At 39.9% G+C, this 57671-nt stretch carries 44 protein-coding genes (1 of these 44 running past the window's edge); 12 read left to right on the top strand and 32 right to left on the bottom strand.

Going from position 1 to position 57671, the window contains the following annotated elements:
• The 20 genes from OCK74_RS00220 to rsmA form a co-directional block, all read right to left on the bottom strand.
• Window positions 1-299, bottom strand: the 5' portion of a protein-coding gene (locus OCK74_RS00220) for an HIT family protein (RefSeq protein ID WP_279294960.1). The gene continues 91 nt to the left of window position 1, outside the view; 299 of the gene's 390 nt are visible here — the first part of the coding sequence; its start codon is at window positions 297-299; its stop codon lies beyond the left edge, outside the window.
• A gap of 32 nt (window positions 300-331) precedes the next feature.
• Window positions 332-802, bottom strand: coding sequence for a transcription elongation factor GreA (gene greA / locus OCK74_RS00215; protein WP_279294959.1), 471 nt, complete (start codon window positions 800-802; stop codon window positions 332-334).
• Between the two features lie 312 nt (window positions 803-1114).
• Window positions 1115-3097, bottom strand: a complete 1983-nt coding sequence (locus OCK74_RS00210) for a T9SS type A sorting domain-containing protein (protein WP_279294958.1) — start codon at window positions 3095-3097, stop codon at window positions 1115-1117.
• 663 nt (window positions 3098-3760) lie between these two features.
• On the bottom strand, window positions 3761-5743 hold the full coding sequence (locus OCK74_RS00205; protein WP_279294957.1) for a T9SS type A sorting domain-containing protein: 1983 nt from the start codon (window positions 5741-5743) through the stop codon (window positions 3761-3763).
• 86 nt (window positions 5744-5829) lie between these two features.
• Window positions 5830-6804: a type IX secretion system membrane protein PorP/SprF gene (locus OCK74_RS00200; RefSeq protein WP_279294956.1), complete on the bottom strand. Its 975-nt coding sequence runs from the start codon at window positions 6802-6804 to the stop codon at window positions 5830-5832.
• 36 nt (window positions 6805-6840) lie between these two features.
• Complete coding sequence (locus OCK74_RS00195) at window positions 6841-8232, bottom strand: undecaprenyl-phosphate glucose phosphotransferase (protein WP_279294955.1); 1392 nt, start codon at window positions 8230-8232, stop codon at window positions 6841-6843.
• A gap of 102 nt (window positions 8233-8334) precedes the next feature.
• A complete protein-coding gene (locus tag OCK74_RS00190; protein ID WP_279294954.1) occupies window positions 8335-9447 on the bottom strand; it encodes an acyltransferase family protein in 1113 nt (370 codons plus the stop codon).
• 75 nt (window positions 9448-9522) lie between these two features.
• Window positions 9523-10752, bottom strand: a complete 1230-nt coding sequence (locus OCK74_RS00185) for a WcaI family glycosyltransferase (RefSeq protein WP_279294953.1) — start codon at window positions 10750-10752, stop codon at window positions 9523-9525.
• Window positions 10753-10792: 40 nt separating this feature from the next.
• The gene (locus OCK74_RS00180) at window positions 10793-11599 is read right to left on the bottom strand and encodes a glycosyltransferase family 2 protein (RefSeq protein ID WP_279294952.1); all 807 of its coding nucleotides are present in this window, start codon (window positions 11597-11599) and stop codon (window positions 10793-10795) included.
• Complete coding sequence (locus OCK74_RS00175) at window positions 11596-12168, bottom strand: WcaF family extracellular polysaccharide biosynthesis acetyltransferase (RefSeq protein ID WP_279294951.1); 573 nt, start codon at window positions 12166-12168, stop codon at window positions 11596-11598. Before OCK74_RS00175 ends, OCK74_RS00180 begins: the two co-directional genes overlap by 4 nt.
• A gap of 18 nt (window positions 12169-12186) precedes the next feature.
• Entirely contained in the window at window positions 12187-13401 is a 1215-nt protein-coding gene (locus tag OCK74_RS00170; RefSeq protein ID WP_279294950.1) for a glycosyltransferase, read from the bottom strand.
• Window positions 13376-14569: a glycosyltransferase family 4 protein gene (locus tag OCK74_RS00165; protein ID WP_279294949.1), complete on the bottom strand. Its 1194-nt coding sequence runs from the start codon at window positions 14567-14569 to the stop codon at window positions 13376-13378. The genes OCK74_RS00170 and OCK74_RS00165 overlap by 26 nt, the downstream gene beginning before the upstream one ends.
• 80 nt (window positions 14570-14649) lie before the next feature.
• Window positions 14650-15834, bottom strand: coding sequence for a hypothetical protein (locus OCK74_RS00160; protein ID WP_279294948.1), 1185 nt, complete (start codon window positions 15832-15834; stop codon window positions 14650-14652).
• A 477-nt stretch (window positions 15835-16311) separates the two neighbouring features.
• The gene (locus OCK74_RS00155) at window positions 16312-17850 is read right to left on the bottom strand and encodes a lipopolysaccharide biosynthesis protein (protein ID WP_279294947.1); all 1539 of its coding nucleotides are present in this window, start codon (window positions 17848-17850) and stop codon (window positions 16312-16314) included.
• A gap of 19 nt (window positions 17851-17869) precedes the next feature.
• Complete coding sequence (gene nusG, locus OCK74_RS00150; protein ID WP_279294946.1) at window positions 17870-18412, bottom strand: transcription termination/antitermination protein NusG; 543 nt, start codon at window positions 18410-18412, stop codon at window positions 17870-17872.
• A gap of 206 nt (window positions 18413-18618) precedes the next feature.
• Window positions 18619-20970 carry a GumC family protein gene (locus OCK74_RS00145; RefSeq protein ID WP_279294945.1) on the bottom strand — a complete coding sequence of 784 codons (2352 nt, stop codon included), beginning with the start codon at window positions 20968-20970 and terminating at the stop codon, window positions 18619-18621.
• 10 nt (window positions 20971-20980) lie between these two features.
• Window positions 20981-21703, bottom strand: a complete 723-nt coding sequence (locus OCK74_RS00140; RefSeq protein WP_279294944.1) for a polysaccharide biosynthesis/export family protein — start codon at window positions 21701-21703, stop codon at window positions 20981-20983.
• Window positions 21704-21777: 74 nt separating this feature from the next.
• On the bottom strand, window positions 21778-21918 hold the full coding sequence (locus tag OCK74_RS00135; RefSeq protein ID WP_279294943.1) for a hypothetical protein: 141 nt from the start codon (window positions 21916-21918) through the stop codon (window positions 21778-21780).
• Window positions 21919-22219: 301 nt separating this feature from the next.
• Window positions 22220-23146: an NAD(P)-dependent oxidoreductase gene (locus tag OCK74_RS00130; protein ID WP_279294942.1), complete on the bottom strand. Its 927-nt coding sequence runs from the start codon at window positions 23144-23146 to the stop codon at window positions 22220-22222.
• A gap of 28 nt (window positions 23147-23174) precedes the next feature.
• Window positions 23175-23930, bottom strand: coding sequence for a 16S rRNA (adenine(1518)-N(6)/adenine(1519)-N(6))-dimethyltransferase RsmA (rsmA, locus tag OCK74_RS00125; RefSeq protein ID WP_279294941.1), 756 nt, complete (start codon window positions 23928-23930; stop codon window positions 23175-23177).
• Window positions 23931-24270: 340 nt separating this feature from the next.
• Between rsmA and pdxA the strand changes: the two genes are divergently transcribed.
• The 6 genes from pdxA to OCK74_RS00095 all read left to right on the top strand — a co-directional run bounded on the left by pdxA (window position 24271) and on the right by OCK74_RS00095 (window position 33977).
• A complete protein-coding gene (gene pdxA, locus OCK74_RS00120; RefSeq protein WP_279294940.1) occupies window positions 24271-25365 on the top strand; it encodes a 4-hydroxythreonine-4-phosphate dehydrogenase PdxA in 1095 nt (364 codons plus the stop codon).
• Between the two features lie 144 nt (window positions 25366-25509).
• Window positions 25510-25704, top strand: coding sequence for a hypothetical protein (locus OCK74_RS00115; RefSeq protein WP_279294939.1), 195 nt, complete (start codon window positions 25510-25512; stop codon window positions 25702-25704).
• A gap of 304 nt (window positions 25705-26008) precedes the next feature.
• The gene (locus OCK74_RS00110) at window positions 26009-27658 is read left to right on the top strand and encodes a T9SS type A sorting domain-containing protein (RefSeq protein ID WP_279294938.1); all 1650 of its coding nucleotides are present in this window, start codon (window positions 26009-26011) and stop codon (window positions 27656-27658) included.
• A 528-nt stretch (window positions 27659-28186) separates the two neighbouring features.
• Window positions 28187-29830, top strand: coding sequence for a T9SS type A sorting domain-containing protein (locus tag OCK74_RS00105; protein WP_279294937.1), 1644 nt, complete (start codon window positions 28187-28189; stop codon window positions 29828-29830).
• Between the two features lie 356 nt (window positions 29831-30186).
• Entirely contained in the window at window positions 30187-31824 is a 1638-nt protein-coding gene (locus OCK74_RS00100) for a T9SS type A sorting domain-containing protein (protein ID WP_279294936.1), read from the top strand.
• 527 nt (window positions 31825-32351) lie between these two features.
• Window positions 32352-33977, top strand: a complete 1626-nt coding sequence (locus tag OCK74_RS00095; protein ID WP_279294935.1) for a T9SS type A sorting domain-containing protein — start codon at window positions 32352-32354, stop codon at window positions 33975-33977.
• 84 nt (window positions 33978-34061) lie between these two features.
• On the opposite strand, the gene OCK74_RS00090 is transcribed toward OCK74_RS00095, so the two are convergent.
• The 9 genes from OCK74_RS00090 to OCK74_RS00050 form a co-directional block, all read right to left on the bottom strand.
• Entirely contained in the window at window positions 34062-34955 is an 894-nt protein-coding gene (locus OCK74_RS00090; RefSeq protein ID WP_279294934.1) for a CorA family divalent cation transporter, read from the bottom strand.
• A gap of 163 nt (window positions 34956-35118) precedes the next feature.
• Window positions 35119-39549 (bottom strand): T9SS type A sorting domain-containing protein, encoded by a 4431-nt coding sequence (locus OCK74_RS00085; protein ID WP_279294933.1) that lies wholly within the window; start codon window positions 39547-39549, stop codon window positions 35119-35121.
• A gap of 269 nt (window positions 39550-39818) precedes the next feature.
• Entirely contained in the window at window positions 39819-41396 is a 1578-nt protein-coding gene (atpA, locus tag OCK74_RS00080; RefSeq protein ID WP_279294932.1) for a F0F1 ATP synthase subunit alpha, read from the bottom strand.
• An 84-nt stretch (window positions 41397-41480) separates the two neighbouring features.
• The gene (atpH, locus tag OCK74_RS00075; RefSeq protein WP_279294931.1) at window positions 41481-42044 is read right to left on the bottom strand and encodes an ATP synthase F1 subunit delta; all 564 of its coding nucleotides are present in this window, start codon (window positions 42042-42044) and stop codon (window positions 41481-41483) included.
• A 17-nt stretch (window positions 42045-42061) separates the two neighbouring features.
• The gene (atpF, locus tag OCK74_RS00070) at window positions 42062-42556 is read right to left on the bottom strand and encodes a F0F1 ATP synthase subunit B (protein WP_279294930.1); all 495 of its coding nucleotides are present in this window, start codon (window positions 42554-42556) and stop codon (window positions 42062-42064) included.
• 214 nt (window positions 42557-42770) lie between these two features.
• A complete protein-coding gene (gene atpE, locus OCK74_RS00065) occupies window positions 42771-43019 on the bottom strand; it encodes an ATP synthase F0 subunit C (protein ID WP_279294929.1) in 249 nt (82 codons plus the stop codon).
• A gap of 39 nt (window positions 43020-43058) precedes the next feature.
• Window positions 43059-44204 carry a F0F1 ATP synthase subunit A gene (gene atpB, locus OCK74_RS00060; RefSeq protein ID WP_279294928.1) on the bottom strand — a complete coding sequence of 382 codons (1146 nt, stop codon included), beginning with the start codon at window positions 44202-44204 and terminating at the stop codon, window positions 43059-43061.
• Window positions 44205-44379: 175 nt separating this feature from the next.
• The gene (locus tag OCK74_RS00055; RefSeq protein WP_279294927.1) at window positions 44380-46158 is read right to left on the bottom strand and encodes an ABC transporter ATP-binding protein; all 1779 of its coding nucleotides are present in this window, start codon (window positions 46156-46158) and stop codon (window positions 44380-44382) included.
• A gap of 34 nt (window positions 46159-46192) precedes the next feature.
• A complete protein-coding gene (locus tag OCK74_RS00050; RefSeq protein ID WP_279294926.1) occupies window positions 46193-48397 on the bottom strand; it encodes a hypothetical protein in 2205 nt (734 codons plus the stop codon).
• Between the two features lie 855 nt (window positions 48398-49252).
• Here OCK74_RS00050 and OCK74_RS00045 point away from each other — a divergent pair.
• Window positions 49253-49930 (top strand): response regulator transcription factor, encoded by a 678-nt coding sequence (locus tag OCK74_RS00045; protein ID WP_279294925.1) that lies wholly within the window; start codon window positions 49253-49255, stop codon window positions 49928-49930.
• A 242-nt stretch (window positions 49931-50172) separates the two neighbouring features.
• Window positions 50173-51246 carry a sensor histidine kinase gene (locus OCK74_RS00040; RefSeq protein ID WP_279294924.1) on the top strand — a complete coding sequence of 358 codons (1074 nt, stop codon included), beginning with the start codon at window positions 50173-50175 and terminating at the stop codon, window positions 51244-51246.
• 15 nt (window positions 51247-51261) lie between these two features.
• On the opposite strand, the gene OCK74_RS00035 is transcribed toward OCK74_RS00040, so the two are convergent.
• Together OCK74_RS00035 and OCK74_RS00030 are read right to left on the bottom strand one after the other, a co-directional pair.
• Entirely contained in the window at window positions 51262-51759 is a 498-nt protein-coding gene (locus tag OCK74_RS00035; protein WP_279294923.1) for a pyridoxamine 5'-phosphate oxidase family protein, read from the bottom strand.
• Between the two features lie 109 nt (window positions 51760-51868).
• Entirely contained in the window at window positions 51869-52936 is a 1068-nt protein-coding gene (locus OCK74_RS00030) for an App1 family protein (RefSeq protein ID WP_279294922.1), read from the bottom strand.
• A gap of 133 nt (window positions 52937-53069) precedes the next feature.
• Here OCK74_RS00030 and OCK74_RS00025 point away from each other — a divergent pair, with 133 nt between their 5' ends.
• The 4 genes from OCK74_RS00025 (at window position 53070) to OCK74_RS00010 (ending at window position 57393) form a co-directional block, all read left to right on the top strand.
• Window positions 53070-53963, top strand: a complete 894-nt coding sequence (locus OCK74_RS00025; protein WP_279294921.1) for a diacylglycerol/lipid kinase family protein — start codon at window positions 53070-53072, stop codon at window positions 53961-53963.
• Window positions 53964-54221: 258 nt separating this feature from the next.
• Complete coding sequence (locus OCK74_RS00020; protein ID WP_279294920.1) at window positions 54222-54428, top strand: CsbD family protein; 207 nt, start codon at window positions 54222-54224, stop codon at window positions 54426-54428.
• A 353-nt stretch (window positions 54429-54781) separates the two neighbouring features.
• The gene (locus tag OCK74_RS00015; protein ID WP_279294919.1) at window positions 54782-56662 is read left to right on the top strand and encodes an ABC-F family ATP-binding cassette domain-containing protein; all 1881 of its coding nucleotides are present in this window, start codon (window positions 54782-54784) and stop codon (window positions 56660-56662) included.
• A gap of 98 nt (window positions 56663-56760) precedes the next feature.
• Window positions 56761-57393 carry an MgtC/SapB family protein gene (locus OCK74_RS00010; RefSeq protein ID WP_279294918.1) on the top strand — a complete coding sequence of 211 codons (633 nt, stop codon included), beginning with the start codon at window positions 56761-56763 and terminating at the stop codon, window positions 57391-57393.
• Between the two features lie 53 nt (window positions 57394-57446).
• On the opposite strand, the gene OCK74_RS00005 is transcribed toward OCK74_RS00010, so the two are convergent.
• A partial coding sequence (locus tag OCK74_RS00005; RefSeq protein WP_279294917.1) for a hypothetical protein occupies window positions 57447-57671 on the bottom strand: 225 nt, incomplete at its 5' end.

The following is a 57671-nucleotide window of genomic DNA, read 5'->3' as shown; positions in this document are numbered from 1 at the left end:
CTGTTGATGGGGATCAAATGCACGTGTGCATGGGGCACGTCCAGGCCAATCACCTCAATACCACAGCGATTACAATGAAAAGCTTTTTCAATTGCCTTTGCAATGGGGCGGGCAAATACCAGTAATTCGGACAAATAGTCATCGCTGAGGTCAAATAAATTATCAACTTCGGTTTTGGGAATAACCAATGTATGGCCTTCGCGAAGGGGAGAAATATCCAGGAAAGCAAAAAACTTTTCGTTTTCGGCGATCTTAAAACTTGGAATTTGCCCTGCTATGATTTTGGAAAAAATGGTCATCAGTTTAATTTAATAATTTGAAAATGAGCAAATTATATACTGATCTCCTCCACTTTAAATTTCAACACACCTGCTGGTACAACAACTTCTGCAATATCACCAATTTGTTTACCCAGCAATCCCTTTCCTATTGGAGATGAAACCGAAATTTTTCCAGCTTTCAGATCAGCTTCCTTCTCACTAACGATCTTATAGGTAACTTCTTTTTTAGTGTTCAGGTTAATCAGTCTAACCTTGGTTAAAATGGAAACCTTGCTGGTATCTACCCTGTTCTCATCAACGATACGGGCAGTGGCAATCTGCCCTTCCAGTCTTGCAATCTTTGCTTCGAGTAGTCCCTGAGCTTCTTTAGCTGCATCATATTCGGCATTTTCTTTCAAGTCGCCTTTTTCTCTCGCCTCAGCAATTGCCCTTGAAGCAGCTGGCCGTTCAACCCCCTTTAAATGTTGCAATTCTGATCTCATTTGTTCTAGTGTATCCTTAGTAACATACTGAATACTCATACAAACTCCTTTTAAATAAATAAAAATTTACCCCAATGCCTGTTTCAGTACCAGGGATATTAGTTTTTTGTTAAAAATTGATTTTACCTAAGTTTTCCGGTCTGATTCCGAACAAGTTGCGATTTATAAAAGTTCACAACCATTTGCACACTATCGCTTAGTGGAAACATTTGTTCAGGTACAGACGAAAAAAATAGCAACGCTCCAGTTCATAAACTGAAGCGTTGCATAGTAGTGATGTAAAGATAATAATATTACCTTTTTATAAAAAATGATTGGGGGTGAACTTTCAAGACATTAGGTAAAAACCATCTAAAATTTGCGATTTTGTATGATTATTTTTTGCCATTTGACGTCAGTAAGGGACGCAATGCGTACAATATACATCCCAGGCGTCCAGGCTCCGATATCATCCAGGTTGATTACATTTTCACCTTTCCTTGCAGCAACGCTTTTCCAGTAAACCGTTTTACCTGCAGCACTTACAATTGATAAGTCCACATTTTGCTGTTTATCTGAAAAAATAGAAATCTGTGCTTTTTGGAAAGCCGGATTAGGATATACCGACAGTTTCAGAGAATAAGGAAGCTGAAGCTGCAGAGGAGTACTTGTAAACTCACTGCCATCCATCACGGCCCTGATGCGATAAAAAACCTTCTGGGCATCTGCTGGCACCGAGCCATCTCCATAGGAATAAGCCTTCTGGGTAGCATTGGGATCAGCATTTGTTACCACAGCGATGGTTTGGTAAGTCTTTCCATCAAAGCTTCTTTGCACTTCATAATATTTTGCTTTCCCATTGATGATAGAGGCCCAGTTCAGTGCAGCCTTGCCACCTACGAAGTTGCCATTCAGGCGGATGTCCTTGGAATCCAGTACGGTACAATGGGGATCATAGATGATGTTGATGGTGTCGGAGGCATAAACTCCGCAACCGTTCATCAGTTGCTGATTTACAATATACGTACCGGGACTATTCACATAGATAGAAGTGCTGTCTTTCCTGGTCAAAATATTACCATCAGGTGTTGACCAGGTGTAGACGGATGTTGCATAAGGATTGAGCACATTAATCTTACTGATACCATTTGTAGTACAAAGTATGGATGTCTCTGCCGCCGCTTCAACTTCAGGCGACAAAAAGAAATCAAATGGGCCAACAAAATCCTTTAACGACGAACTAAAAGAAGTGGAAGTCCTGGTCTTTGCCAATATTCTTCTGAAGGGTAGACCGCAGGCGCTACCACCCAACAGGGTAACAGGATCTAATCCTAACTTGGTCAGGTTTACAGAAAACTCCAAAAATTCCCCTCCGGTAAAATTGTCAAGTATATTGTTTCCGGCGTCCAAAAACTTGAACGGACCGGCCCAGGTACCAGCACTTGATTGCACTCCAGAGTAAAAGCTGCCTGTTGTTTTGGGCCTGATAGAAGCATAAACATATTGTGAACTTGCAGAGGCACCATCATATATAAAGTTTCCCGAGCCGTCCTTTGCCCAATTAAAAGCAGCCGGTGTGATATTTAAGTCATTTTTATTCACCCAGATCCGGGCTTCAATAAAGGTAAGAGAAGCAGTACTGTATTCTGCGGTAAAAATGATGTCGCCTGGCTTTAAAATATTTCCCTGGGCGTCAAAGGTCCAAGAGGTATGCCCTTCATCGGGACCATAGTTGATAAATTTCCTACTGGCACGACTATAAAAAATATCGGTCTGGTACATTTCAAAGTCAAAATAGCGGTTACCGGTAATACCTATTATGGAGATACCGCCAAACAGCCACAGGTCATAACTGGTCGTCGGTCCCGATCTTCTGACGTGCACGAACATATCTTCGATATCATTTTTATCAGGCACCGACTGTTCAACAGGAGCGGTCCAGTCGGCTGGGCTCATTCCATTTTTACTACCAGTGGTAAAAGTAGTAGAATCGGGGCCATGATAATCCCGGATGAGTACTCCATCAATCAACATGCGGTTAAGCAATAGCGAATAAGATGGGAAACGCATTGGGCGGTAAAAGGGCAACTTACGATATGCAGGATCAATGGCATAGCGTGCAGCCATTGCAGCAGCGCCAGTGGTATCGATGATAAAAGTGCCTGCGCCAGTAATGTTTTTGTTGGTACCATCAGAAAACCAGTCATCACTAGCAACCACACTATCTTTTTTACATGAATTAGCTATTAATTCTGCATCCGCACCAAAATTAGCATTGACAACTGGATATATATACTGCGCATGCAGACTCGTACACAGAAATAAGAATAAAAGAAAGAATAAGGGCTTTCTCATATAATTGGTTTATAAGGATAATAAGTTCGTGAAACACATAAACGAGCTATGAGTAATCATTAATCCATAATGCCACATTGCTATAGAGGCTTGGAAGAACAATCATTTATTTGAATTTATATGTTATAGTATAGAAGCTGACCAGATTATTGCAATACTGTCTCTGCTAACCTAACAATGCATTTGTCAATAATCAAAGCTTTTTTGCATGTTACAGAGCTTTCGAATGCTGCAGTTGTTTAAAAGTTAAAACAAAGCAAGAGAAGAATAATGCAACAATTGAGTAAAAATTAAATGTTTTCATAAGGTTTAAATTTTAAATAAAATTATCTATGTTTCTTGCCAAAATCAATAACATGAAACACTAGTTTATTACGCACTTGTTACCTTAAAACAGCTACGGGTAAACTATTAGAGAAAGTGAAATTGCGATGGGTAAAGTACGATGTACGAGGGGCAGGAATGGAGAATGGTGGCCGGATTACTTTAACATTAACGACAACTAAAAGAAAGCCTGCTTAAATTTCACAAAATATCACTAGGTGCTGTAGAGACGCATAGAATGCGTCTCTACCCCCTATTCGTCATTTTTCATCTACTGCGACAATTTGGTTAGCACCCTTCTATTCAATCACCAATGGTTTACTGCTCAAATGCATTATTTCATGGCTTGTCGTTTTGTATGACAAGTTTTTGCCACTGGATACCTTCTGCAGATGTGATCCGCACAATATAAAGCCCGGGCGTCCAGGAATTGTTTTTAGTCAAAGTGAAAACATTGGCTCCCTGCTTTAAAGAAAGGTCTTGCTGGTAAACCGTAATGCCTGCAGCACTCACGATTGTTGCCACTGCTTTTTGCTGTTTCTCTGAAAAAATAGAAACATTCACATTCTGGTATGCAGGGTTGGGGTATACAGTCAACTTTACAGAATAAGCAAGTGGAACCAGAATCGATGAACTAATAAATTCTTCATTGGACATTATTGCCTTTATGCGATAAGACACTTTAAGGGTTTCCATTGGCACCTTATGATCCAAATAGGAATAAGACTTCTGAACAGCACCTGGCTCACTATTTTTCTGAACATAAATGGTTTGGTACGATTTGCCATCAATACTTCTTTGCACTTCGTAATACCTGGTTTTATCATTTATTGCTGACGTCCACTCCAGCAAAGGCTTCCCTTCCATAAGCCTTACCTTCAGTTGGATATCCTTAACGTCGAGGACAACACAGCTTGGATCATTTAACACAGTGATTGTATCCCTCGCATAAGCTCCACACCCATTCATCAATTGCTGGGTTACGATGTACATGCCTGGCTTATTCACATAAATAGAAGTTGGTTGTGTTTCATTGATAATATTACCATCTGGCGTGGACCACGTATAGATGGATGTTGCATAAGGATTGAGCACATTGATCTTACTGATGCCATTTGTGTTACAAAGCATGGATGTTTCAGCCTGCGCATCAACCCTTGGAACCGTAAAGAACGGGTAAGGTCCTACAAAATCATTTAACTCAGAACTAAAGGAAGTGGAAGTCCTGGATTTTACCAACACTCTTTTAAATGGAAAATTACATGCAGAGTTCCCCCATAAAGTAGTAGAATCTAATCCTAACTTGGTCAGGTTGACCGAAAACTCCATAAATTCAACGCCAGTAAAATTGTCCAGTACATTGTTACTGGCGTCAATAAACTTGAAGGGGCCTGACCAGGTACCAGCATTTGATTGCACGCCAGAGTAAAAATTGCCTGTCGTATTAGGTTTGATAGCAGCATAAACGTATTGTGAACTTGTCGAGGCACTGTCATAAACAATCTTCCCTTGGCTATCCTTTACCCAATCGAAAGCTGCTGGAGTGATACTCAGATCATTTTTGTTCACCCAGATCCGGGCTTCCAAAGATGTAAGGGCTGCAGTGCTATATTCCAAAGTAAAAATGACATCTCCCGAACTGCTGACCTTCCCCTGTGTATCAAAAGTCCAGGAAGTATGCCCTTCATCAGGACCATAATTGATAAATTTTCCGCTAGCATGATCATAAGAAATATCAGTTTGGTACATTTCTAGGTCAAAATAACGGTTACCAGTTGTACCTATAATGTTGACACCACCAAACAGCCACAAGTGATGATTGGAAGTATTTCCCGATCTTCTGACGTGCACGAACACATCTTCAATATCACTTATATCAGACATCGTCTGTGCATTTGGCGTACTCCAGTCGGCAGGACTCATACCATTTTTATTGGCACCTATTGTAAAGGCTGTAGAATCAGAGCCATGATGATCACGGAGGAATACTCCATCAATCAGCTGGCGGTTAAGCAATAGGGAATAAGCCGGAAAACGCATGGAACGGTAAAAAGACAACTTACGAAAATCAGGATCGATTGCATAACGTGCAGCCATCGCAGCAGCGCCAGTGGTATCGATGATTAAAGTGCCTGCTCCAGTAATGGTACTATTGGTACCATCAGAAAACCAGTCATCACTAGCAACCACACTATCTTTTTTACATGAATTAGCTATTAATTCTGCATCCGCGCCAAAATTAGCATTGACAACGGGCTTAAGATATTGGGCATGTAGACTCGCACACAGAAATAAGGAAGGAATAAGAAAAGTTGGTTTCATTAAATTGGATTTTATAAATGAAGTAACACCTATTATAAAATAGGCCCAAAAGCAGAATAGAACTACACTAAAAATGACATCTATATTTAAAAAGTTTTGGTCAATGACAATTCAGACCGTCTTACATTATAATAAGAAGGATTTAATGGACACTCATATGAAGTCATCATGCGCAGTTTATTCTTAAAGCCAATACCTGCTTTGATCAAAATAGTATTTACTGATCTTGTGCTCACTCCATAGAAAAATGTTGTATTGATTTTGTCCGAAGATTCTATCATTGCACCCAACAACGCGCTGATTTCCTGCTGCCTTGGTGATGATGTTCTCCAATGTAAAGTTTCTCGCCACGTCATACTTGTAAGATGCAACTTGGTATAGGCACTAAGGTAAATGATAGCATTACCTGTAAAATCTACTCTGCGACCCAAATACCCAGTACCCTTATGATCAAAACTATTGCCTGGACCAAAAATGTGATAGATGCCAATACCTGCTTCTAAGGTTACATCATCTCCATTATAAGTGTAACAAACTCCGGTGTTTACATCTGCATAGTCTGTCTTACCCTTAAAAACGCTATCATATTTAATGTAAAACCCTCCACCCGACAAACCTTCTTCATAATAGGGCCTGCTACGGTCTACTACACCTTGAGCCAAAGTAACCTGAGCACCCAGACTGAATTGGTGCTTACTAAGCTCCCAGGTAAACTTATCATGATCAGAGCCTAAATGTTGTGCAAGTGAGAATGCCAGAAATTTTCCTGTTAATGCAAAATCAGGATGAAAGTTTTGATAATAGCTTACGCCTATTCCCCAAAAACCTGTTTTGTTTTCTAACTTAACATCAGCAAAACCAGTTGCATGAAACAACACGGCGGGCTTAACACTCTGATAACTACCGAGTACACCTATCCGCGCTTTGCCTGAAAACTTTCCAGTTAGTGCGGGATTCACCATCAGCGGAGCGCCTTCGTATTGCGAATACTTAGCATCCTGGGCTTGTGAGACAATACACAAAGTGCACAACAGTGCTGTTAAAACAGCCAACATTTTCATTGTAACGATTATACTTTATAAACAATTAGTACCTACTCAGCATGCATTTTGATCACTCTTTATCATAACGACCATGGTAAAAAAAACAATCTTTATATCAAGCCACATACTCCAGTTTTCAGCATACCAGAGATCATAATTTACACGTCTTTTCATATGCTGTAATGTTTTGATTTCTCCCCGGTAACCATTTACTTGAGCCCAGCCAGTCATGCCAGGTTTCACAAACTGTCGGACCATATATTCTTGGATGAGTTTCGAATAATCATTAGTATGTTTCAACATGTGAGGTCTGGGACCGACTACGCTCATATTTCCAATTAATACGTTGAGAAACTGAGGAAATTCATCCAGACTTGTTCTCCTTAGAAAGCTTCCAACTTTTGTTAGTCGTTCATCATTTTGTGTTGCCTGTTTCATATCAGCATCATTATTTATCTTCATACTCCGGAACTTCAAACACTGAAATTGTTTATTATTTCTGCCTGTACGCTTTTGTTTAAAGAATATAGGTCCAGGGGACTCAATCCAGATGAGAAGGCCAACAACTGGAACCAGCCATGGCAGAATAAATATGACTACAAACAGACTTACAACTATATCAAATAATCTTTTTAAGATCCGGTTTCCTGCCTCATCTAAAGGTTCTCTGCGTAAGCAGAGTACTGGCATATCATTCAGGTAATCGATATGGAAAGAATGATTCATAAACAGACTCAGGTCGGGTATTACTTTGAATCGAATACAGCACTGATTAGCCTGTTGCATGAGTTGGTAAATTCCCAAATCATGTTCCGGAGCAATGGTTGAGAAGATTTCATCTACCTTCATCTGTTCTGATAACTCCATGGCTTTTTCAAGCGGACCCAAAATGGGATAATGTGTTAACTCCTGTATATGCTCTGCTTCTTCGCAAAAGCCAAGAATTTGAATACGTTCATTTTCTTCTTCCAGATAAGAAACTAACTTTTTAGCGGTATCATTATAGCCCAGGATCAACACCCTACGAGTAAAATATTGATAGTGGCAGAGATAGGAACGTACAACTAGGTAAATGCAGCGGTTGACCAGAAGCATAGCTCCCTGACTGCACAACAAAAATGCTACAAAGGACAGAGATAGTTTAAATTGATGAGCAAAGAACAAATAAACAAGTACAAGCACAAGCCAAAAGAAATACGTATGTATGGTGCGCCTGAAAAATAATTCAAATGAAGAAATATACTTTTCACTATATAGGTTGCCCGCGATCAGTACAACCAACCAGGAAGTATTTAGCCACAGATTCAAACGGGTATACTCTTGGCTATTAGAAAACGTTTCAAACCACAGCATCCCAAATTGCTGCAGCATGATGAGTACGTTCAATGAAATCAGGTCCAACCCAAAAACACAAAACTGCTTCAGGCGCAGAAATCGTTTATTCATAAGCAATCAATAAAATGGAAATATTACGCTTACTCCAACAATAATTTTGAAATAATATCGCAGAAAATAATTTAAGGACGATCTTGTCTAAACAGCTTTTTATTATCCAACTTGCCGCAAACTATTAAATGGCAAGTTTGTTGTCTGAAACGAAGCACAACTTGATTCAACATTAATGATGTTAATTTTATTCAATATACAATTACTAAAGCGTTTAAAAATAAGGCACTCGATAAAATAAGAAAACAAGATGCAGACAAAACTATAGACACACAATCTGCAAAGTTCATTACTGATTATTGTATCCAAGTAATCAGCCTGAATGATCAAGAACCAGTGTGAAATATAAATACCAAATGAAATGGGTGCGACCGGTTCAAATATTCCTAACGTTTGTTTAAATCCAACCCATTTCATTTTCTTCCAAAGAATTGCTAAAAGAATAGATATTATAGCAAATGAAAAGTGTCTTAATTCTAAAAAGGGACTAACGCCAATACTGAAACTGCTATTTTTATGAAGTACTACATTTAGTATTAGAATAAAAACATGTAATACCATAATCACCAAAGGTGTTTTTAAATTTTTAACCGTAATCTCAACTTTATTCAGATACAATTTCGCCATGTCAACCCCTGCCCACCATATCACCAGGTACATGAGCACTCTATTAAGGAAATTTGGGTGTACCAGATAGGTTAAAGCAGCAATTGCACCTATAATATAGACAACTGCAGATGATCTTTCCTTTAGTTTATTGACTAGGAAAAAGAATAACATGTAAAACCACCATTCATAGGATAAAGACCACAAAGGAGAATTACCCAGAAAAGGTTCACAGATTACATTAGGTTTCAGAAACGATATGTCCTGCAACATAAATATATTGCCCCAAAACGTCCACCAGTTTATCGGTCGAAATCCGTTTAGAGAGATAGAAGACAATACATAATGTGCAATAAAAACTATAATCAAGGGAAAGTAAATACGCAGCAAGCGTTTTAAGAAAAAAGTTCTAAATGACTTATCTTTTGAGTAACTGTATGCGTATTGAATAACAAAGCCGGAAAGCATAAAAAAAAGAATAACGGCTTCCTGCCCAAAACTGAACAGAAAAGAAATATCATTTCCGCCAATAGATAATTCCTTGGAAAAAATATGGTGCAGTACAACATAAACCGCGGCAAAGCCACGAACTGCTTCCAGTTTTACCAACCTTTTACTTTTATTTACCACGTTTCAAATTAATGGACTCACCTGCTAAGGAAATGATCAGGAACTTTAAAATAATTAATTAAAATGTTTGATAAACCTCGACAAAACTTCATCCATCGAAAGATGGTCTTCAACGTATTTACGAGCATTTTGTTTAATTTCAGAATGCTCCATAGAACAGATCCTTATTAGAGCTTTAGTAAATTCAACTTCATTTTCCGGTTCAACCAATATGCCAATGTTATTTTCATCAACCACCTGATAAAGGCTAGAACCTGGGTTCGCAGTAACCAACACCAATCCACCAACGGCTAAAATGTTATTGAGCTTTGAAGGCATAACTAAATCACTTGCACCTTTCTTTTGAATAACCAAATGCACATCCGCCATGTTGAGGAAAGCATTAAATCCATCTAAATGCTGCAATGGAAAAAAACAAATATTATCCAATCTTTCTTGTATAGCAGTTGCTTCTAAAATATCTTTATAAGGTCCTGTGCCGCATATAACAAACTTTAAATTTTTATGTGCTTTTAACTTAGACGCAGAAGTAAGAATCATTTCCAGGCCTTGCTTCTCACCAATGGCTCCTGAATAAAGAATGATTTTATCATCTTCAGCAAAACCAAACTGGTGCTTCAATTTTCCTTTTCCAGTCAGAGGATAAAAGTTTTTCAGATCGACCCAATTTGGTGAAAAAACTACGTCCTTCATAGTTTTTTCCTTCATTTTCCTGATCATACCTGTTGAAACAGCGCTGACCACATCAGCATTCTTGAGTATATACTTTTCAACATTGAATAAGGTATTGATTAAACCTTCAGATTGAATCATGTTTAACTCTTTAGCTGCATCAATTTGCAGATCCTGCACATGATACAGAAACTTGGCGCCTCTCAACTTTCGATACAATACGGCATGAAGACCTAAATAAAACGGAGGTACCACTGTAACTACATAGTCAAACTTCTTTTTGGCAAGTATCCTAAGTACACTTAACAATGATGACAGGTTAAATGAGACTTCCTGGATCAATCTTTTTAGCCCACTTGGCTGGCCAGGTACATATTGAGGACAACGATAAACAGTTATATCAGAGCTATTTCCCTTAATCACTTCTTTTTTATACCACTTATTTGAATAAGGTTGCTGAACTTTCCATTGAGGATAATAAGGAGAAGTTGTAATGACAGTACAATCATACCCCCGGTTAGAAAACCAATTGATCATTTCTCCATTGTATTTGCCAATACCGGTTTGCTCTGGAGTGAAATTTCCACCAATTAACAATAATCGTTTTTTCATATAGGATACTATTGAATCTTCAAAAGATAATTTGTTGGCTTTATCGATTGCGCTGTTCTCTCATTTTTATTTGAATCAGGAACTCATAATAACTTACATTGGCACAGTAGATAAATCCCGGCACACCTTCCAGAAAACCAAGATTAAGAAAATAAGCTTGTATAAAACGCAGAATAGGCCAACCAGGCAATCTACTTGCCCAGCACCTCAATGCAGCATTACGGACACTGCCATGGCGTGAAAAAATATTTTTGAAAGATGGACAATTATAAAGCCGGGCCATTGCTTCATGAGACGAATATATATTATGACGTTCCATCCAGTTTGACCAACCTTTAGAAAAGCAATAATGTAAATAAGGCACTTTAATATAGTTAATGACGCCAATGACAGATTCCTCCTTTTGCCCATGACCAAAATCGGTAAATTTTGCTCTACCTTTTCGTAATAACCTGAATTGCCACTTGGGGAAATTATCGCAATGTTTCAACCACTTTCCTTCCAACATCATCTTCCAGCAACAATAAAATCCCGCTACGTTTTCTCTGGCATTGCTCACTGCTTCAAAAAGAGCAATCCGAAATTGTTCGTTCACAATCTCATCTGCATCCAGAAAAAGAATCCATTCATAACGAACCGGCAGATGATCCAGAGCATAATTTCTCTGCTTTGCAAAACTTTCAAAAGGATTGGATGAAACGGAGACCCCATGATTGTATGCAATCTCAATAGTCTCATCTGTGCTGCCTGAATCCAGAACATGCACATCATCAGACCAGGCAACGGATTGTAAGCAAGCAGGTAGATTGATTGCCTCGTTTTTTGTTAGAATAATAACACTGATCATTGTTGGTTGCAATACAAATCAGCTTTAATTGATAACTTTCTATCTATCATAGGTTTGCAGGGATGACCGGCACACACCATCCATTCAGGCATATCTTTCGTCACAACTGATCGCGCTCCGATCACACAACCAGCACCTACCGTTATCCCAGGATGAATAAATGCCTCGGCTGCAATCCAGGCATGATCTCCAACTTGAATAGGCCTAGTGATCAATGGGAAACCAGGTTGGGTATAATCATGTGTTCCTGCACATAAATGCGTCCCCTGTGAAATAACGGTACGGCGGCCAATAGAAATTTTACCTTGGGAATACAATTTGACACCACCAGCAATGCCACATTCATCACCTAGTTCAAGATTCCATGGCGCCCATATGCTAACGCTAGGATATACGTGAACACCTTTTCCTACCTTTGCTCCAAACATTCGAAGAAGAAAACTTCGCCATGCATACATTGACTTAGGAGAAAAACGAAAAAATAAAAAACTGACCATTCCCCAAAGCAATCTGCCCAATCTGTTTTTAAGCGAAAATGATGGCCCTGTATACGTATCCTGGTTATGCATATTGTTGAGTCATTTAATTCAGATACTAACTGCCTTTAATAGCTTTCTTGCAACAGGTGCAATAGTAAAATTGGTTGCAAAACAATCCTTGGCACTCTGTCCCATTACTTGCCTTTCTGCTGGCGATAATCGTTCCCAACGCTCCAGTAAGGCCATGACTCCTTCAACTGTATCTTCCGCCACAAAGCCTCCGCCAGCACCTTCGATCTCCCGCCAAATGTTCACCTGCTTGGAAATCAGTACAGGCTTACCACAAGCCAACGCCTCTACTACTGCAATACCGAAGTTTTCCTGGTGACTAGGTAATACAAAAGCTTCGCACCCATAAATAGCTCCCCACTTAACCATACCTGTAAGCATACCAGGGAAGAACACATTGAAACGCAGTTGAGGATTCTCTGCAACCAACTCCTGCATCTTTAGTCCGTAAGGTGTTTTGCACCCCGGGCCAGCGATAATTAAGAGCGGAAATCGTTGATTGTATTTTAAGTTGTCCTTTATATGGGAAGCATATGCTTTGATCAACAAATCCACTCCTTTTTTTGGATGGATCCTGCTTAGAAAAAGTAGATAAGGGCGGCCTGCTACAAACGGGCACTTTTCATAGAATGCTTCACTCATTGACATATGGAAGCAAGGTGGGTTCTCCAACCCATACCCTATATTAATTTCCCTTTTTGGGTAATAAGATCGAAATGACTTTCGTGCTAAATGCAGCTCTTCTGCACATGTAAAGAGTACACCCTCTGCATTATTGACAACGCGTCCTTCAATAACTTTCCAGTAGATCCAATTTCTTATTGCCTTGAGCTTCCTGTTTGAAGCCTTTTGAAAGTACGGATCAAGCATGCCATGAGGCATGATAAAAAACCGAGGTCCCCGACTTTGTTTTAAATTATATTTTCCTGTGCTTTTTCGAAGCTTTTGAACAGCATCCCAAACTGCAAACCCGTGATAAAGCCAAAGTCCATGTACAATCACTACATCAAATCGACTTAGGTTTTTCAGCAGCCAAGGCTGAAGTTTAGAGCCATATTGCCAGGGCCCTCTCTTTGGACCAAGAGGATGAATAGGAAATGCATCATTGCCCAAAAATGAAGAAGAAGGTTCATCAAGGCAAACTACTTCATTATGAATGCCCAACTTTTTCAACTCTGATATAGAATTACGAATGCCTTCACACGGCCCGCCTGTTTCAGGATTCATACTAGCAATAACACGGAGAATTTTCATCCGAATAATACTTTTGTAGTACTTTTTTGTAAATCATTTCTATGTTCGAAATAGCCACTTCCGACTGAAATCGTTTTACATTTCTCAGCCCGGCATTCACAACCTCCCTACGATCTTCTGATGAAAGTTCAACAACCTTGTTTAATACATCGGCAGCCCCTCTTGCCCAGGAAGTCACTGCTGCTTCACAATTGGGACGACGAGAAATGAGAAATCCTGCACCACCAGCAACTTCTGTCATTGGTGCTTCGTTAGTAGTGATAACTGGACAGCCTGATGCCATCGCTTCAGCGATAGGCCAACCAAACCCCTCAGAAAGTGAAGGAAAAAGTAAAACTGAAGCTCCGGAATAAGCCATACGGACTAATTCATCATCAATGCCGCTGAGCAAATGAATATCATCCTTAAATGAAGATTGAGAATAGGTTCGCAACAAATCTCGGCTAGGCGAGGCACCAATCATAATTAAGGGCAGCTTTGCAGAACTATTAAAACGCCAGGCATTATATATTTCAATAACACCGATTCGATTTTTATACCATTGATTGCCCCCAACATGAAGTACATAGCCTTTTGATAAATCCAAACATGTTTTTTGCGCTAATATATTTCTTGCATATTCAACATCCTGCAGACCAAAAGGTTGGTTCAAACCATTATATATGACTTCTGATAAGGAGGGAGAAGGAAGAAACCGATGAAGATCCTCCCTTGTATTTTCTGATACAGAAATAAAATGCTTTCCTCTCGAAAACCCCCGGCGAATCAATCTTTGATATTGCTTTCCTGTCCAACCTGTTGCATGCTCTGGAATTTCACCCAATGCTGATTTTTGAGCAAGAAAATCATGGCAATGAATAATATGAGGTAATGTTGCGACCTGAGGCACCCATAGTCCAAGCGACTGATCCGCAAACACAAATAAAGTATCTCGAGAACAAGTCTTTATCCTGCGACTTATCTCAATAGGAAATAAAATGTACTGATCAAGGTAGCCCATCCACTTTCTCATAGACTTTGGCAATGGAAGCAAAAAAAACCGTGACTTAGGTCTCCACAGTTCAACTTTATGACCTCGCATCCTCATTCCTTTTGCCAACATCTGTACATACTTTGGCATACTTTGAGAACTAAGAAAAGGAGGATGTGTAAAAATTACAAGATTCATAAATGGAAACTTTTCAAATAAGAATCAGAACAAGCTATTTTCAATCCTATTATTTAGTTGGTAGAAAGGTTAAATATTAGTTACCTAATTATTCTATTTAAGAACCTGGTAAAAGAAGAAACCAAAAAATACAAAAAAACAAGTTGTATCCAGTCACGTAACAAGAATACACTGAAACTGATCAGACTTTCATTATTAAAAAAAAGAAAAATCGTTGTAAGTGCCATCAGACCGCACAGGCTGAATTCAAATTCCGCGGTAGTTCCATTCGTAGAGTTAATAGAGCTCCTTTTAATAGAAAATAGATCAAACAGGTAATATAGCGGGATCATGAGTAGTCCAAGAAAAAACAAATACCACCATCCAAAAGCAGCCATCCCGGTACCTGCAAATTGTCCTAAACGAAGGCTTCCTAAAACGGAATCATCCGCTATTGCTTTATAATACAAATAATCTCCAAATGAAGAAGAATTGGTCTCAATTTTATTTATATCAATGTGCAGAGCATCAAGGATAGGATTTGGAAGGGTAACAATGAATCGATCAAAGGAAAAATTCAGCATATCACTATCATGATCACCGATTTTTGTTGCATTTACAAGACTGGCATCATTGAATTTCAAGTTACAGAACCTGGCTAGAAAAATGTTATTCAAATAATGCTCATCCCAATCAAGCTCTTCACTACTAGCAGCCTGTCTGTATGCTTGAATCGCTTCTTTATCTTTAAAAGCCTCCAAGGTAAGGTCAACCAGGTTTGACCTGGATACTTCACCACGCTGATTCCGAACCAAGACCATTGCTGTGCCGAGATCAGCTGCGGGACCGTCAAAAAGCCAAAATGCAATCAAAACAATCAACAGGTTGCGTAAAGTGAATAGACGTGTACGGAATACTCCAAGCAAAAGCCCTAGCCCAAATGCCAATGCAACAGAGGTAAAACCTAACATGAACGCGGCACGACTATTTCGGCCTATGCTTACGACAAAAAGTAAAACAGTAAATATTGCCAACCCGGGCAGTAATCCTTTTATCTGCGATTGTTTCCGGCCATACAATCGGCCGACAGCAATAAAGAAGGGAGCATAAGTGAAAGGGATAAGTCCTTGGATAAATTTATCGACCGGTCCTGAAACTTCATGACCAATTGATGGTGAATAAAAATAAACATAAAACATTGCACCTAACCCGATAATTCCCATCAACCAAATTTGAACATCGGATGGCACTTCGAACAAACCTAATCTTTCCAGTAACTTTGGCAAACCATTCGTACTTAACTTGTTCCGCTTAATGAGCCTTCTGTAATATGCATGAGAGATTATTAGAATAAAAAGTGCTAAAGTTGAGTGAAGAAAAACATCATTAGGCAATTCCAAATTATATACAAGTTCTTTACCCTCTAATGATGTAAAGACCAACGGAAAAAAAAATTGTGTGCAAGTATAGCCAAGGATGCAGAAAGTAGATAAGGTATACTTTTTTAACGTTACTGGACGAAGAAAAATATTTATTACCATTTTCCAGGCTAATGATACACAACCAACTGCGATTATATTAGTAAAACTCCACCAAAAGACACATTGATAGACCGATGAAATGACAAGCAAGATCCACGACCATCGAACAATCCTAGAGAGAAATCCTGTATCGCCTTTGCGTCCAAAATGAATGGAATCCGCTTCAGGTCTATTAAAATTCAATGCTATTGCATTTTTATCTGGATACATGAGTAACATTCATCAAACAGTAAACATTTTTTTTACTATTGGAACAGTGACAATAATTTTCCTGGCACGTTCAGTGGCAAGTTCTGGTAATACCTGCCAATACCGCCACACATTCCAATATAAAAGAAGTAAAGAGCCAATGAGAATAAAACATTTTACCTGAGGAAAGCATATCATTGTACCCATGGCCCCTGCCGCAATCCAAACAGAGTTGGATACTATATGGAAGGAACGCCTTGGCCATGACAAACCTGCTTGGATCATCCAGCGACTGGCAACAATTTTGTAACCGGCTGCAGCGATCGCTTCTGCTAATAATAAAGACGCTCCTGCTCCAAGGATCCCGGCAGCAGGCACCAATACCCACATACCACCCACCACCACTATGGCGGCAAATGCCGAAATTGAAAGTTGTGGCTTCAGTAAATTGTTACCTTTTACTACAGCTATTGCAGGTTGTGCTAACGCATATACGAGAACAGTTTGGGAAAGCATGGCAAATAGCCATGGATTGAAAGGAATTTGCCCTCTAGTCCAAATAGAATAGAGAGGTTTGATGACCGCTTGCAACACCACTACAGCCGGTGCTAATATAACCACGACTACAACCCACACTGTACCAAAAGCCAATTCAATGCGCTTCTGATCACGTTGATGCAAAAACCGCATCAACTCTGGCATAAGAGGGTTTGAAACAGAAGCCATTCCCTGTAAAGCGACATTCGCACCGGTACGCATAGTAGAAAATGCTGCCAAACCAGCAGCACCAGAAAGAGGAGTTAAAATCAGACGTACGCCCTGCTGACGAGTATTTTCAAGTAAGTTTCGACCGCTTATTATTATAGAATAGAGCAAATTTTTCCAGCCAAGCTTCAAAGAAGGTTTACCAATAATTATTTGTTCCCTGCGGAATAAATGAAATATGTCTAAATATTGAAAACCACTACATGCTATCGAGGCGCCAGCGGCTACCAAACTAGTTATAAGCAGATCAGCACCAAGGACAACAGCAACTACAGGCGCAAATATGGAAAGTGCAGCATTAAGAACCCCCCACCATGACATCCGTGCATAATAGCCAAAAGGTGCCAAAGCACGGGTAAATAACCCTATCATACTAGTACATATGAGCCAGACAATTCCCTGTAGCAATAATGCTATACCAGCATCGTATAGTATTGATCGATCCACCAATTCAAGTTCTCCAAGCAAAGAAGGCAACATTCCGCTTATTAAGAATATTATTATAAGCAGTACTTGAAAAATGCTGAGACATACACCGATGAAAACACCAGAAGAAAGGTAGTTGCTTAACTGCTTCCTGTTGTCCTTTCCTATTCGCAAAAACTCAAATTCAAGGAAGGTCTGATGTCCAAAATCCAATGTATAAATAACATTAGCCAATGCCTGCACAGCCAACCAGATGCCATAAGTCTCTACTGTCCAATGTGAAAGGTATAAGGGTACCAAGGCCAATTGAGAAAGCATGGTAACACCAATGCGGGCCCAGGCGGCAGAACTTCCTGATATAACTCTTAATGCAGTGGACATACCAATAAACAGAAGTTTGTTATTTTGCAATCAGTTGCGTCTGCTTTGGCATCACAGGCTTCATTTGAACCACTTTAGCAATCTCTTTGGAAACTTGTGCTACAAGCGCGTATCCTAAGGAAGGAAGTTGAACTTTCACCAGCTTATCGGTTAACTGAATATCCTGACCATCCTGGTACATGAATTGGCCATTCATTTCAGTTATTTTATCCTGAACGCTAACTCCGGTCTTTTCTAATTGCACATTATTATGTTCACCTAAAAACTTTGTGATTACTTCAATTTCCTCATTGCTGATAATGGCAGGTTTACCTAGCCAATAGACAAAGTTCAGAACGCCTTGGGTCTTCTTAATAATAAAAAGCTCTTCCTCTTTGATACGAACAAATACATATGACTTGAATAGAGGTTCATGTATTAATTCCTTTCTCTCACGCCAGGGACGTACCAGTCGATTCATTGGACAATAATGCTCTACTCCTTTCCTGGCCAACTGGCCAGCTACTTTCTCTTGCCATCGTGGTTTTGTGTATAAAACATACCAAAGAGGTTCCTTGTTCATCGGATACGGATTTAAAATAATGAATTGATTAAACAGGCTTCGCCCACCTCAGTTACAGAGCTTTCCTGGACAGAGCAAGTTTTTACCAGCCTAACAAACAGTTTCAAATAGATTCTTAATTGCGCTGTAAAAACCTTACAACCTCAAATATTCTGTTTCAATGAAAATGCATGTTTATATTCCACCATACATTTGCTTTTTAGACACTAAACATTTAAATAGCTTCTTATCCTTCTTCTGAATTGACCACTACTTTTTCCCTCTTCTACATACTCATAACCAAAACTATAACTATGACTATAGCCATATTTACCGAAACCTTTTTGCCTAATGCCGTTAAAGACGATTGCTATGTTCTTTAAGCTTTTAATCCTGTTCTGCTCTTCAAGTCTTTGTATAAATACTTTAGGAGTATAACCATAACGGACAATAAAGAGAGTGGCATCACAAAGCGGCGATAAAATATGAGCATCAGTAACCGGATTTATTGGCACGGTATCTATAAGGATATAATCAAATGCAGCCTCGAGATATGCAAACAGTTCCTGTAGCCTACCATTCAGGATCAGTTCTGATGGATTGGCTGGTAACGGTCCAGAAGGAATCAGGTAAAGGTTATTAGTTTCAGTTCTTTGGATAATTTTCTCTGCATTATTTTGCCCAAGCAGATAATTTGTTATTCCTACATCATTTGAAACTCCGAATTTGTTACTAAGTGCAGGTTTGTGCAGATCAAGCTCAATCAAGCACACTTTTTTACCAATTAGTGACAGACTGATGCCCAGGTTTGCAGTTATAAAACTTTTCCCTTCCCCGGAAATATTGGATGTCACTAAAATCTTCTTCTTCCTGGAATTAATGCCCAGGAAGCCGAGCGAAGTCCGCAAGTAACGAAAATGTTCAGCAACGAGCGTCCTCTTACCCTCAGCAATGACAATAGGACTTTTCGCTTGTGCAAACACAATTTCCCCTAAAATTGGGATTGAAGTATATCTTTCAATTTCAGTATGCGATACTACAGTATGGTTTAGCAATTCTTTAAAAGTGATGAATCCTACACCAATGCCGAAAGCCATTATTACACTGATCAAATAAACAGTAGTCTTTTTCGGGCTTACGGGTAGCTCAGATGACTCTGCTCTATCGATAACCCGGCTATCAGCCACAGTGGAGGCATAGGAAAGTGCAGCTTCTTCGCGCTTTTGCAGGAGGTATGTGTAAATATTGTTCTTAATACTTTGTTGCCTGCTAATACTTAGTAACTCTCGTTCCTTTTTAGGAATAGCCTGTAATAAGGAAAAATAGTGATTATTATGAGTTATCAATTCAGCCCGCGCAGCTTTCAAGCTGATTCGTTGATTGGTAATGTTTTCTAAAATGCCCGGCTTTATCTTTTTGATGCCATCCACCATTGCCACTACTGTAGGATTGTTTTCCGGCACAACTTTCTTCGTCTGTTCATACTCTACCTCAAGACTATACAACTTTTCCAATAATTGCGTCAAAACAGGATCAGAAATGCCCAATGTTGAGGGAACAATGTTCCCTTTTTCCTCTTTACCTCTTACATAATTTTCTACCTGGTCCAGCACCGCCAATTTCATGCTGATGTCGTTAATTTTTTGATCATTGGCACTTACTGTTTGTAAAAACACTTCGCCCTGTTCACTGATATTAGTGATGTTGTTTTGTGCCTTATAACTTTGTAACTGGCCTTCAACAGAATCCAACTCATTCACAACATACTTCAAACGGTCCTCAACAAATTGCAGTGTGTTTGCCTCTAACGAGCTCTTATCCATAATTGCCGCCCGGTTATACACAGCAATCAATTCATTAAGTATATCCTCTCCTCTTTGCGACACTTCATCTTCAATACCTAACTCAACGAATGTCGATTGTTTGCTGGAAGGAGTTACTTTAATACGGCCTGTAATTTCCCTTGCAGCCTTTCTAACTTGGATCAATGTAAAATATAATCGTAACTTTTGCGCAGAAGGATGATAATTCTTATTTAATATGAATTTAATAATGCCAAAAGGCGTTTCTTGCCATTTGCCAATAGCATAAGCTTTGCCATTAATTTTCACCTCTTGAGATTGCGGGTAAAACGCAAAATAGACTTTCTGAAAAGGTTTCAGAGAGTCTGGATTTTGAACCACCACTTGAATGGGTGAAGTGATATAGGCAGACCGATCAGAAAATTTGCCCTCAGATGTAACTGGGGAATAGAGGTGCAAATTTTTGACAACTTCCTGGGCCAATGTCTTCGACTGTAAAACTTTTATTTCATTTTCTACTATTTTCTTCGACCCAAACATGTCCAGTGCTTCTAATGCTTTTGAATCGCCTAACCCTTTCTTTTCATCTTTTATTAATATACTGGCAGTGATCGCATAAACAGAAACCTTATTCCTTAAATATAACCAGGCCCCCCCTAAGCTCATGATAATCAGGATCAGGAAAACTGGCCAATACGTCAAAAACTTCACTACTGTTTCACGAAAGAAGTTATCATCAGATTGATCATGTTCATATCGTTTAGTAGATTCCTGCATACATAGTAAATTATTTGATCAATTTGGTGATGACAACAACGGCAATTGATACAGCACTTAAAATAGCTGGCAATAATTGCTGCCCGCGGCTACCCGCTGCGGCTTTCGCCTTACCAGGTTCTACATACAATACATCATTGGTTCGAAGGAAGAAATATGGCGATTGTAAAATATCTGAAGAATTTAAATTCAAGCGAACTACTGTCTTTCGATCACCTTCCTGTCTTATCAATACTACATTTTCACGTTTCCCATAAATGGTTATATCACCAGCCTGCCCTATAGCTTCCAAAATGGAAATTTGCTCACTAGGCACATTAATAACACCGGGACGGCCTACCTCGCCCAATACTGTCACCCTAAAATTGAGGTGCCGGATGTTCACAATAGGATCAAATAATAACTTACGATCAATAAGTTGATGTGCAATTTCTTCTTCTAATATTTTTTTAGTGAGCCCTGCAGCTTTTATATTTCCCAGCATAGGAAACCGGATAGATCCATCATTACTTACCAGATATCCCTCAACCGACGAATGATTGTTAGCCGAAAAGCTACTGATGTTTGTGGCAAAATTCGGTGCATTAAATACTTCTGCAGCTTGGGAGCTTAGGCTACTAACAGATATACTTAGCCAGTCATTTCTTTGAAGGACGTACTCTGTATTCGATTGTGCAGCAACTAAAGAAGTATCATGTATATTATTGAAATAAAGTACATTCTTTGTACTCACACAAGAAGTACAAAAAAGGAGTAAAAGACCCAAACAAAAACAACACACTCTCATTACCGGCCTTTCTTAATTTATTATCGATTTACTTTGCCGTGATTGGCAACCGTATTTTTACTAACAACAGCTTTGGAGAATTCTTCTTTAATAATAGAAGAAGATGATGCAAGACCTATATAAAATAAGCCAAGCAATGTGTAAGAAATAAAAGTTTTCATGGGTATTGATTTTAGATAAAAGTAACTACCTTATTTACCAAAACCAATAACGTCAAATACTAGTTTATTACTTACTAATATCTTAAAAAATTATAAATGAAAACTATTAATAATTGTAAATCTTCGTAGGAAATCTACGAAACAAGGGATTGAAATCACGAGGAGTTTCATTCAATCATGTTTTACCAAACAAGGATTAAGTATTATTGATTATTAAATTAAGAATTTGTGTTGAAAGATGTGTCGCAACAATCAATAATCAATAATACTTACGCCCACCTTGATGGAATCACTGATAATTTTATTTAATGCCCAATTTATCCAGTAATACTTCTGCCATCCGAAGATAAGCTTCATAACTGTAACCGGCAATATGTGGCGTAATAATGACATTGGGCTGCGCAGCCAGGAAATCCAATTGTTCCCTTTCTGTTTCAGTATACGTTTTCAACTTTTCATTTTCCAATACATCCAGACCTGCACCTGCTATCTGCCCACTCTTTAACGCATCGATCAAAGCAACAGTATCTGTAACAGGTCCGCGGCAGGTAGAAAGGAAATAAGGCTTTCTTTTGAGTGAAGCAAAGAAATCCACATTGGCCATATGAAAAGTTTCAGATGTCAGTGGCACATGAAAACTGACAACATCTGCATATCGACAGATTTGTTCCATATTAGCCTCTTTTACATAACCCTCAGCAAATCCAAACTTATATTTATCATAGGCCAGCACTGTAACACCGAATGACTGCAATAGCCGTCCAAAGGCAGATCCGTTGTTGCCATAACCAATAATGCCTACAGTTTTACCACCCAACTCTACGCCACGATTTTCATTGCGCAGCCAGATACCTTTTTTCACTTCATCATACGACTTAGAAATATTGTTCATCAGGTTGAGCAAGAGTCCCAGGGCATGTTCCCCTACTGCATTGCGGTTGCCTTCCGGAGTACTTACACATTGAATGCCTTTTTGCACTGCATAATCTTCATCAATCAGCTCCATTCCACTGCCTAAACGCCCTATCCATTTTAAATGAGTAGCCGCATCTAATATGCTCTTATCAATTTTCAACCTGGTAGTTACCACCAATCCTTCAACACCAGGAATAGTTTCCAGCAACTGTTCGTAGTTAATTGCAGGCTGGTAGTCAACCTGGTAGTCAAGCTTTTTAAAACGTTGTATTAGCGTTTCATGAACAGGGGCGGATATAAGAATTCTAGACATTCTGAATTAAACTTTTACTACAAACAAATTATTGCATTTGAAAACTTAGTTGTGCAAAATCAGTCACAGATAATTGTTCGGCACGCTTGGCAAAGATATCCTGTTGCAGTACTTCAGGACTGAAAAGGCTTTTACATGCATTGCGCATTGTCTTGCGTCTTTGCTGGAAAGCCGTTTTCACAAGACTAAAAAATGCCTTATCCGATTTTACGGCTATGCTCTCTTTTCGGGGCAGCAGTTTGATCACAGCACTTTTTACTTTGGGTGGGGGTGTAAAACTTTGTTCACTCACTTCAAAAAGATAGACCACATCAAAATATGCCTGTACCAGCACACTGGTCACACCATAAACTTTGCTGCCTTCTTTTGCAGCAATACGCTGAGCCACTTCTTTTTGAAACATGCCCACCATGCATTCCACATCATCCTTCCACTCCAGTATTTTAAAAACGATCTGTGTAGAAATATTGTATGGGAAATTGCCCACAACGGTAAACCTGTCTTGAAAAGGTTTGCCTACATCCAGGATACTTTGGTGAATGATTTTGTCCTGCAATTGTGGATATGTATGTTTTAAATAGGTTACTTTTTCTTCATCGAGTTCCACCGCCTTAAAATGCACATCAGGCAATTGCAGCAGGTATTTCGTCAGGGCACCGCCCCCTGGCCCTACTTCAACCAGGTTTTTGAAAGGACATTTGGTGAGCTCTGCCACAATATTCCTGCACACATTTTCATCTTTTAAGAAATGCTGCCCCAGCGATTTTTTGAGGGTGTAATTCATTGCTGCAAATGTAAATGCAAAAGTTTAAATTCATTTCTGCATACCTAGACAGATACAAACCTTCACTCATCTGAAACGCTATTTTAGAATATATACCTTCCGGAGGAAGTTCTTGTCCTCTATTAGCGATTTGAAATAAAATACCCAAGAAGACAAATCGCGTACATCCCAACCAAAAATAAAAGTTGCATAAAACAATTAAAAATAATTGAACATCAAGTATTTGCTTTTGCATAATTTACTATATATGTTCATAAATGATTCACCTTATCATAATTTAAATTTCCCTCAGCTACAACCCACTAACTAAAGCCTTCTCATTGTACCTTTACGCCTAATTATGACACCAAACAAACCCATCATAGGCATAAGCTGCGGCGACATCAACGGTATTGGCGTTGAAGTAATCATTAAATCGCTGGCCGACCAACGACTCCTTGATCAGTGTACACCGGTCATTTTCGGCTCTCATAAATTGATAAACTTTTACCGTAAGTCAGTCCCGGATGTTCATTTTAATTACCAGATGATCAAAGACTTCTCCCGCATTAGCCCCAAGCAGATTCATGTATTCAACTGCTGGGAAGAAGAAGTGACCATTACCCCCGGCCAATTAAATGAAACAGGCGGTAAGTATGCAGTAAACTCTTTACTAGCGGCTGCTGAAGCCTTGAAACAAGGACACATCCAGGGATTAGTGACAGCGCCTATTCATAAAAAGAATGTGCAGGGTGAACAATTTAATTATACAGGGCATACCCCATTTCTAAAAGATATTGCAGAAAGTGAAGACGTGCTGATGCTGCTGTACACCGATGATCTGAAGGTTGCCCTGGTGACAGAGCATGTATCAATAAAAGATGTTGCCAGCCAAATAACCAAAAAAGCAATCCGCTCTAAGCTAAACATGCTGCATCAGAGTCTGCGTCAAGACTTTGGCATCGACAAACCTAAGATTGCCGTGCTGGGATTGAACCCGCATGCCGGTGACGAAGGGCTGATCGGAAATGAGGAGGAAGAAATCATTAAACCTGCCATCAAAGAAGCTAAACAAAATATGCTGGTGTTCGGGCCCTTCAGCGCAGATGCATTCTTTGCACGTAGAAGTTACCTCCAGTTTGATGCAGTTCTGGCTATGTATCACGATCAGGGGCTGATCCCCTTTAAGACCATTGCGGTTGGTGAGGGCGTCAACTTTAGCGCAGGCCTGCCGTTTGTCCGCACATCGCCCGACCACGGGACCGGCTTTGACATTGCAGGAAAAAATGTTGCAGATCCGACATCCTTTTTGACCGCTTTGTTTGGTTGTATAGACATCCTGCAACACAGGGAAGCGTATGAAGAACGCAACAGGAATCCTTTGCGAAAGATTACTGCGGAAGTCCTGAAGAATGTTGAGGACGAAAAGATCGATGATTCTATTGACGCGAAATAACCTTACCTCCTAGCCCTTGCCGCAGTGGCGGGAAGGGCCATTTCTTATTTATTCATCCAGCAAAACCCTTAATATATCCAATTTTAAGAGTAATTGATCTAGAGATAAAGTGATTTCCTTTTAGTTTGCATTAATCACTTTTCTATGAATACGGCCATCATTAATCAATTTCCCAATACACTGATTCCCGAATATGCTACCATTTATCTGGAAGCTAAACTCAGGGAATTAGAAGATGCGTATGCAGAATGCCTGGGTGACAATGTAGATGCTCATACGCTAACCATGCTTTGGTCCAGAATAAAAGCCATAAAAATGAAATTAGCCCTCAATCAATAAGTTGGTCAATTTTATTATTGCTCACCGTTCTTCTTGCTATACCTTACAAGCATTCAAAATATTTTCTACAAAATGCTTTGAATAGTTATTAACCCCTATTATGTTTGTAGTATATAGACCAACTTAACCTGAGTAACCTTAACAACAAGATCCTAAAGAAACCAAGTGGTCAGGCTAACAAAGCAGCCCACATCCATTAGTCCTCATTCTACGAATTTCCACAATCCATTTTCTGCGAAAACTTTTTTCACAATGGCATTGCTATGCCGTTGAAACCAACCGTAACCCTTTAAACTATCGCTGAATGAAAAAAGTTGTACCCACTCTTTTGCTGACCCTTGCCATGCTCTTTGGCAAAGCACAAACTTCCCGCTCTTTATGGTTCAATGAACTCATCCCTGATGCAGGCACTGGCAATAATGAATACATTGAGTTCTATAATTCATCCAGGGATCCGATAGCGTTAGATTGCTATGTTGTTGTGTCATACTTTGACAAATTACCCGGGAGAGAAGAGGCTGTCTATATATATGACTTTCCAAGTAATGCCGTAATTAAAGGTTTATCACGTTACCTGATTAGTTCAGGCAGCCCCGTAAATTTTAGAGGTGGTACTTATACGCCGTCGGATCCAACCAGTTTCAGCAATTGGAATAGTAGCGGCGCAGGAGGATCACTTTTAAAATATACATATAGCAATGGTAACTGGGGGGCAGGTGAATCTTTGAATACAGACTTCAATAACTTCATTGCTGATGCAGGTGGAATGGATGCTACTCTGTTTCTCTTTAAGATCAACAGTGATGGTACCATATCGTTTGTCAATGGCTTTGTTGCCAATCCCCGAAGTTCGGATGTTGAAGCCTTGATAAATCATTTGAAAACATTTGCTCTTTTACCAATTACACCTGTGGGCAATTGTTTTACATCAACAGTTAATCTCGACTTTAAATTGATAACTTATAACAATATTGATATTATCTCATTAATAGAAGCTCCCGGAACTGGAAATGGATATGCCAAAAAAAGAGACGGACTATGCGGAAACTGGGAGAAGACTTCACAAGGTGAACATACTCCCGGTACATCAAACAACTTTGGAACAGTAACTTCAAATCTTACAACAATTCAGGACTATTCCTGCAATACGGTAAGCTTCTCAATAACAACTAACGGTTCAACGACCTACCCAATCACAGTTCAGTTGTTTTATGATAAACCCCAAACGGGATTTTTTGAAGCAACAGATGAATATATTACTTCCAAGTCGGTTGAATCTTCTGCCTCAGCATCCAATACGTTCACTGTCCCCATTAGCAGCCGGGCTGTATTATTAGTATACCAGACTTCTCTTGGATGTTTGGGTAATGTAGCGGCATTAACAACGACATGTTCTGTGCTTCCGGTCCGCTTACGGTCTTTTACTGCAGCCCGCAGCAAGCAGAAAAAAGAACAGGTAGTATTGAAATGGGAAACAGCCAGTGAGCAAAACAACCGGGGCTTCAATGTACAGCGCAAAGTATCGGGAGAATGGAAGAATATAGCTTTCGTAACCTCCCAGGCAGGCAATGGCAACAGCAATACAACTTTATCTTACGAGTATACTGATATCAACAATTTTAGCACGGCAACACAATACAGGCTGCAGCAGGTAGATATGGATGGCAAGTCAGACTTCAGTGATGTAAGAACCGTGCTGAGCACCGAACAAAACGGCGGTTTGGTCGTTTATCCCAATCCCGGCATCAACGGAAAGGTTAACGTACTATTCAAGGAGCAAAATGCAGTAAAACAAGTAATCGTAAGTGATGCAAGTGGCAGGCTGGTAAAGCAGTTCCCCCAAGTAAAGGACAATAACCTCTCTATAGAGGGTTTGCCAAGAGGCTTCTATACCATAAAAGTTATTGACCGCTCGACAATGGTCACTTCTGTTGAAAAGGTAATTATAAACTAGCGATAATTTAAGGTTGGTTACTCCTTACAAGGGGATGCCTTTCCAGGCAAATCCCCTTTTTCTTATTATACATGTTGATTATTTTCAATTTGTTTCTTTGCTGCCGTTGTTTATTATCAGGTATAAATGGCCAATATTAAAGGGAAAAGAATTATTATAGATTTCTTTGTAAAAACTTGCATTAATAAAAAACCCCTATTAAGTTTGTAGTAACGAATACAACAAAACTTCCTCCACCCTTTTGAAAACAGCCTTGCTTGCATAGAAAACAGGCTTTTTACCTGCATCAATTCAGCTCGTACAACCAATCTCTATTCTGGACAACCTGAACCTGGAATAAACACCAAGGATCACTCCAATCCACACCTGTTATAAGCCACATCATTGACAACTTGATTCTTTAAGCTGTCCTCACTACACTGCATAAACGCCATCCTTCTTCCGTGAGAAAACTAAATCACAAGGCACTACTATGCCCCAAGGCCATTGAAACGCCACCAACATTTCTTCAATTTAAACCATCACGAGATGAAAAAAATTTTATCCACCATTGTATTATCATTGGCAGTACTTTTTGGGAATAGTCAACGTTTCCTTTGGTTCAATGAATTGGTTCCTGATCCTGGCAGCAACGAAGACGAATATGTTGAGTTCTTCAATACATCGCCACTAACAATTTTCTTAGACTGTTACGTTGTAGTTTCTTATTTTGATAATGGGACTGACAAAGGCGTTTATGTCTATAATTTTCCAACCAATGCTGCAATAAAGGGGCTATCTTACTATTTGATCAGCTCAAATAATCCGGTAAGATATAAATCGAATACTAATCAGAGTTTTACACCAACAGATTTAAACAGCTTTTCTAATTGGAATGACATTGGCTCTGGTGGTTATATTTCAAAGTACACTTATTCCAATAATCAATGGAGTGGACCTACAAATATAAATGGTAACTTCAGAGATTTCATGAACATTCAAAATGGAAATGATGCATCACTATTATTATACAAAATAAATAGCAATGGTACCACTTCAATTGTAAATGGTTTTTTTGCAAATTCCTCCCTATCAGTTCCAACAAAAATTACAAGTCTTACTACACCTTTACCTATTCCTCCAGGAAGTATTTGTGCTAATACCTATACTACAGTCAATTTAAATTTTACTGGCATAACAACAAACAACGTGGATGTATTCCAAGTCCAGAGTGCAGCTGGGAATAGCCAAGGCTACGCAAAATTAAGTAATGGCTTGTGTGGTAATTGGAAAAAAACCCAAAGCAAAGGTGAATTTACACCTGGAGAATCAAACACTCTTGGAGGAGCAACTTCTAGTCTTACAACAACGCAAAGTTACATATGCAATACAGTAAGCTTTTCTATAACACCAGGAAGTTCCACTACCTATCCGATAAATGTCCAATTGTTTAATGATAATCCCACAACGAATGTATTTGCAGAAAATGATGTATTAAATGCTTCGTATCCTGTAAATTCAGCAGCCTCAACTTCTAGTACTTTCAATGTACCTAGCAAACAGCCTGTATTTCTGATCTATCAATCTTCTTCAGGATGTTTTGATAAAATAGTATCCCTAACATCCGAATGTTCTGTCCTTCCAGTCCACTTCTCATCCTTCACCGCAGCCCGCAACCCACAGAAAAAAGAACAGGTGCTGTTGAAATGGCAAACAGCCAGTGAACAAAACAACCGTGGCTTCAATGTGCAAAGGAAAATAGATGGACAATGGAAAAACATAGCCTTTGTATTCTCACAAGCAGAAAATGGCAACAGCAATTCCACGCTTACTTATGAATACAAGGATCCAAATGTTTCCAATACCGTTACACAGTATCAAATACAACAGGTTGACTTTGATGGAAAGACCAGCTACAGTGATATTAAATCTGTTATAGGTCAGGAACAAAAGAGCAGTGTACTTATTTATCCCAATCCTGCCGTAGACGGCAAGATTAAACTTTTGTTCATCGAACAAGGCGGTTTGAAAGATGTGATTGTGAGCGATGTGAACGGCAGACCAGTGAAACAGTTCCACCAGTTGGCAGATATGAATCTGACAATAGAGGGACTGAAGAGCGGATTTTACACCATCAAAATAATTGATCGCACTACAGCAAAAACAACCGTAGAAAAAGTGATTATAAAATAGTGATAGTTTAAGGTTGGTTACTTAGCAAAGGGGATGTCTTTCCAGGCTGTCCCCTTTTCTTTTTAAGTAAAAAAACTTCATTATTTTTTAAATATTTTTTTAGAACACTTGCAAAAAGAAAATAAGCTTATTACTTTTAAACTACTAAGTAACACCATCCTCTTCATTATCCTACTTCGAATAACCAACTCCGTTACATTCCACTCCTTGATTAATCTAAACCCTAAACCTATTCTTACACCATTTTCTTCCAGCATCCTAAAAGCCTGCCATCCAATCTTACAAAAGCCGATGATATAGTAACTACCTCCAAATTCAGAAAGGCCAAGCTATAACCCTACTTAAACTATCACACAATGAGAAAAGTATTATTTACTATTCTGCTGGCTCTGCCATGCCTCTTCGTAAAAAGCCAGGTTATTCTAAATGAAGTTTATACCAACCCAGGAAGTAACAGGCATGAATTCTTTGAACTGTTTAATGCAAGCCCCAATGATGTAGACCTGGATTGCTATACTTTAATAACATTATTTGAACAGGATAAAAAACTTGGTATTTATGTTTTAGACTTACCCAAGCTCACCATTAAAGCAAAATCATTCTTTGTTGGTGCATCTGCCAAAACATTTAATGTGCAACAAAAAACAGGCAAAACTGCAGATTTTACATGGAACGACTTCAATGATATAAATCCAGCGACTTCAGCAGGTACCGGCTCCTTAAAAGGCTATGTTTTAAATAATGCCAATAATGGATATGAGCTTCCATTCACCCCTACTGCAGGCTTCAATGACCTTTTTCCTGAATTATCAACTAAAGCTGCCAGCGGAGTGGTTTACGGAGTATTCCTATTCAATAAAGATACTTATGTGAATGGCTTATTAGCTGGCTATAAAGGCCTTGCTGTTCCAAGTGAAATCACAACTTTGCCTTCATTCAACGTAACGTCAAATTCGGCATGTGGCTCCTTTACAATCAATTGGCAATATGTAATATCAGCGGAAAGTGTAGTCCAGGCAGGTGGTAGCGACAACGGCTATGCAAGGATCAAGGATGGTATTTGCGGTACCTGGATAAAAACTGCAAGTGGTGATGATCACACACCAGGAACGAGTACAACTAACTTATCGATCTCTGATGGAATACTGATTAAAACAACAGAAACTTATTCATGCGGACCATCCGTTCAATTCAGCATATTGAACACCTCAGAACCTGCCGCATTTCCTGTTACTGTTCATCTATACATGGATAATGCAGTAACTGGTGTTCTGGGTGCAAATGATACGCACATTGATCCTAGCCAAACAATAAAACAGGGAAGCAATTCTACCACCTATTCATATAGCGTACCTAACCCACAGAAGTCATACCTGATGGTATATGAAACAGCTTTAGGTTGCTTAGACAGAGTTGTTTCACTATCCTGTTCAGTCCTGCCGGTTCGCTTCAAGTCTTTTACTGCTGTTCGCAACCAGCAAAGAAAAGAGCAAGTATTACTCAAATGGGAAACTGCAATGGAGCAAAACTGCCGGGGCTTCTATGTACAACGCAAAGTGTCAGGCCAATGGAAAAATATAGCTTTTATATACTCTCAATCTGAAAATGGCAATAGCAACAAGACACTCACTTATGAATATAAAGAAATGAATACGGCTAGCGACGCATCTCAATACCGGATACAACAAGTGGACATGGATGGAAAGGCCAGTTATAGTGAAATCAAATCTGTGGCAGGTTTGGAACAGCAGGCTGAAGTATTAATCTATCCCAACCCAGCGCTGAATGGCAAAGTGAACCTTTTGTTTAGTGATCAGGAAGGAGCAAAAGATGTATTCGTAAGCGATTTGAATGGCAAAGTAGTAAAGCAATTCCGTGAAATAAGAGGGAATAACCTGCTCATAGAAGGACTGCAAAGTGGATTTTACTCCATAAGAATTATTGATCGCCAAACTTCTAAATCAATTATTGAAAAGGTTATTATAAAGAAATGATAGTTTAAGGTTGGTTACTCATAACTAGGGCAGCCTTTCCAGGCTTGCCCTACTTTTTCAACAAAAAAATTTCCCGGCAATTTCCCCTTCTGATCAAAGCGACATAAAAGCTTGATCCCCAAAATGATATAATGTCACTATCCAATTTTTGCCTACTCAATACTTATTCCTTTCAATACTTTTTTATCTTTTTTTCTAACAAGCTCTTGCATTAAGTTTAAAAACATACTATGTTTGCACCGTAAATAAGTATTTACTCCTACCGTATCCTACATAAACAAACTAACTTATACATCACCCTTAGCCATTCAAAATCCATTTTCCAATAGGCCCATCTTTGATTCAAGGCAACTTGAATGTTTTAAAGCTATGCTGGTACATACTGGTATGGAAAAGATGCTTTATGTTTTAAATATCCACGATCCAAAAAACGCTCCATCCACTCCTGCAAAAAGCCATTAAGCAAAGCAACAGTCCTCCTACCCCTGAAGACCAAACTAACATCGTATAACTTAAACTATCATGCAATGAAAAAAATTTTACTTACAATTCTCCTTGTACAAGCATTGTTTTTGACTACCATTTTAAATGCTCAATCCGTTTATTTACAAGATTTTTCTTCAGCTACTAATTCAAGTCTTACAAATGCAGGATGGATTATCTCCAATAACACACAGGTTCAGGAGTATTATAACCCAAGTGCATGCTCCATAAAAGATAAAGGCTTGGGAACACCAGGAGTTGGTAAGAATGCGCCTATGGGTATTCTTTTACCTGCTATGACTTATGATGCATCGAAACCTTATCTCCTGGTAAACTTCGAACTATATGTATACAGATCCAACGATGTTGGTAGTAATTGTACTGTACAACCTTTTCAATGTACTACAGTTGTTGAGGCATATATAGTTCCCACTTCATGGAATAAAGAAACAACCCTCCCCACTGGCAATCAAGCTTATGCAAGCCTTCCTGGTTACCAAATAGTTTATCCAAATGCTAATAACACTGTTGCCTTCAACAATATTAGTATGCCTAATGGTGTTACCCAGTATAGGATACTTCTAAACTTTAAGTCGTCAAACGGTGATTGCACATCAAACGGAATAAAATACGTTTTTGATGACTTCAATATTGTTAAGTCATCTTGTTCAGGAACTTGTACACCTGTTACGAACAGTGATTATTTTAATTCCACAAAGCAGTCATTCGGAAATCCAATGAAAGGAAATGTTTATGGTGGCTATGCACCATGGGCATCAAATGTATCCCCCGGTTTTGAAATGAATTCATTAAGTGAACTGCCTGCTACCAACAGCGGTACTGATTATGATTTTACAAATCCTGCATTGAGCCAAATGACTTTTACGCTCATAAACCCCGCAAACCCTTTAACTGTTGAAGCAAACACAGGTACTTGTATAGGCACTCCTAACCCGGGAACATTAGCATTTAGCTCAGACGGAACCTTTACTTATACCAGAGGAAGTGATTGCGTAACAAGAGTATCGTTCACTTATAAAACTCGCAATACAAGTACGAATTTAGAATCCAATACATCAAAAGTTACAATTGACCTTGCTGCGAACGTAGTCCTCCCCGTCCACTTCCAATCCTTTACCGCTTACCGCAATCCCCAAAGAAAAGAACAAGTGCTGCTGAAGTGGGAAACAGCCAGTGAGCAAAACAACCGGGGTTTCAATGTACAACGCAAATTAAACGGTCAATGGAAAAATATAGCCTTTGTATTCTCTCAAGCGGACAACGGTAACAGCAACACTGGCCTCGCCTATGAATACAAAGAAATCAACACAGCTGTTGGCACATCGCAATACCAGATCCAGCAAGTAGATTTTGATGGCAAGACCAGCTATAGTGAAGTAAAAAGCGTTGTAGGTGTGGATCAGAAAACAGCCGTTCAAGTCTATCCTAACCCTGCTGTGGATGGAAAGGTGAACCTGCTGTTCAAAGAAACAAACAGCCCGAAAGATATAATTGTTAATGATGTTAATGGACGTATAGTGAAACTATTCAAAGAAGTATGGGACAATAATCTGACTATTGAAGGATTACAAAGCGGATTTTACACCATAAAAATTACTGACCGCCGCTCTTCAGAAACGATTGTTGAAAAGGTGGTTATAAAGAAGTGATAGTTTAAGGTTGGTTACTCAACACAAGGGCTGCCTTTCCAGGCATGCCCTTCTATTATTATAACCAAAAGTCTACAGCAAACATTACAACCACTTCTTTCGTTTGAACCACAGGTACAATACCAATGCCACGATCAGCATAAAAAGGAGTGCTGAGGGATAACCCCATCTTTTGGTCAGTTCCGGCATGAAGTGAAAATTCATACCATAAATACCTGCGATAAAAGTCAGTGGCATAAAAAATACAGAGAAAATGGTCAGAATCTTCATGACATCATTAGTCCGCTGCGAAGAATAAGACATATTCAGGTTCATCAGGTTATTGACATCGTCAAGCACCTGGATATATAGCGTTCGCATTTTAAGGTGCTGATCCCGCATATCCTGTAAAGCGGCCTCCTCTCCAGGTTTCACAAGTATGTGATTGAGTGGTTCCAACATCAGCATCAAAGTTTTATGCGCAATTGAAGCTTCCCGCTTAATAGTGTATAGCGAGTCCATCACGTTGGCTTCCGATGTTTTCATCATGGTCTGAGACTCATAAAAGTCTACTTTTTCCGAAAGCCGGTTAGCCGGGTTTTCATAAGTTTCCAGTACATTCCATGCAATGCGTGTTAGCAAATCAGTCTCAGAAGTGCACTTACTAATGAACTTCTCACGCAGGACCGCCAGGAAAGGAATTTCTGATAAATGGATGCTGATTAAAAACTGGTCTGTAAAAAAGATAGCAATTTTATTGGTGAGGTCTTGAATTGTAGCCAGCGGTTGATCAAAGGAATGAGCGTAATAACGAAGAATCAGAAAATGAACGCCATCTACAAATTCGTATTTAGGCAAATGCTCTGGCTGTAAGCAATCTCTTACCATATGTGGATTCAGGTTATACTCCTTACTTAACTGCTCCATCTCCTGTGTAGTAGGGTTGGTAACATCAATCCAGTTTATTCCTTCACAGAAAGGTTGTATATAGGTTGCCATACTTGGTGCATTATAGCAGCTCTACAAAGCTAATTGATTATACAAAAAGTCCCGAAGAGTAAGTAGTATGAACTTTGTTTCAAAAACGCTCAATAAAAAAGGTGCAATTCAGAACAAGGAAAATAGCACTTGTTTCGAATTGCACTTATATTAATAGCTAGTCTTATTGTTTTATAAACTTAGTCTGCAGTACCCCCCCGTCAGCTTGAACCATAAGGACATAAGTTCCTGCAAGGAGTCGCCTGAAGGAATCCGCTGGGATCACATTCTGCCCCTTTAGCAACTCTATCTTGTTCCTGATCAGGATTTTACCCTGCATATCACTTAACACATACATGGTCTTCTGATCCTCTTTCACTCCAATTACAATAGAAGCTTCACTGTAAACAGGATTGGGATGAACACTAAGCTTGCTGCCAGTCTCAGTAGCACTTATGGAAACAACGCTACTAAACATGAACTTGCTATCATGATCCACCTGGCGTATGCGATAGTAGGCTGTATTTCCCACTGGTGAAGCATCAAGGAATTGGTACTTTTTAATCGCATCATTAGTTGTTTTAAATGCAACTTCTCCGATTTTAGTATAGCGGCTTCCGTTTATGCTCTTTTCAACTTCGTAGACTTTCACATTTTGCTCATCCGAAACCGTCCATACCACTTGTACTCCATGGCTGTTTTTGGTTGCTGAAATGGATACAAAGTGAACTGGTAAAACTGAATAGGTCGATAATGCGAATAGTGAATTACGCCAGTCACGTTCAGTACTAGTAGAAAGCGTTTTTTGCGCTGGAGATTTGCCCCCAGCACCCCCAAAGCCTGCTATAGTTACAATTGGACCATTATTGACTGCGCTTTCAAAAATATCGTCCAACCCATCACCATCTGTATCAATACCTGAAAGGGTGACATTGTCATCAGCCTTTCCATTACCGTTAAAGTCATTGCCTTCAACAATATCTAGGTCAACATCATTGTCTGAGTTCAAATCTGTATAATCAGGATTATCAGTACCATCAGTGTTTACAGGCACAATACCTAAGCCCCCATAACCAACAAAGTTATCATACTGGTTATCTATGCCATCGCCATCACTATCTGATCCTGTGGGTAATTGATAGCTTGCTGTAGCCTGCCCTTCCACATTATCCGAAATTCCATCATTATCCGAATCAATATCCAGATAGTTGGCACCTCCTACCCCATCAGTATTAGGAATGTTCAAAGCCGTCCCCCCCGAAGTACCATCAACAAGATTACTCCAGCCATTAGCATCAGTACCACCATAAGCAACTCCATCAACTATACCATTACTATCAGAGTCTGTAACATTAGCTTCCCTTGCATCCACGATACCATCATCATCGGAATCAAGGTCGTAAGGATTTGGTAAACCTTTGCCATCAAGGTTGGCTTTGGGATAGCTATCTGGCTTACCATCATTGTTACCATCAGCACCTGTAATAATCAAAGCATTGCTTGAACCAGTCACCGCATTTGCCAAACCATCACCATTCGAATCCCAACCTGCAATAGCCGTAGCATCCAGCTTACCATCATTGTTTGCATCTGTGCCACCAGCTTCAACTACATCAGGTATACCGTCATTATCACTATCCAGGTCCAGGAAATTCTTGATACCATCACCATCTGTATCTAGGTTGGATATTGCTGTGGCATCATAAATATTAATCAGTCCATCATTATCAGCATCATTTGAAGCAAATGTTCCTGTGTAATCTACCTTTCCATCACCATTTGTATCAAATCCGCCAGCTTCCACCAAATCAGGAATACCGTCATTATCAGAATCAAGATCAAATTGGTTGATGATGCCATCTTTATCAGTATCATAAGCATCTACAACACCATCACTATTAGCATCAGTCGAAGGGAGACCACTGCCGGGTGAAGTATCCTTATAATTCAAAACTCCATCCCCATCAGCATCACCTGTAGCATCATAAGTAGCCGTTTCATTCGAGTCGAGAATACCGTCGTTATCATCGTCAATATCTACAACATCTGCAATGCCATCACCATCGTTGTCTGAAACTGTGAGTGTAATGGCTGTAGTAGAAGTACCGCAATTGCTTCCGGATAATTTCAATGCAGATATCCGCAAATTGTAAGTACCAGGTGTTAGAAATGCATAGCTGGTTACAGAAATGGTCCCAGAGTTGCCAAACACAGATGTGCTTTTATCTACTCCACTCATATCTTCAAGTGTATACAATACCCCTGATTGAGACCCCGAAATATTGAAAGTTGTTTTACCATTAGCATTACCAACTGTAACTGTAGTAGGTGAAACAGATGGCGCATTTGGAGCTGAACAAGAAATGTTCACACTTCCCGAACAATCAGTTTTTTCAGCACCAGTTGAACTTTGTGTGGTAGTTGTAAGTACTCCTCCTGGATATAATGTATTAGCAGTAGGCGTAATGGTCCAGGAAGTTGCATTGGTAACACTTGCCGATCCGGCTAAGGTACCATCTTGGTACAATCGCACTGTTCCGGTAAAGGAAGCACTTAACGAACCTGAAACTGAAGTTGATGCATCATTATATGAACCAGTTATTGTTGGGCATATTGTTGTCGCAGCTAAAGCTGACACTGTAGCAGATGCAGTACTAACACCACATGTGCCGTTTTGAGCTGTGGCATAATATGAAGTTCCTGTTGCGGCCGAAACACTTGTAGTCCAGGTGCCCCCACTTTGAACTGTAACCGTAGCAAGCAATGTATTTGCACTATTGTACAAACGGATTGTTGTTCCAGTTGCTTCTGTAGATGTACCACTGATCAGGGTACCATTTACAAGATTCCCTGTACTGTTGGTTGTAATGATGGGTGGTGCAGTAAAGCATACAACTGTTCGAGTTGCTTTGGCACTTACACATGATCCTGAAGAATGGGCATAGACATCCACTATATCCCCTGAAGCTAAAGAACTTGTTGTGAATGAATAATTCCCTCCTGTTGCCGTAGTAGTAGATTTCAGTTGGCCATTGATAAAGAGACGTACTGTTGCGCCACTTGTTGCAGTACCAGAAATTGTTGTATTACCAGTATATAATGTGGCCTGCGTAATGATTGGTGTTGCAGTAGTAGATGGACAACCATTATTATCATTATAAAAATAATAGTAATCAGATTCACACTTACCAGGTTCCTGGATTGTAACTGCGTATTCCCCGACTGTCACATCTGCTTGACCACCCGAACAAGGGTTTGAACTATTTGTATTAACATTATCATAAGTCCATCGAGTTGAAGCGCCAGGCCGATCAATTTTATAAGTAGTAGTTGTTTGATCTGCAAAAAGAGTATATCCAGATGATGTAACTGTATATACGCGAACAACTGCATTTGCAGGAGCTGTACCGTCAAAACCACGGTTACTTGCACAAGTAAGTGTTATGCTAGAAACAGACGACATATTCGAAGGCAAACACCCTAAAGCCGTTACTGAATTTGACTGTAGACAGGATGATTCCCCACTTGCCTGCGCCTTCGCATAAAAAACATCACCACTCGCACTTGTAACTCCACTAATGCTCCATGTACCTCCTGTCGAAACAGTTGTGGTTCCTACAGACGTACCATTCTTATATAAGGTAATTATTGCAGAAGAAGGTCTAGTTGCATCAGCTTGAGTCCAGGTTCCTGTTACAGTTACGGTTCCCGTCCCAATCGAACTGTTCAGTGTAGGCGCAGCAGTACATACAGTGCTTGTAATTCCTGAACCAGTGCTTAAAACATCATTAGGAGTAAATGCTGGCTGACCATTAATTATTGACTCCCAGGCCTTCATATAATCATTTCCGTCATACCCATAAATATCAGACTTCGGCCCACCTATTGATGCCTGTGGAGACATCACAGTGGTTGCTGATACCCTGATAGGAGTGGTTGCGGTGACAGACTTAGTCCCCCCCGCATATTGCAAATCAGCCAATGGAACATAAAAGTCATACAGATAATCTGGATCACCAGAAACAGCAGAATATGCAATTGATATCTGGGAATTTGAATTAATCGGAAATGTTTTGTAAGCAGTTGTTCCTGCATCATCCTTTCCATCAACATCATAGATAGCTACTCGGAAATTGGTTTCTAATACTACTTCCAACTCAAAACCCGGATTTCCATTGATACCAGTTGTTGCAGGCTTATAATTAGGATCAGCATATGGTCCTGAAGGCCCAAATAAACCATCAGCATCAATCAATATGCTGTAACCTTTGGAACCAGAAATAATGCTGCCCAACCGCAGGCGGAAGAGCATATTGGTTCCATCATTGAATATATACATACCACTCTCATCATTAGAAATACGTACTAAATCAGAGAAAAGTGTATTAGGCCCACGCATCAGGTCTGAAGTAGGCTCTAATTTAAAAGGAGGTACAACCTTATAGGGAATTTCACTGTAACCAGTTCCTACATCATTGGTTACAAATCCACTATTTGTTGGAGAAGTAAAACCATCCTGGTTCTTATCAAGAACTGAATTATAAGGGCCACCAGCAGGCCTCACAATCAGCCCAGGCGTTTGTGCTTGGGTGATAATACTAACTAAAAGAAACAAAGAACAAATTAAGTTTCTCAGACATCTGAATTTCGCAGCAGTTTTCATAGCATTAGGGTATATTATCTATCTTTACTGCCGCAAAGAAACTAAGTATTTACATTTATTCAACCTTAATAGTTGAAACCTATATTTTTATCCGTCCAAATAGAACTTTTGCATGTCTAAGTATTTACCCTAAATTCTTAATCAAAATTTTAACCTAACAAAAAAGCCCCTGGTTCAACACCAGGGGCTTCAAAAATTATAAGAATCTAATCTAAATCATCTTATTTAAACTGAGGAATCAGGCTATTTGCCAAATCCACCATCTTCTTGATGCCATCATCAGGTAAAGCACCTTTCTTAAATTCAGCCAACACATCCGGAAATTTGGATTCCATTTCCATCAGGAATTGTTCTTCAAACTCCTTCACGCGACGAACAGGCACATCACGCAACAAACCTTGAGTACCCAGGTAGATAATTGCTACCTGCTTTTCTACCGCCATTGGGTTATACTGAAGCTGCTTCAGGATCTCCACGTTACGGGCACCTTTATCCAATACCACCTTAGTAGCAGGGTCAAGGTCACCACCAAATTTAGAGAAGGCTTCCATCTCACGATAAAGTGCCTGGTCAAGTTTCAATGTTCCTGCCACTTTCTTCATCGATTTGATCTGAGCGTTACCACCTACACGGCTAACCGAAATACCTACGTTGATCGCTGGACGGATACCGGCGTTGAACAGGTTACCTTCCAGGAAGATCTGTCCATCAGTAATAGAGATCACGTTAGTAGGAATGTAAGCAGATACGTCACCAGCTTGTGTTTCAATGATTGGAAGAGCGGTCAGAGAACCACCACCTTTCACCATGTGACGGATGCTCTCAGGCAAGTCGTTCATGTTTTTAGCCACTTCGTCATTACCAATTACTTTGGCAGCTCTTTCCAGTAAGCGGCTGTGCAGGTAAAATACGTCACCAGGATAAGCCTCACGGCCAGGAGGGCGACGCAACAACAGCGATACTTCGCGGTAAGCCACGGCTTGCTTAGAAAGATCATCATAAATGATCAAAGCAGGACGTCCGGTATCACGGAAGAACTCACCAATAGCAGCACCAGCAAATGGAGCATAGAACTGCAATGGAGCCGGGTCTGCTGCAGAAGCCGCTACAATGGTTGTGTATTCCATTGCACCAGCATCTTGTAAAGTCTTCATTACACCAGCAATCGTAGACGCCTTTTGTCCTATGGCTACATATATACAATAAACAGGTTTACCTGCTTGATAAAATTCCTTTTGGTTGATAATGGTATCAATTGCAATGGCAGTTTTACCAGTTTGGCGGTCACCAATGATCAACTCACGTTGTCCACGACCAATGGGAATCATAGCGTCAATTGCTTTGATACCAGTTTGCAATGGTTCTTTTACAGGCTCACGGAAAATTACACCAGGGGCTTTACGCTCAAGTGGCATTTCATAACGATCACCACCAATCGGGCCTTTACCGTCTATTGGTTCACCCAATGTGTTGACAACACGGCCAACCATGCCTTCACCTACTTTAATGGAAGCGATCTGTCCAGTACGGCGTACTTTCGCGCCTTCCTGGATGGCACCCATTTCACCCATCAATACTACACCTACATTGTCCTCTTCCAGGTTCAATGCAATGGCACGCACACCATTTTCAAACTCAACCAGTTCGCCGTAACGAACATTGCCCAATCCATAAACGCGGGCAATACCATCGCCAACCTGCAACACTGTACCTACTTCTTCTAGGTCAGCAGTTGCATTAAAGTTGCTCAATTGCTGACGCAATATGGCACTTATTTCATCTGGTTTTATTTCTACCATAAAACTGTATAGTTTATATATTTTAGTTTATTTTACTAAGAGACTAAATGAATCAAGACGCAAAGTCTTCTTTTTTCTCTTAATCTATTGAATTTGATATACAAAGTCATTATTCTCAAACTGACGAGCAACCTCTTTTAATTGAGCAGCGACACTGGCATCTACCAATTTATCACCAGCTTGCAGGGTAAACCCACCAATGAGGTCTTTGTTCACCAATGATTCCAGCTCTATGTTTTGCATGTCACTGGTATTCTTGAGCTGTGTAACAATTGCTCTCTTTATTTCATCACTAACAGGTACTGCAGTCGTTAGTTTTACCGAATGTATATTTTTCAACTCCTTGTATTGGTTAATAAAAGAAGTGATGATCTCCGGTAATGCAGCTTCACGGCCTTTAGTTATCAGCAACTTATTAAAAGATGCTGTTAAAGTCGAAACCCTTCCATCTGTAACGGCATCGACAATCTTGATCTTTTTATCTGCTTTGACTATTGGACTGCGCAACAAATTCAAAAAATCCTTGCTGCTTTTGGTCAAACCTTGCAACAGCATCATATCACTGTAGATCTTTTCCAGCTGACCGGTTTCCTGTGCCAGGTCAATCAAAGATTTTGCGTATCGGGAGGCTAAACGAGGACTAGGCATTTTGTTCCTTTTGAAAATTAGTTAAGTTTCACTTCACCTACCATACCCTTGATATGGGCTTCCTGGGCTTCTTGAGTAGCTAATTCTTTACGCAACACTTTCTCAGAAACTTCAACTACCAGTTTACCTAATTGGTTTTTCACTTCAGTGATAGCAGCCATCTTCTGAGCATGAATTGCTTGCTGAGCCTCGGCAACTACTTTAGATGCCTCGATCTTTGCTTGCTCTTTTGCTTCGTTAATGATCCTGTCCTTTGTCTCACGAGCCTCTTTCAGCATAGCACTTCTTTCTTCACGAGCTTTCGCCATCAATTCTTCGTTCTCACTTTTCAATTGAGCCATTTCAGCTCTTACCCTCTTGGCACTTTCCAAAGAATCAGCAATTGCTTTTTCTCTTTCACCCAAAGAACCTAAAATTGGCTTCCAGGCAAACTTTCTAAGAATAAAAAATACAATTAAAAACGCCAGCAGCGTCCAAAACAACAATCCCAATGAAGGAGTTAATAATTCCATATTATTAATGTAAAATGTAAAACACTTTATTTAATAAGTGACCCAACTTCTCAAACAAGATTTCGGCCACTAAAACCACATACATTTCTAAGATCTCTTCCCCTTACGCTCCGCCTTTGGCGGATTGGGGGTTAACTGCACCCGCCGCCCTGTGCTTAAGGTGCAGTTAATGATTTCATTGCCCACTTCAATAAAGAAAGGAGCAATAAAGTTCCTAAACGAACATCGCCAGGATACCGGCAATAACGGCAAACAGAGCCACACCCTCGATAAAGGCTGCAGTCAGGATCATGTTTGCACGGATGTCGTTAGCAGCTTCTGGCTGACGTGCAATTGATTCAACAGCACCTTTACCAATCTGACCGATACCGATACCAGCAGCGATAGCAGCTAAACCAGCACCTACGGCACCACCTGCGTTTGCCAGGGGAACTGCACTCAACAATGTGAATAAGAAATCCATGTTTGTGTTTTTATATTAAAATGAAAAAGACGCTACTTATTAAATAATAACAGGCTCTGTTGGTGCCTGGTGATGATCATCTTCACCATGATGTGTTTCCTCAACAGCCTGGCCAATGAACACAGCTGTAAGATTGGTGAAAATGTATGCCTGGATAAAGGCGATCAGCACCTCAATTATATATATAAATGATGCAAAAGCTACAGAAACAGGAGCAAAACCTACCCCTACACCTTTACTTATTGCGCTAAAAATGAAAATCAATGAGATCAGACAGATGATGATAATGTGACCCGCCAACATGTTGGCGAAAAGACGTATGATCAACGCAAACGCTTTTGTGAAAATACTCAGGATCTCCACTGGCACCATAATGAACTTGATACCAAAAGGTACTGGCGGATTCATAATGTGACCCCAGTAATGCTTGTTACCATTTAAGTTAATCACCAAAAATGAGAGTACACCCAAAACAGCTGTAAAAGCAATATTGCCAGTTACGTTAGCCGAACCTGGAATTAGACCAAATATGTTATTGATTAAGATAAAGAAAAATACAGTGAGCAGGTAAGGCATGAACTTCTTGTACTTGTGACCAATATTTGGCTTGGCCACCTCGTCACGTATAAAAGCAATTACCGGCTCAACAGCGTTCTGGAAACCTTTAGGCGCAGTGGTTACACCCTGACCTTCACGATAACGCTTGGCTACACCAGTCATCAACCATACCAATATGGCAAGTGCAATGAACATTTGCACAACATTGCGGGTCAGAGACAGGTCATACACTTGCACAGAAGGATCAACCGGAACAATCTTATTTTCTACCAAACGATAACCGTCTACTTCTTCATGTCCATGGTGAAACTTGGAAGACATGAAAGTAGACAAACCTTTTTGCGGAGAATATAAAATAACAGGCAAAGGAATAGTAGCATGATGCTCTTCTCCATCGCTACCCTTGTATGAATAGAAATGGAATTCGTGCGCATCCATTACGTGACCGAAAATAACTTCCTTGGCATCGAATTTGTTCTCCCCTTCTTCTTTAACGCCTTCCTCGTGAACCATTTCCTCATGGCTGGTTTCACCTTCATGTTCCTGGGCAATTAATATATTAGAAAAAGTAAGGCTCAACATTGTGAAAGCCGCTACCAACAAGCATTTGACACGATTGACCATCATACGGTTCCTGAAATTTGGCGCAAAGATAAGGAGTGAAGCCGAAATTGAACTTTGATTTTGGTCTTTAAAATCGAATAAAATTGCCCAAACGCCGAATTATGAACTTTTAACTTTTCAATTGGAAATCAAAGAGGAACCTTATTGAACAAGAGCCTTTTTTGTCCTTTATCATACTTTATTGTGCGTTGACATGTATCGTATGCGCTTTCTTTTCAAACTGCATCTGGTGCAGTTTAGCATAAAATCCACCCTTTTGCAGCAGTTCTGTATGAGACCCAATCTCTTTGATCTCTCCCTTATCCAGCACAATGATCTTATCCGCCCGCTGAATCGTAGAAAGGCGATGGGCAATAATAATAGAGGTTCTGTTAGAGATCAGGGTGTCAATTGCCTTCTGGATCTTCTGCTCACTTTCGGTATCCACCGAAGAAGTAGCCTCATCCAGAATCAAAATAGAAGGATTATACAATAATGCCCTGATAAATGAAAGCAATTGCCGCTGCCCCAGCGACAAAGTGGCGCCACGTTCCATAACATTATAATCATAACCGCCAGGCAATCGCATTATAAACTCATGCATATCAATCAGTTTGGCGGCCTCTTCAACTTTTTCTCTGCTAATGTCCGTGTTGCGTAGCGTAACGTTATCCATTACAGTACCAGCAAAAAGAAAGACGTCCTGCAGCACCACTCCTATATTTTTCCGCAAAGTCTCCGTATCCCATTGGTCCACAGACACATCATCGATCAGGATCTGACCACTATTGATTTGGTAAAGACGGTTCAGCAAACTAATGATCGTAGTCTTACCACTGCCTGTATGCCCAACTATTGCCACTGTCTCTCCTGGCTGAGCTATAAAAGAAACATCTTTCAATACAGGCTGATCTTTTACATAGCCAAACCACACCCTATCAAATTCGATCTTCCCTTTGACTTTTTTGGGTTTATAGGCTGTTTCCGGACTAGGAGGCAGGAAATCTTCGTTGTCCAACACCTTAAACACCCGCTCGCTCGAAATAATACCCATCTGAAGCACATTAAACTTATCTGCAATAATGCGCAACGGCCTGAAAAGCAGGTTGAGGCAAAGAATAAACGCCGTAATAGTACCCGCTTCAACAGCCTCCTTACTTCCAAACCATACGATCAAACCAATGGATGTAGCCAGGATTATTTCTACCAGCGGGAAAAACACCGAATAAGCAAAAATGGCTTTAATATTAGCATTCCGGTGCTCTTTATTGATCTCATCGAACTTTTCAAACTCTTTCTTCTCCCTGGCAAATGCCTGAACAATCTGCATTCCGGTCAAATGCTCCTGCACAAAGGCATTAAGGCTTGAAACAGCATTCCGCACTCTGTGAAAAGATTTGTTGACACTTTCTTTAAAATAATAGGTTCCCAGGATCAAAAGAGGAAAAGGGATGAGGCAGATCAAGGTCAGTCGCCAATCCACCCAGATCATATAACCCAGCACACAGATAATTGACAGAAGGTCCGCCAGGATGGGAATGAGCCCTTCAGCAAAAATGTCGTTAATCCGCTCAATATCATCAACAGTACGGGTGGTTAGTGTACCAATAGGTGTCCGGTCAAACTGCCGTAGGTTCAGATGCAACACCTTTTCATAGACCGTAACCCGCATATCCTTCACCACAGCTTGCCCCAGCCAGGAAGTGATGTAGGAAAAATAAAACCGCAGCCACGTTTCCAGTAACAAGAATAAGATTTGAATAATAGTGATATTGATCAGCGCATTCGCCCAATGGTTGCTGATGTATTTGTTTACAGTCAGTTGTATCAGGTAAGGACGCACTGGGGTAAATGCAGCCAGCACAATAGCGAATGCTATTGAAATATAAAACCGGCTTCTATAAGGACGTGCAAAACTTAAGACTCTCTTTAAAATCGCTAAATCAAAATTTTTCTTAGGTGTGGGGGTACTACTCACTCGTTCCTATTTTAATCTACAAATCTAATTCGAATCATTCGTCATTCCCTTCATTCTCATTTCCCATCTGAATCTTATACGCTTTAATAAAAATCGCACCCAGGTTTTTATGCGGAGGTATATAATCCTGGAATCCTTCCTTGTCATTAACCATCCGCCCAAACTCTTGCCAGAAAGGTATCCACTCAATATTGCTTCCATTGCGCATCTTTTCCATCAAGAGATTAAAGAAAGGCTGATTGATAATAGTCTTTCCAATTTGCTTGGAAGCAATAATATGGGCGTCAGGTGCATGTTCCAGTACATCATGAATCAGGTGATACCCGCCACAGGAGCCCAGGAATACGATTTTTGCCGAAGGTTGTATCTGCTTTATAGTATAAGGAGCATAATAGCTATGTCCACGATGGATCACAACAGAAGGCTCTAAGCCTTTTCCCGCCAGGTACTCATCTAAAGCTTCCTGTGCTTTTTCATCACCGTCATCCACGTCTGGAAATGGTTTATTGGCAAATATCCAGACTGCCTTTCCTTTTAAAGATGAGATCACCACCCATTTATCAGCATACGAAATTCTCCAGTTAGAGTTCGAAAATTGACGTAAAAAGCCATTATAGGCATTCTGGCCGTCTTCATCACCATAAAAGAAAACCTGCATCACCACCCGTTGGCCGGTATCAGCCAAATCTTTATAATTCACATTATAAACAGGTGGAATTCCAAATTCCTGGGTGAGGTCCACCTTATTAGTAGTATCAGCAGAGAGGAATAATTTGTACAGCAGGTTGTACATGATAGTGCCACGCTTATTCTGACCCATGTTTTTGTCGTAATTCCATTTGGTCAGGTCCAACATGTACTTGGCCAGATCCTTATTCCCTTCATATATACTAATATAAGAGTCCGCAACGTCCACGCCATCTTCCAAACCTTCCGACTTTTCCAGACCGTTCACAAATGCAGTCATCAACGATTTGGACTGTTCCTGGTTAGGGAAGGTCTTCAAAAACGAATTCAACGTATTGTAACCTGCAGCCATCTTGATGAACTTTTTAAACCGGTCAAACGAAACGCTCATCATCAGTGAATCACCCCTATTACCGATCTTTTGCATCATGATAGGATAAACACCCTTTGTATAACTGGATGTATATATTTCATTCTCACCAAACACTGCCAGGTAATATAATTCCTGGGGAGTTAATTGATATAAGATACGGAAACGCACAGCATCCGACTCTTCATGCAAGGCATTGATGGTTTTAATAAAAACATCGTTAGCCTTTTTTTCCAACATATCAGTTAATGCTCCCAATTCCCATACTTGTTCTTTATTTTGAATACGTTTCACGTAATCCAGTCTTGTTTTCACCAGCAGCCGGTAAAATTTTACGTTATCATCCTTTACCGAATCTATCGACCCCATAGTTTGACGTCCTTTCAGGATATTATCTAGAAAAGCAAAATAAAATTGCCCCCCGCGGCTCTGTGCCATTTTTGAAACCGTCCGCACCAGGGGATCATCAATCTGTCGAATAGCCCATCCTAAACGGTTATTAGCTGCCGCAAAATCATATAAAAGACGTGGATACTTGTAAGCCGCCACCTGGATAAGGCTGTCACGGAAAGGAACATCGGGATTGTCCTTCAACATCAGGAATGTCCGCTCCGGATGCAAGTGAGCATACTGGCGCATCAATGCATATCTTGAAACCTTCACACCGGCATTGCCATCAAAAGCACCGCTTTCCACCACAAGCATTCCCACCTGGTAGGGAGCATTGATAATCAGGGGTTCAATGGACTTTTTTCTTTTATCAGCCTCTATAGCCTTCTCGTAAGTATCTAATGCCAAAGGCAGGTAGCTGGCAGGAATTTCTTGTTTTTTGAAACCTGCTGTAAACTTCTTAAGCAGGTTTTCAATACCACGCAAATAAGCAACCTTATAGTTATGGGCCGAAACCGTATCCTTCTCAATTTTATACTGAAGCGAATCTACCCTTTGAGTAACGGCTCTGGTAACCAGGTAGTTAATGTTTTCATCTTTGGTTGCCAGGAATTCTCCATCGGCCCTTCCATCTGCCGATAAAACGTTCTTTTGCTCGCGGTCAATATAGCCATGAAAAAGTTGTCTTTTAATATCCGGCACAAACTTCATATCTGCACTCGATTGCGCCATTAACTGCAATGTTCCAGTCAACAACCCACCAGCCAGTAGTATTTTGGAAAAGGAAAGCATAATTAAGAATGATTGCAAATTTAGTACCTACCTGTAAACCAACTCGTTAAAACAATCAGTCTACTTTCTACCAAAATACATTTTATTTACTCATAAACCTCCCTTATTCTATACTCATTCCCGGCACCTCTCACCCTAACATATCTCCACTACTCCAATCACCCAGTCCATTTAGATCTCAATTTGACCGCATTTGGCAGGAAATGACCGCTTTTGTCCGCTTCAACAGTATCCATCCTTCGTACCTTAAGTATACCTGAAGCATACCTTAAGTATACCTAAAGTAGGGCTACAGTATTCCAGCAGTATCCCTGGTGTATAGTTCAAGCATACCTGAAGCACGAAACAGATTTTGCCCCCTAATCCCTTAACTCATCCCTGAACCATACTTACCACATGCTGACTGGATGCCTACTCCATACTTGAGCCGTACTATACCCGTACTTAAGCCGTATATCAGCCGTACTTAAGTCTAGGCTACCTCGACCATCCTTCGACTATCTTTCGACTATCCTTCGATCAGAATTGAGCAAATGTTCATAAATAGGGGAAAACAACCTGCAGGCAGAACGCCCTGAAAGCCCTGAACGGAGGCAATGGAGCTGAGCCTAAAGGTACAAAACCAACCCCCACCCTCCAAGTTTTGCCCCCCAACTCCCAACTCCAAACTTCAAACTCCAAACCTCAAATCTATCATCTACCCTCTCCCCATCCATCATTCACCTATGACCATTCACCATTCCTCATTCCCCTCTTCTCTATTAATTTTATATTAACTCTATGTGAACAGAAAATCACTTCTAGCCATAGAAGTCAAATTCTCGTACGTTTGTGAACAAAGAAAACCTGTTGATAATGAATACTAAGGCAAGAAAAGTGTTAATTGCCGATGACGAACCGGATATATTAGAGATATTAAAGTACAACTTGGTAAAGGAAGGCTATGACGTAACAACGGCCAAGGACGGTGATGAGGCACTTGAAAAAGCAAAACAAACCCAACCCGAAATGGTGATCCTGGACATCATGATGCCACGCAAAAATGGTGTTGAAGTTTGCGAAATATTACGGGCGCAGCCTGCCTTTAAAGAAACCTTGATCCTATTTTTGACAGCCTTGAATGATGAAGCTACTCAAATCAAAGGGCTCACTACTGGTGCCGATGACTACCTCAGCAAACCCATCAGTCCCAAAGTCTTCCTGAGCAAGGTTCAATCACTTTTCCGTAGGATCAAAGAACCAGAAAATGCTATTATTAAGGTAGATGGTCTCATCATCGACCCTGAAAAATTCATTGTTGAGTACAACGGACAAGAGATCATCCTGGCTAAAAAAGAATTTGAATTGCTATATCTGCTCGCCACCAAACCCGGCCGCGTTTTCCTGCGCAACGAAATTCTAAGTCAGGTATGGGGTAATGAAGTAATCGTTGGCGACCGCACCATCGACGTGCACATCCGGAAAATCCGCCAAAAGCTCGGCATTGATTGTATAACAACAGTAAAAGGAGTGGGATATAAATTTGAAATATAAAATCAGGAATAACCAATTAGGGCTATTGAACATCATGCATTAATTAGGAGACATTGATTATTTTCAATATTATTCCTTGCAACTTGTTCCTTTTTCCTTTCACGTTTCACTATTTCTTTGATCCTGCGGTTTGTGATTCATCATCATCAATCCTTATACAATTTTGGCCTTAACATCGTAACTTATACCCTTATTATTAATAATTTACTTCGTACCCAACCATCACATTGTACTTTTTGATTATGCTTAGTGCAAAAAACTTTTCTCCCCGTCAGCTCTCAGCCCTTACTGCTCTTATTATTTCAATTCCTGTTGCTATGGGTATTGGAATGTTACAAAAAAGTTGGGAAGCAACTATCATTTCTTTTGTAATTGTATTTACTGGTGTGTACTTGTTGGTAGACTTCATCTTTCAACAATTCATTTACCGGAAGATCAAATTGATTTATAAAATTATTTACCGCACTAAGGCCAGCAAGAAGGAAGAAATGTATTATAAATACATCCTGCCACAGAAAAGTATTGATGAAGTTCGGGAAGATGCTGAAGCCTGGGCCGTTCAGCAAAAACAGGAAATTGAGAGCCTGAGGAAAAACGAAATATTCAGAAAAGAGTTTTTACAAAACCTTTCGCACGAATTCAAAACCCCGGTGTTTGCTATACAGGGATATATTGATACACTCCTACAGGGTGCTATGGAAAACCCGGATATCAATCGACGCTTTTTGGAAAAAGCTAGTCGCAATGTGGAGAGACTGGCAAACCTGATACAGGACCTTGACGAAATTTCCAGGCTAGAACGTGGCGAGTTGAAATTGAACAAGCGCAATTTCGTAATACAGGATGTCATTCGCGAAGCTTATGAAGGCCTTTTCATAAAAGCTGAACAGCAGCAAATCTCCTTTTCCTTCAAAAAAGGTTGTGAACAGCCCCGTGTAGTATTTGCTGATAAGGACAAAATTCAACAGGTAGTTGTAAACCTTATTGAAAACTCAATCAAGTATGGCAAAGTAAACGGTTCTATCGTTGCCAGCGTTTACAATACAGATGAGAAAAATGTTTTGATAGAAATAAGCGACGACGGTATGGGCATTCCTGAACAGCACCTCTTACGCGTGTTTGAACGTTTTTACCGTACCCAGGAAGGGCGCAGCCGCAATATTACCGGTAGTGGTTTAGGACTGGCTATTTGCAAGCATATCATAGAAGCCCACGGACATAGCATTCATATCCGCAGCAAAGAAAACGTAGGTACCACCGTAGGCTTCACCCTCGACGCCAGGAAAGACCAGTCCATCCAGCCGAAAAACTTTTAAGGTTGTATGCCCTCATCATATCTTCAATGTGCCCTCAGCTCCGTCTGCCAGCCTTTGTCCTGTTACCACCGACGCGGCTATTTTAAAGAACTGCACCATCTTCCCCGTTTCGGCATCCCAATAATAGCAATTCTGTGGCTGCACACTCAGAAGACATAAGTTAGGATCATCAGCCCCTTGTGGAAACCAGGCTTTTACCACAGGCGACCATTTGTCTTTCATAACCTGTCGGTCTGTAACAACCTGTGCCTTACCCCAGACATCCAGGTAACTGTCCTTCCCTGGATGCGCATAAACAAGATGCACAGAATGATCTGTACTTACCTCCTCTACCTTGATAGAACGTATATCACTAAAAAACCATAGTGTGCCACTGTCCTCAACTTCTATTGTCGCCATCGGACGTGTATGATCGCCATTCTTGTTATGAGTAATGAACATACACACATTGATGTCCTTAACAAGCTTCTTGAATTTATTCAAAGCTTCCTGTTCCTGAAGGTTCTTCTCCATATGAACTAAAAATTAATGATAGAATAGCCGATAAATCTTAAAACATTATGCCAGTATATACTCCCTTATACCGGCCTACGCTTCACTTAGTAAATGCTCATCACCACCCCTAACTCCCTACTGCCATTTCCGCTTCTCCAATCAGTCCTATTGCCTTCGAATGCTCAATTGCTTCCTCACTATGTTCAAAAAAGCAACAGGGTACCCCCGACGCTTCTATTTTATCAAGCACCTGAACCACTTTTTCCCTGTTCTTAGGATGAACATCCCTGATATACACTGCATGGATCCTGTTTGGAAAATGTTCTACAATTGACGCATAGATAAATGGATCCATTTGCGAGCTGTCCCCCAGTAAAATAAACTGCTGACTGGGGTAAGCTTCCAGAATACGCACGATCCGCATGAACTTGGTATGGTGATTATTTTGTCCCGTCTTAAACAATTGGCGGAATGGCTTCAGCACATTAAGCAGAAATACGCCTCGCGGTATCCCATTAATGGTCGTAAATTCCAGAATATAATCATAGAGATTCCACTCGCTGCTAGAAACATAAAAGAAAGGATTGGGAGCATTACCTTCCGTATTGCCTTTTGCAAGTAATTGATAATGCTTGACAACACCCTCAAACGGCTTGCGGCTCCTTGCATTATGGGTAAATAGCACATACAACCGCTTGCGCAGGTTCGCCGAATGTGAGATCAGGAATGTATCATCTATATCAGAAATAAAACCATACTGCGTCTCATAAGGTATGTAAATAGCCCCGGAACCCTTGGCTTTTTCATTTCCATGCTTGTCCCTCAATTTGACATGCATTTCATGCCACCCGTGTAATAGTGGAGGCTGGTCTACCCAACAAAACCTGAAGAATCCGTCAGTATCTGTATGAACAGTATGCTCTATCCCTTCCCACTCCATATGAACGGTAGCTCCTCCTAAAGGCTTTACAAAAAACATTCTTAGCAATGCAACAGTGTTATGAAGCATTCCTCTCTTATATTTTTTCCTGGGTAAAGGTCCTAGGCGGAGTACGTGGCCATAAATCACCATCTGCTCCGGATGCCCATAACCATGATACACTTTGATAACAGGTTCGTTCGTCAGCCCAAACCAATTAAGCACTAGTGTAGACCAACTTTTTTTATTGCTATATTTCTGGTTACTGATTTGCATAACACGTAATTGGTTAATAACCGATAGTGAATAGTGAATGGTCATTTACAAATCGTAAATTGTATACCCTAATGCTTTAATGTAAAATGCCTTTCACAGGTTCGCCATTTACATTAAATCAAATGCAATAAACATGCAAGACGAAAGGCAAAAATTATTATTTGTCATTAATCCCGTATCTGGCGGAAAAGAAAAGCACAATAGAGAAGCAGAGATCAGGAACTACTTCAAAAACCTTCCCCATACCGTTGAGTTTTACCTGCTCAACGGCAAGTCTGATAAAGTCTCTATTCAACACCATGTTAAGTCAGCTAATCCCGACAAAATAATAGCAGTAGGGGGCGATGGCACCGTGAAATTGCTGGCCGATATGCTGAAGGGAACTGACCACATCCTGGGAATAATCCCGGCCGGCTCAGCCAATGGAATGGCAAAAGAACTCAACATTCCTATAAACATGAAAGAGGCACTAGACATTATTGTTCATGGTCAGCCACAATTAATCGACGCCATACTGATCAATAAAAAAGAAATTTGCCTCCACCTCAGCGATATGGGCTTGAATGCCATGATGGTTAAATATTTCCACGGCTATAATAAAAGGGGAATGTGGGGATATGCACGCTCTATCTTCCGGGTTTTATGGGAGAAACAAAAAATCTATGCAACTATAATTACAGATAATGTCACAATAAAACGGAAAGCTTATATGATTGTCCTGGCCAACGCCAGTCAATACGGTACAGGCGCCTCAATCAATCCTTCTGGCAAACTGGACGATGGCCTTTTTGAAATAGTTGTGGTAAGAAAACTACACTTATGGACAATCTTGAAAATGTTGTTAAAACATAAAACTTTTGACACTGAAAAAATTGAGATCATCCACACCAAAAAAGTTACACTTACTTCTCTAAGAAAGAGTTATTTCCAGGTCGACGGTGAATACAGAGGCCGGCTTAGAGAAATAAGAGCTGAAATCTATCCTCATTGCATCAACCTCATGCTCCCCAGAAACAGTATAGTATAGAACTAGAGTATAATACAATTTCCCTATGCCTATACGCTGAAAGCAGTTTAACTGGCTATCATGAACATTTAAAAATGAAATCAACCTCTAATGATAGAGATCTGTTACTACCTAATTTTTTACTTCCTCTGAAAACAGCCACAAACTCCAATACAGTTATTTTATCCTATTTATCTCAAATGCCCATTAAATTAACAAACCAGTAAACTCAAAAATTGGCACGAAGTTTTTACCCGAAGTATTACTAAACTTTTAATTATGGATAGATTAGAGTTAAAAGGCAAATGGAATGAATTAAAAGGTAAAATTAAACAAGCTCATGGTGATCTTACCGATGACGATTTGAGATATGAAGAAGGAAAGGATGAAGAATTATATGGCCGTTTACAGAACAAGTTAGGTAAAACACGTGAACAGGTAATAGACTGGCTACGCGGCCTTGACCGCCCAAGTGGCCGTCCTTAAATTAGAGAAGCTCCCGGAAGGGAGCTTTCTTATTCTACTCAGTGCCTTTCAGTAAATAAAGTAATCTGTGTGCAAAACCTATCTCTTGACCTTTAATTAGCTTGTTCAATTAACTGAAAAATCAAATCAATAAGCCCTCTCTCCGCCGATTGATCTTGAGCAGGCCTGCCGATTCAAATTTGTCCCCCTCCGGCCAATCCATATTGACTAGGGATAAGTGAACTTAAAGAAAGAGGTTGTTTGGCAGCAAAATACTGACGCATTCTTGAAGTATACAAAAGGCTTGAATATTGCATCCCATTGCCTGGGCCACCATCCTCTCCTGCTCAATTCTTAATGCTTATTTTTGCTCTATGCATTATGTGTCAGCAGAAAATATCTCGAAATCATTTGGTATAAAACCTCTTTTTGATAATATTTCTTTTCATATTTCAGAAGGTGATAAGATTGCTTTAGTAGCAAGGAATGGTGCAGGTAAATCTACCCTGCTCAAGATCATTGCAGGAAAGGAATTTGTAGATGAAGGCAAGGTTTGGACAAACAAAAATGTAGATGTTGCTTTTTTTGAGCAAGAACCGAAGTTGGAAGAAAACAAATCTGTCCTTGACAATATCTTCCACCACTCCCATCCGGTTATCAATGCCATCAAACAATATGAAGCAGCAGTTGATACTGGGAATGAACAGCAAATAGCAGCTTGTCTTGTTCAAATGGATGAAATGAATGCCTGGGACTTTGAGGCCAAGGTAAAACAGATATTCGGCAAGTTGAATATCCATCATTTGCAACAAAACGTTACCACGCTAAGTGGCGGACAGCGCAAACGGGTAGCATTAGCCAAAACCCTGATCGATATCGGCTTTGAACACAAGCACGTTCTGCTTATCATGGATGAACCGACCAACCACTTGGATGTGCAAATGGTTGAATGGCTGGAACACTACCTGAATAAAGAAAATGTAACGCTCCTGTTGGTTACTCACGATCGCTATTTCCTGGATGCGGCCTGTGATGAGATATGGGAACTGGACAGAAGTGAAATGTTTGTCTATAAAGGCGACTATGCTAACTTCCTGGAGAAAAAAGCAGCCCGTGAAGATAGCGAAGCAGCGTCTATTGATAAGGCTCGTAACCTGTATCGTAAAGAGTTGGAATGGATGCGCAAACAACCAAAAGCCAGGACCACGAAAAGCAAAAGCCGTATTGATGCCTTTTATGAAGTAGAAAAAAAGGCAAAGCAGCAAATACAGGAAGAGCAATTACAATTGCAAGCCAAAATGAACCGTCTTGGTGGTAAAGTTGCTGAACTTAAAAAGGTTTATAAAAGCTTTGGAGAAAAAGTTATACTGCAAGGATTTGATTATACATTTAAAAAAGGTGAACGGGTAGGAATAGTCGGTAAAAATGGTGCGGGTAAGTCTACTTTCATCAATATTATTCAAGGTATTGAGCAACCAGACAGTGGTAAAATTAACATTGGAGATACGGTAGTTTTTGGTAACTATTCGCAACAAGGCTTAGAAATTAAAGAAGACATGCGCGTAATTGAGTATGTCAAAAACATAGCAGAGAATTTTCCTCTGGCTAATGGAGGCTCGCTAAGTGCGTCACAATTCCTCAACTTGTTTCTTTTTCCACCAGAACAGCAGTACACCTATATCAGCAAATTGAGTGGAGGAGAGAAGCGTCGTTTACATCTACTGACTATTCTATTCCGAAATCCTAACTTTCTAATATTAGATGAACCAACTAACGACTTAGACCTACCGACATTAGCTGTATTAGAAAACTTTTTATCAGAGTTCGGAGGTTGCCTTCTAATTGTTAGCCACGACCGCTATTTTATGGACAGGCTTGTAGATCATTTATTTGTATTTGAAGGCGAAGGACAAATTCGTGACTTCCCCGGCAATTATTCCCAATATCGGGATTGGCAAAAAGCACAGGAAGATGAAATTAAAGAAGAAAAGAAACCAGAGCCAATCATCGATAACGGTAATACTGCCACCAAATCAAAAAAGAAGCTTTCCTATAAAGAACAAAGAGAATTTGACATGTTAGAAAAGGAAATCGCTTTACTTGAAAAAGAACGTCAGGAAATTTATATCAAACTTAATGATTCCAGCTTACCTTACGATGAGTTGCAAAACCTTTCGGAACGATTAGGAGTCATTAACAATACAATAGATGAAAAAGAAATGAGGTGGCTCGAACTCAGTGAAATGTCATCATAAAAACAAAGTATGGCTTTCCATCATTATTGAAGATTGAAATCCTATTTATCTTGTCCACATATGAAGCATAGAAAACAGTAAAAATCAACTTTATTCATATGCCTTCAATTGAAGTTCTGTTATTTAGATTAATGTTAGTCATTATAGTTAGTGGACTGATTGGAGCTGAAAGGGAATACAGAAATAAATCAGCAGGTTTTCGGACGATGATATTGATTTGTCTAGGCTCTTTTCTATTTACTACATTCTCTTATTATATCACAGATAATAGTCCTGATAGAATTGCATCGAATATTGTAACAGGTATTGGCTTTTTAGGTGCTGGTGTAATCTTTCAAAGTGAAAACCGCATCAATGGATTAACTACAGCTGCAACTATATGGTCGGTTGCAGCATTAGGCATGGGCATCGCCGCTGGTCAATATATACTTGTTTTATTTTCAACGGCTGTAGTATTAGCAGCTTTACTATTATTAACTAAGTTAGAGAAATGGATTGATTACAAAAATCAGTCAAGAACTTACAGAATTGTAAGCTCTTACAAGAAGAATGAAATTAATAAATATGAACAATTAATTAAAGAAAACAAGCTGCATTATAAAATACTCAAAAAATCAAAAAGAGAAGATGATATAATAGGCACATGGATAGTAAATGGGAAAAAAATAAACCATCAAATATTTGTTGAAAAGTTATTGAATGATCCTAGTGTTAAAGAGTTTGATTTCTGATTTAGATAATAAGCGAATTACTTCTTTGTTCCTATCAATACTAGACTTGAAACTTATTCTATTAGAAGATTTTCAGAAAAGAAGTCATACAACTTTGTTGAGAGATTATTAAAGTGGATCATTCTCCGGCAGGGCTGGGGAGCATTTCGGGAGGGGGTTAAAAGCAAACAGCCTTTCACTTGGGTGTGAAAGGCTGTTAAGTAAGAATGGCGGCTACCTACTCTCCCGCATTTGGGTGCAGTACCATCGGCCATGGGGGGCTTAACTTCTCTGTTCGG

The sequence above is a fragment of the Paraflavisolibacter caeni genome (assembly GCF_025628885.1).
GTDB lineage: Bacteria > Bacteroidota > Bacteroidia > Chitinophagales > Chitinophagaceae > Flavisolibacter > Flavisolibacter caeni.
This window is presented reverse-complemented; position numbering and strand designations above follow the sequence as displayed.

What these genes read in the sequence shown, in the direction of transcription:
- greA (WP_279294959.1), bottom strand. Translation starts at nt 802, where the DNA reads ATGAGTATTCAGTATGTTACTAAGGATACACTAGAACAAATGAGATCA.
- OCK74_RS00210 (WP_279294958.1), bottom strand. Translation starts at nt 3,097, where the DNA reads ATGAGAAAGCCCTTATTCTTTCTTTTATTCTTATTTCTGTGTACGAGT.
- OCK74_RS00205 (WP_279294957.1), bottom strand. Translation starts at nt 5,743, where the DNA reads ATGAAACCAACTTTTCTTATTCCTTCCTTATTTCTGTGTGCGAGTCTA.
- OCK74_RS00200 (WP_279294956.1), bottom strand. Translation starts at nt 6,804, where the DNA reads ATGAAAATGTTGGCTGTTTTAACAGCACTGTTGTGCACTTTGTGTATT.
- OCK74_RS00195 (WP_279294955.1), bottom strand. Translation starts at nt 8,232, where the DNA reads ATGAATAAACGATTTCTGCGCCTGAAGCAGTTTTGTGTTTTTGGGTTG.
- OCK74_RS00185 (WP_279294953.1), bottom strand. Translation starts at nt 10,752, where the DNA reads ATGAAAAAACGATTATTGTTAATTGGTGGAAATTTCACTCCAGAGCAA.
- OCK74_RS00180 (WP_279294952.1), bottom strand. Translation starts at nt 11,599, where the DNA reads ATGATCAGTGTTATTATTCTAACAAAAAACGAGGCAATCAATCTACCT.
- OCK74_RS00175 (WP_279294951.1), bottom strand. Translation starts at nt 12,168, where the DNA reads ATGCATAACCAGGATACGTATACAGGGCCATCATTTTCGCTTAAAAAC.
- OCK74_RS00170 (WP_279294950.1), bottom strand. Translation starts at nt 13,401, where the DNA reads ATGAAAATTCTCCGTGTTATTGCTAGTATGAATCCTGAAACAGGCGGG.
- OCK74_RS00165 (WP_279294949.1), bottom strand. Translation starts at nt 14,569, where the DNA reads ATGAATCTTGTAATTTTTACACATCCTCCTTTTCTTAGTTCTCAAAGT.
- OCK74_RS00155 (WP_279294947.1), bottom strand. Translation starts at nt 17,850, where the DNA reads ATGTCCACTGCATTAAGAGTTATATCAGGAAGTTCTGCCGCCTGGGCC.
- nusG (WP_279294946.1), bottom strand. Translation starts at nt 18,412, where the DNA reads ATGAACAAGGAACCTCTTTGGTATGTTTTATACACAAAACCACGATGG.
- OCK74_RS00145 (WP_279294945.1), bottom strand. Translation starts at nt 20,970, where the DNA reads ATGCAGGAATCTACTAAACGATATGAACATGATCAATCTGATGATAAC.
- OCK74_RS00135 (WP_279294943.1), bottom strand. Translation starts at nt 21,918, where the DNA reads ATGAAAACTTTTATTTCTTACACATTGCTTGGCTTATTTTATATAGGT.
- OCK74_RS00130 (WP_279294942.1), bottom strand. Translation starts at nt 23,146, where the DNA reads ATGTCTAGAATTCTTATATCCGCCCCTGTTCATGAAACGCTAATACAA.
- rsmA (WP_279294941.1), bottom strand. Translation starts at nt 23,930, where the DNA reads ATGAATTACACCCTCAAAAAATCGCTGGGGCAGCATTTCTTAAAAGAT.
- pdxA (WP_279294940.1), top strand. Translation starts at nt 24,271, where the DNA reads ATGACACCAAACAAACCCATCATAGGCATAAGCTGCGGCGACATCAAC.
- OCK74_RS00115 (WP_279294939.1), top strand. Translation starts at nt 25,510, where the DNA reads ATGAATACGGCCATCATTAATCAATTTCCCAATACACTGATTCCCGAA.
- OCK74_RS00110 (WP_279294938.1), top strand. Translation starts at nt 26,009, where the DNA reads ATGAAAAAAGTTGTACCCACTCTTTTGCTGACCCTTGCCATGCTCTTT.
- OCK74_RS00105 (WP_279294937.1), top strand. Translation starts at nt 28,187, where the DNA reads ATGAAAAAAATTTTATCCACCATTGTATTATCATTGGCAGTACTTTTT.
- OCK74_RS00100 (WP_279294936.1), top strand. Translation starts at nt 30,187, where the DNA reads ATGAGAAAAGTATTATTTACTATTCTGCTGGCTCTGCCATGCCTCTTC.
- OCK74_RS00095 (WP_279294935.1), top strand. Translation starts at nt 32,352, where the DNA reads ATGAAAAAAATTTTACTTACAATTCTCCTTGTACAAGCATTGTTTTTG.
- OCK74_RS00090 (WP_279294934.1), bottom strand. Translation starts at nt 34,955, where the DNA reads ATGGCAACCTATATACAACCTTTCTGTGAAGGAATAAACTGGATTGAT.
- atpA (WP_279294932.1), bottom strand. Translation starts at nt 41,396, where the DNA reads ATGGTAGAAATAAAACCAGATGAAATAAGTGCCATATTGCGTCAGCAA.
- atpH (WP_279294931.1), bottom strand. Translation starts at nt 42,044, where the DNA reads ATGCCTAGTCCTCGTTTAGCCTCCCGATACGCAAAATCTTTGATTGAC.
- atpF (WP_279294930.1), bottom strand. Translation starts at nt 42,556, where the DNA reads ATGGAATTATTAACTCCTTCATTGGGATTGTTGTTTTGGACGCTGCTG.
- atpE (WP_279294929.1), bottom strand. Translation starts at nt 43,019, where the DNA reads ATGGATTTCTTATTCACATTGTTGAGTGCAGTTCCCCTGGCAAACGCA.
- atpB (WP_279294928.1), bottom strand. Translation starts at nt 44,204, where the DNA reads ATGATGGTCAATCGTGTCAAATGCTTGTTGGTAGCGGCTTTCACAATG.
- OCK74_RS00050 (WP_279294926.1), bottom strand. Translation starts at nt 48,397, where the DNA reads ATGCTTTCCTTTTCCAAAATACTACTGGCTGGTGGGTTGTTGACTGGA.
- OCK74_RS00045 (WP_279294925.1), top strand. Translation starts at nt 49,253, where the DNA reads ATGAATACTAAGGCAAGAAAAGTGTTAATTGCCGATGACGAACCGGAT.
- OCK74_RS00040 (WP_279294924.1), top strand. Translation starts at nt 50,173, where the DNA reads ATGCTTAGTGCAAAAAACTTTTCTCCCCGTCAGCTCTCAGCCCTTACT.
- OCK74_RS00035 (WP_279294923.1), bottom strand. Translation starts at nt 51,759, where the DNA reads ATGGAGAAGAACCTTCAGGAACAGGAAGCTTTGAATAAATTCAAGAAG.
- OCK74_RS00030 (WP_279294922.1), bottom strand. Translation starts at nt 52,936, where the DNA reads ATGCAAATCAGTAACCAGAAATATAGCAATAAAAAAAGTTGGTCTACA.
- OCK74_RS00025 (WP_279294921.1), top strand. Translation starts at nt 53,070, where the DNA reads ATGCAAGACGAAAGGCAAAAATTATTATTTGTCATTAATCCCGTATCT.
- OCK74_RS00020 (WP_279294920.1), top strand. Translation starts at nt 54,222, where the DNA reads ATGGATAGATTAGAGTTAAAAGGCAAATGGAATGAATTAAAAGGTAAA.
- OCK74_RS00015 (WP_279294919.1), top strand. Translation starts at nt 54,782, where the DNA reads ATGCATTATGTGTCAGCAGAAAATATCTCGAAATCATTTGGTATAAAA.
- OCK74_RS00010 (WP_279294918.1), top strand. Translation starts at nt 56,761, where the DNA reads ATGCCTTCAATTGAAGTTCTGTTATTTAGATTAATGTTAGTCATTATA.